Source organism: Poriferisphaera corsica (assembly GCF_007747445.1).
In the GTDB taxonomy this organism is placed as follows: Bacteria; Planctomycetota; Phycisphaerae; order Phycisphaerales; family Phycisphaeraceae; genus Poriferisphaera; species Poriferisphaera corsica.
Map to the genome: position 1 here is coordinate 634387 of NZ_CP036425.1, position 57671 is coordinate 692057.

At 50.5% G+C, this 57671-nt stretch carries 45 protein-coding genes (2 of these 45 only partly in view); 27 read left to right on the plus strand and 18 right to left on the minus strand.

Annotation, left to right across the window (positions count from 1 at the left end; all coding sequences use genetic code 11):
* Together rpoB and rpoC are read left to right on the plus strand one after the other, a co-directional pair.
* Positions 1 to 3658 carry the 3' portion of a DNA-directed RNA polymerase subunit beta gene (rpoB, locus tag KS4_RS02505; RefSeq protein WP_145074166.1) on the plus strand. Its footprint begins 143 nt before the window's first position, so only the last 3658 of its 3801 coding nucleotides appear in the window; its start codon lies beyond the left edge, outside the window; its stop codon occupies positions 3656 to 3658.
* A 113-nt stretch (positions 3659 to 3771) separates the two neighbouring features.
* On the plus strand, positions 3772 to 8178 hold the full coding sequence (gene rpoC, locus KS4_RS02510; RefSeq protein WP_145074168.1) for a DNA-directed RNA polymerase subunit beta': 4407 nt from the start codon (positions 3772 to 3774) through the stop codon (positions 8176 to 8178).
* 84 nt (positions 8179 to 8262) lie between these two features.
* Here rpoC and KS4_RS02515 read toward each other — a convergent pair whose 3' ends face one another.
* Complete coding sequence (locus KS4_RS02515; protein ID WP_145074171.1) at positions 8263 to 9033, minus strand: SDR family oxidoreductase; 771 nt, start codon at positions 9031 to 9033, stop codon at positions 8263 to 8265.
* A 182-nt stretch (positions 9034 to 9215) separates the two neighbouring features.
* On the opposite strand from KS4_RS02515, the gene KS4_RS02520 reads away from it, so the two are divergent.
* The 3 genes from KS4_RS02520 to KS4_RS02530 all read left to right on the plus strand — a co-directional run bounded on the left by KS4_RS02520 (position 9216) and on the right by KS4_RS02530 (position 13054).
* Complete coding sequence (locus tag KS4_RS02520; RefSeq protein ID WP_145074173.1) at positions 9216 to 9818, plus strand: TetR/AcrR family transcriptional regulator; 603 nt, start codon at positions 9216 to 9218, stop codon at positions 9816 to 9818.
* A 590-nt stretch (positions 9819 to 10408) separates the two neighbouring features.
* The gene (locus tag KS4_RS02525) at positions 10409 to 11512 is read left to right on the plus strand and encodes a S41 family peptidase (protein WP_200761487.1); all 1104 of its coding nucleotides are present in this window, start codon (positions 10409 to 10411) and stop codon (positions 11510 to 11512) included.
* A 78-nt stretch (positions 11513 to 11590) separates the two neighbouring features.
* Positions 11591 to 13054, plus strand: a complete 1464-nt coding sequence (locus KS4_RS02530) for an Ig-like domain-containing protein (RefSeq protein WP_145074179.1) — start codon at positions 11591 to 11593, stop codon at positions 13052 to 13054.
* Between the two features lie 323 nt (positions 13055 to 13377).
* Here KS4_RS02530 and KS4_RS02535 read toward each other — a convergent pair whose 3' ends face one another.
* Positions 13378 to 13932, minus strand: a complete 555-nt coding sequence (locus tag KS4_RS02535; RefSeq protein WP_145074181.1) for a YqgE/AlgH family protein — start codon at positions 13930 to 13932, stop codon at positions 13378 to 13380.
* A gap of 418 nt (positions 13933 to 14350) precedes the next feature.
* Between KS4_RS02535 and KS4_RS02540 the strand changes: the two genes are divergently transcribed.
* A complete protein-coding gene (locus tag KS4_RS02540; RefSeq protein ID WP_145074184.1) occupies positions 14351 to 15739 on the plus strand; it encodes a porin in 1389 nt (462 codons plus the stop codon).
* A gap of 123 nt (positions 15740 to 15862) precedes the next feature.
* Here the strand turns inward: KS4_RS02540 and KS4_RS02545 are convergent, their stop codons facing one another.
* On the minus strand, positions 15863 to 17224 hold the full coding sequence (locus KS4_RS02545; RefSeq protein WP_145074187.1) for a heparan-alpha-glucosaminide N-acetyltransferase domain-containing protein: 1362 nt from the start codon (positions 17222 to 17224) through the stop codon (positions 15863 to 15865).
* Positions 17225 to 17533: 309 nt separating this feature from the next.
* On the opposite strand from KS4_RS02545, the gene KS4_RS02550 reads away from it, so the two are divergent.
* Positions 17534 to 18178, plus strand: coding sequence for a TFIIB-type zinc ribbon-containing protein (locus KS4_RS02550; RefSeq protein WP_145074190.1), 645 nt, complete (start codon positions 17534 to 17536; stop codon positions 18176 to 18178).
* A 100-nt stretch (positions 18179 to 18278) separates the two neighbouring features.
* Here KS4_RS02550 and KS4_RS02555 read toward each other — a convergent pair whose 3' ends face one another.
* The 4 genes from KS4_RS02555 to KS4_RS02570 form a co-directional block, all read right to left on the minus strand.
* The gene (locus KS4_RS02555; RefSeq protein ID WP_145074193.1) at positions 18279 to 19472 is read right to left on the minus strand and encodes a PEP-CTERM sorting domain-containing protein; all 1194 of its coding nucleotides are present in this window, start codon (positions 19470 to 19472) and stop codon (positions 18279 to 18281) included.
* Between the two features lie 425 nt (positions 19473 to 19897).
* Positions 19898 to 20407 carry a hotdog family protein gene (locus KS4_RS02560; protein ID WP_145074196.1) on the minus strand — a complete coding sequence of 170 codons (510 nt, stop codon included), beginning with the start codon at positions 20405 to 20407 and terminating at the stop codon, positions 19898 to 19900.
* A 117-nt stretch (positions 20408 to 20524) separates the two neighbouring features.
* Positions 20525 to 20908 carry an acyl carrier protein gene (locus tag KS4_RS02565; protein WP_145074199.1) on the minus strand — a complete coding sequence of 128 codons (384 nt, stop codon included), beginning with the start codon at positions 20906 to 20908 and terminating at the stop codon, positions 20525 to 20527.
* Positions 20909 to 20962: 54 nt separating this feature from the next.
* Positions 20963 to 21352 carry a 3-hydroxyacyl-ACP dehydratase FabZ family protein gene (locus tag KS4_RS02570; protein WP_145074202.1) on the minus strand — a complete coding sequence of 130 codons (390 nt, stop codon included), beginning with the start codon at positions 21350 to 21352 and terminating at the stop codon, positions 20963 to 20965.
* Positions 21353 to 21596: 244 nt separating this feature from the next.
* Here KS4_RS02570 and galK point away from each other — a divergent pair, with 244 nt between their 5' ends.
* From galK to KS4_RS02585, 3 genes are all read left to right on the plus strand, one after another.
* A complete protein-coding gene (gene galK, locus KS4_RS02575) occupies positions 21597 to 22793 on the plus strand; it encodes a galactokinase (protein ID WP_200761488.1) in 1197 nt (398 codons plus the stop codon).
* Positions 22794 to 22970: 177 nt separating this feature from the next.
* On the plus strand, positions 22971 to 23840 hold the full coding sequence (locus KS4_RS02580; RefSeq protein WP_145074208.1) for an aminotransferase class IV: 870 nt from the start codon (positions 22971 to 22973) through the stop codon (positions 23838 to 23840).
* A gap of 319 nt (positions 23841 to 24159) precedes the next feature.
* Positions 24160 to 24402, plus strand: a complete 243-nt coding sequence (locus tag KS4_RS02585) for a hypothetical protein (protein WP_145074210.1) — start codon at positions 24160 to 24162, stop codon at positions 24400 to 24402.
* A gap of 70 nt (positions 24403 to 24472) precedes the next feature.
* Here the strand turns inward: KS4_RS02585 and KS4_RS02590 are convergent, their stop codons facing one another.
* On the minus strand, positions 24473 to 25012 hold the full coding sequence (locus KS4_RS02590; protein ID WP_145074213.1) for a hypothetical protein: 540 nt from the start codon (positions 25010 to 25012) through the stop codon (positions 24473 to 24475).
* Entirely contained in the window at positions 25009 to 26997 is a 1989-nt protein-coding gene (locus KS4_RS02595) for a HEAT repeat domain-containing protein (RefSeq protein ID WP_145074215.1), read from the minus strand. The genes KS4_RS02590 and KS4_RS02595 overlap by 4 nt, the downstream gene beginning before the upstream one ends.
* A 640-nt stretch (positions 26998 to 27637) precedes the next feature.
* On the opposite strand from KS4_RS02595, the gene KS4_RS02600 reads away from it, so the two are divergent.
* On the plus strand, positions 27638 to 28192 hold the full coding sequence (locus KS4_RS02600; protein WP_200761489.1) for a DUF2617 family protein: 555 nt from the start codon (positions 27638 to 27640) through the stop codon (positions 28190 to 28192).
* A gap of 203 nt (positions 28193 to 28395) precedes the next feature.
* Here the strand turns inward: KS4_RS02600 and KS4_RS02605 are convergent, their stop codons facing one another.
* The 4 genes from KS4_RS02605 to rpsO form a co-directional block, all read right to left on the minus strand.
* Entirely contained in the window at positions 28396 to 29268 is an 873-nt protein-coding gene (locus KS4_RS02605; protein WP_200761490.1) for a sensor histidine kinase, read from the minus strand.
* An 808-nt stretch (positions 29269 to 30076) separates the two neighbouring features.
* Positions 30077 to 30301, minus strand: a complete 225-nt coding sequence (locus tag KS4_RS02610) for a cold shock domain-containing protein (RefSeq protein ID WP_145074224.1) — start codon at positions 30299 to 30301, stop codon at positions 30077 to 30079.
* A gap of 865 nt (positions 30302 to 31166) precedes the next feature.
* The gene (gene pnp / locus KS4_RS02615) at positions 31167 to 33437 is read right to left on the minus strand and encodes a polyribonucleotide nucleotidyltransferase (RefSeq protein WP_145074227.1); all 2271 of its coding nucleotides are present in this window, start codon (positions 33435 to 33437) and stop codon (positions 31167 to 31169) included.
* A 970-nt stretch (positions 33438 to 34407) separates the two neighbouring features.
* A complete protein-coding gene (rpsO, locus tag KS4_RS02620; RefSeq protein ID WP_145074230.1) occupies positions 34408 to 34677 on the minus strand; it encodes a 30S ribosomal protein S15 in 270 nt (89 codons plus the stop codon).
* An 893-nt stretch (positions 34678 to 35570) separates the two neighbouring features.
* Here rpsO and KS4_RS17440 point away from each other — a divergent pair.
* The 4 genes from KS4_RS17440 to KS4_RS17990 all read left to right on the plus strand — a co-directional run bounded on the left by KS4_RS17440 (position 35571) and on the right by KS4_RS17990 (position 37165).
* Positions 35571 to 35732 carry a hypothetical protein gene (locus KS4_RS17440; RefSeq protein ID WP_200761491.1) on the plus strand — a complete coding sequence of 54 codons (162 nt, stop codon included), beginning with the start codon at positions 35571 to 35573 and terminating at the stop codon, positions 35730 to 35732.
* A 142-nt stretch (positions 35733 to 35874) separates the two neighbouring features.
* Positions 35875 to 36033, plus strand: coding sequence for a hypothetical protein (locus tag KS4_RS17445; RefSeq protein ID WP_200761492.1), 159 nt, complete (start codon positions 35875 to 35877; stop codon positions 36031 to 36033).
* Positions 36034 to 36729: a YcaO-like family protein gene (locus KS4_RS17985; protein WP_145074232.1), complete on the plus strand. Its 696-nt coding sequence runs from the start codon at positions 36034 to 36036 to the stop codon at positions 36727 to 36729.
* Positions 36713 to 37165: a YcaO-like family protein gene (locus KS4_RS17990; protein WP_200761493.1), complete on the plus strand. Its 453-nt coding sequence runs from the start codon at positions 36713 to 36715 to the stop codon at positions 37163 to 37165. Before KS4_RS17985 ends, KS4_RS17990 begins: the two co-directional genes overlap by 17 nt.
* A gap of 203 nt (positions 37166 to 37368) precedes the next feature.
* On the opposite strand, the gene KS4_RS02635 is transcribed toward KS4_RS17990, so the two are convergent.
* Together KS4_RS02635 and KS4_RS02640 are read right to left on the minus strand one after the other, a co-directional pair.
* Complete coding sequence (locus KS4_RS02635; protein ID WP_145074238.1) at positions 37369 to 38001, minus strand: YeeE/YedE thiosulfate transporter family protein; 633 nt, start codon at positions 37999 to 38001, stop codon at positions 37369 to 37371.
* A 68-nt stretch (positions 38002 to 38069) separates the two neighbouring features.
* On the minus strand, positions 38070 to 38627 hold the full coding sequence (locus KS4_RS02640; RefSeq protein WP_145074241.1) for a YeeE/YedE thiosulfate transporter family protein: 558 nt from the start codon (positions 38625 to 38627) through the stop codon (positions 38070 to 38072).
* Between the two features lie 149 nt (positions 38628 to 38776).
* Here KS4_RS02640 and KS4_RS02645 point away from each other — a divergent pair, with 149 nt between their 5' ends.
* From KS4_RS02645 to KS4_RS02680, 9 genes are all read left to right on the plus strand, one after another.
* Positions 38777 to 39244, plus strand: coding sequence for an ArsR/SmtB family transcription factor (locus KS4_RS02645; protein ID WP_145074244.1), 468 nt, complete (start codon positions 38777 to 38779; stop codon positions 39242 to 39244).
* Between the two features lie 243 nt (positions 39245 to 39487).
* On the plus strand, positions 39488 to 39706 hold the full coding sequence (locus tag KS4_RS17840) for a hypothetical protein (RefSeq protein WP_234698843.1): 219 nt from the start codon (positions 39488 to 39490) through the stop codon (positions 39704 to 39706).
* A gap of 261 nt (positions 39707 to 39967) precedes the next feature.
* Positions 39968 to 41584: a DEAD/DEAH box helicase gene (locus KS4_RS02650; RefSeq protein ID WP_145074247.1), complete on the plus strand. Its 1617-nt coding sequence runs from the start codon at positions 39968 to 39970 to the stop codon at positions 41582 to 41584.
* A 272-nt stretch (positions 41585 to 41856) separates the two neighbouring features.
* Positions 41857 to 44520, plus strand: a complete 2664-nt coding sequence (locus KS4_RS02655; RefSeq protein WP_145074250.1) for a TIM-barrel domain-containing protein — start codon at positions 41857 to 41859, stop codon at positions 44518 to 44520.
* A 119-nt stretch (positions 44521 to 44639) separates the two neighbouring features.
* Positions 44640 to 45953: a glutamate-1-semialdehyde 2,1-aminomutase gene (gene hemL / locus KS4_RS02660; protein WP_200761737.1), complete on the plus strand. Its 1314-nt coding sequence runs from the start codon at positions 44640 to 44642 to the stop codon at positions 45951 to 45953.
* 161 nt (positions 45954 to 46114) lie between these two features.
* On the plus strand, positions 46115 to 47740 hold the full coding sequence (gene serA, locus KS4_RS02665) for a phosphoglycerate dehydrogenase (RefSeq protein ID WP_200761494.1): 1626 nt from the start codon (positions 46115 to 46117) through the stop codon (positions 47738 to 47740).
* A gap of 168 nt (positions 47741 to 47908) precedes the next feature.
* Entirely contained in the window at positions 47909 to 48925 is a 1017-nt protein-coding gene (locus KS4_RS02670) for an MBL fold metallo-hydrolase (protein ID WP_145074256.1), read from the plus strand.
* 51 nt (positions 48926 to 48976) lie between these two features.
* Complete coding sequence (locus tag KS4_RS02675; protein WP_145074259.1) at positions 48977 to 49162, plus strand: hypothetical protein; 186 nt, start codon at positions 48977 to 48979, stop codon at positions 49160 to 49162.
* Positions 49163 to 49391: 229 nt separating this feature from the next.
* Positions 49392 to 50540, plus strand: a complete 1149-nt coding sequence (locus KS4_RS02680; protein ID WP_145074261.1) for an alpha/beta hydrolase — start codon at positions 49392 to 49394, stop codon at positions 50538 to 50540.
* Here the strand turns inward: KS4_RS02680 and KS4_RS02685 are convergent.
* Together KS4_RS02685 and KS4_RS02690 are read right to left on the minus strand one after the other, a co-directional pair.
* The gene (locus tag KS4_RS02685) at positions 50499 to 51794 is read right to left on the minus strand and encodes a M14 family zinc carboxypeptidase (protein ID WP_145081371.1); all 1296 of its coding nucleotides are present in this window, start codon (positions 51792 to 51794) and stop codon (positions 50499 to 50501) included. The two genes, KS4_RS02680 and KS4_RS02685, sit on opposite strands and share 42 nt — an antisense overlap.
* A 249-nt stretch (positions 51795 to 52043) precedes the next feature.
* On the minus strand, positions 52044 to 53873 hold the full coding sequence (locus KS4_RS02690; protein ID WP_145074264.1) for a hypothetical protein: 1830 nt from the start codon (positions 53871 to 53873) through the stop codon (positions 52044 to 52046).
* Between the two features lie 221 nt (positions 53874 to 54094).
* Here KS4_RS02690 and mnmA point away from each other — a divergent pair, with 221 nt between their 5' ends.
* Positions 54095 to 55285, plus strand: coding sequence for a tRNA 2-thiouridine(34) synthase MnmA (mnmA, locus tag KS4_RS02695; RefSeq protein WP_145074266.1), 1191 nt, complete (start codon positions 54095 to 54097; stop codon positions 55283 to 55285).
* Positions 55286 to 55735: 450 nt separating this feature from the next.
* Here mnmA and KS4_RS02700 read toward each other — a convergent pair whose 3' ends face one another.
* Positions 55736 to 55936 carry a hypothetical protein gene (locus tag KS4_RS02700; protein ID WP_145074269.1) on the minus strand — a complete coding sequence of 67 codons (201 nt, stop codon included), beginning with the start codon at positions 55934 to 55936 and terminating at the stop codon, positions 55736 to 55738.
* Between the two features lie 128 nt (positions 55937 to 56064).
* Between KS4_RS02700 and murB the strand changes: the two genes are divergently transcribed.
* Both murB and KS4_RS02710 read left to right on the plus strand, forming a co-directional pair.
* Positions 56065 to 57006 carry a UDP-N-acetylmuramate dehydrogenase gene (murB, locus tag KS4_RS02705; protein ID WP_145074272.1) on the plus strand — a complete coding sequence of 314 codons (942 nt, stop codon included), beginning with the start codon at positions 56065 to 56067 and terminating at the stop codon, positions 57004 to 57006.
* A 475-nt stretch (positions 57007 to 57481) separates the two neighbouring features.
* Positions 57482 to 57671, plus strand: the 5' end (the start) of a protein-coding gene (locus KS4_RS02710) for a cytochrome ubiquinol oxidase subunit I (RefSeq protein ID WP_200761495.1). Its footprint extends 1439 nt past the window's final position; the window shows 190 of its 1629 coding nt (coding positions 1-190); the start codon lies at positions 57482 to 57484; the stop codon falls past the right edge of the window.

Below are 57671 nucleotides of genomic sequence, written 5' to 3' on the forward strand. Positions count from 1 at the left end.
CCTGGAAGGACTTCTTAATGAGGTGTTTCCAATTATTTCGTATGACGGGAATATGCAGCTTGAGTACTTGTACTACAAGCTTGATGAGCCCCGATACACTTCGGATGAGTGTCGTGAGTTAAGGCTCACGTACGGAATGCCATTCCGTGTTGGTGTCCGTCTTGTGCGCAAGGATGTGCCCGAGATTCCCGAAGAAGAAATTTACCTGGGCGAAATCCCGGTCATGATGGGGGGCGGTGAGTTCATCATCAATGGTGCTGAACGCGTCATCGTCAACCAATTGCACCGATCGCCTGGTGTTGACTTCTCCATCGCTTCTGCCGAAGCTGACCGCCCACTCCATTCAGCCCGTATCATTCCTGAACGCGGCTCATGGATCGAGCTTGAAGTCACCAAAAAAGACGTCCTCACGATGAGGATTGACCAGTCGACCAAGATTCCAGCCACGACTTTCTTGCGTGCGCTGGATGAGAAGTACTCGACGACCGACTCACTTCTTAAGCTCTTCTACAATGTCGAGACGATCAACGTCACCGACCTGAAGCCCGAACATTATGTCGCGGCTGCGGTCATCGACACCGACACCGGCGAGGAAATTCTCCCCGTCTGTGCTCAGGTTGGCGAAGCCGTCGAGCGAATCCTCGGCTCAGCCCTCAAGAAGATATCAGTGGTCTCCAATGCCTCTGATATGCTCATCCTCAACACGATCGCTGAGGAAAAGCAGGCACAGGTCGATCTTCAGGTCAACGAGCACGAAGCGGCGCTTCTCGCCCTTTACGCCCGTCTCCGCCCCGGCAATCCGCCGCAGGTCGACAAAGCGAAGCAACTCTTCGAAGAGAAATTCCTCGATGACAACCGCTACCGTCTCGGTAAGGTTGGACGCTTCCGTATCAACCGTAAATTCAATCTTGATGTTGACGAGAACATCATGCAGATCCGTGGCGACGACTTCCTTGAAGTCATCAAATACATGCTTGATCTGCGTTCAAATCGCAACAAAGCCCACATCGACGACATCGACCACCTTGGCAACCGTCGTCTCCGCACCCTCGACGAATTAGCTGTCGAAGAAATGCGTAAGGGCTTCCTCAAGCTCCGCCGTACCGTGCAGGAGCGTATGTCGGTTAAAGACCCTGACGAGCTGTCAAAGATCGCTGATCTGATCAACAGCAAGTCCATCAGTTCCGCCATCGACCATTTCTTTGGCCGCGGCGAACTCTCTCAGGTCGTTGACCAAACCAACACGCTCTCGATGCTCACCCACGAGCGTCGTCTCTCCGCTCTCGGACCCGGTGGTCTGAACCGTAAACGTGCTGGCTTTGAAGTCCGCGACGTTCACATCTCCCACTACGGCCGCGTCTGCCCGATTGAAACACCTGAAGGCACGAACATCGGTCTCATCTGTTCACTCGGCATCTACAGCCGCGTCGACCAGTACGGCTTCCTTCTCACACCTTATCGCAAGGTTGAAGGCGGCAAGATGATCGAAGGCGAAAAGGGTATCGAATACCTCAGAGCCGACGAAGAGATGAAGATCACCATCGCGCCGACCGACTCCATCAACCCCGATGGTACGCTCGTTAAGGGCAACGTCCTCGCACGTGTTGACGGCGAAGTCGCTCAGGTTTCCTCCAAGCAACTCGACTACGTCGACGTCTCGCCTAAGCAGATTGTCGGTGTCTCAGCTGCTCTGATTCCATTCCTCGAACACGACGACGCGAACCGCGCTCTCATGGGTTCGAACATGCAACGCCAGGCTGTGCCCCTGATTAAGGCACAAGCTCCATGCGTCGCGACAGGTATGGAAATGGAGATTCCGAAGTACTCCGGTATGGTCGTCCGTGCGAAGAACGCCGGCACCGTGACCTATGTCGATGCGAAAATGATCGTGATCGACAACGCTGATGAGTATGAACTCCGCAAGTTCGTTGGCCTCAATGAGCGTACCTGTCAAAACCAAAAACCAATCGTCCGTTTGGGCGACTGGGTTGAAGAAGATCAGATCATCGCCGACGGCGCAGGCACCGACAAGGGTGAACTCGCACTCGGCAAGAACTGCCTCATCGCCTTCAACACATTCGACGGTTACAACTACGAGGACGCGATCGTCATCAGCGAACGCCTCGTTAAGGACGACGTCTTCACATCGATCCATATCGATGAATTCGAAGTCGAAATCCGTGAAACCAAGCTCGGCCGCGAAGAGTTCACTTGCGACATCCCCAATGTCTCAGAAAAACAACTCTCTCGTCTCGACGAGAACGGCATCATCCGCATCGGCTCTCACGTTAAACCTAGCGACATCCTCGTCGGTAAGGTTTCACCAAAGAGCAAGAGCGAGCTGACCCCAGAAGAAAAACTCCTCCACGCCATCTTTGGCCGTGCAGGTGAAGACGTTAAAAACGATTCTCTCGAAGTCCCCGCAGGCACCGACGGCATCGTCATCGGCGCTAAACGCTTTAGCCGTCGTATGCACCTCAACGACGATCAGAAAAAATCGCTCAAGCGTGAGATGCGTGACTACGAAATGCACATGGACGAACGTGCAGCCGAACTCTTCCGCCAGATGGTCGAGAAGGTCAACGAAACGACGGGTACGCCAATGGTTGACCCATCGACTCGTCAGAAAGCTGCCGCTTCCGACATCACCGAGATCATTCTCGAGCAGATCGAATCGTTCAACGTGAAATGGATCAAGGGTTCCAAGGATGTGATGGAAGAAGCCATTAAGGTACACAAAGCCTTTTGGCCTCGTATCCAGTCCATTGAGAAGGAAAAACAACGCCGTCTCGCTCACATGAAGCGCGGCGACGAGTTGCCTTCAGGCGTCCTCGAAATGGTCAAAATCTACATCGCCACCAAACGCCCACTCTCAGTCGGCGACAAAATGGCGGGTCGTCACGGTAACAAGGGTGTTATCGCCCGTATCGTCCCGATCGAAGATATGCCATTCATGGACGACGGCACACCTGTCGATGTCCTGCTCAACCCACTCGGCGTGCCTTCCCGCATGAACGTCGGACAGATCCTCGAGACACACCTCGGCTGGGCCTGCTCCGTCCTCGGATTCCAAGCTCGAACGCCTGTCTTCGACGGTGCAACCGAGGGTGAAATCTGGGAAGCACTCAGAGAAGCTAACGAGTACTGTGACCGTCGATGGGCCGACACCGCCGCCGCTGGTGGTGCTCCCGGCGACCGCGAACTGCTCGCTAAGATGCCTCAGGAAGCGAAGATTCAACTTCATGACGGCCGCACCGGTGAACCTTTTGATGAAAAGACCACCGTTGGCTACATGTACCTGCTGAAACTTCACCACCTCGTTGACGACAAGATTCACGCCCGTGCAACCGGCCCATACTCGCTCATCACCCAGCAACCGCTCGGTGGTAAAGCTCGTACCGGTGGCCAGCGATTCGGCGAGATGGAAGTCTGGGCCCTCGAAGCCTACGGCGCAGCATACATCCTTCAGGAACTGCTCACCGTTAAGTCCGACGACGTCGAAGGCCGCACCAAGATCTACGAATCAATGGTCAAAGGCACGAACAGACTCGAAGCGGGCATGCCCGTTGCGTTTGACGTCCTCTGTAACGAAGTCAAAGGCCTCGGCCTCAACATCGGTCTCGAAAAAGCTGAACTCGAAGGCGGTTCGATCTTCTAATCAACCCCTGCAGCCGCCGAATAGGCGGCTGTTTACCGTTTCAACTTTTCGTAACCCGAACCTTCGTTCAAAACTGATACCACTAAACGCTCAATGATGGAGTGTTTCAAGATATGGCTGATATAGCTTACGATCGTGTTAATGACTACGCCGCTGTGAAGATCACACTTGCTTCACCGAACGATATCCGTTCATGGTCCTTCGGCGAAGTCAAAAAACCAGAAACGATCAACTACCGTACATACCGTCCCGAAAAAGACGGCCTGTTCTGCGAACGTATCTTTGGACCAGAACGCGACTACGAATGTGCCTGCGGTAAATACAAAGGCACCAAATTCAAAGGTATTATCTGTGATCGTTGTGGCGTCAAAGTCACACACTCCCGCGTACGCCGCAAGCGTATGGGTCACATCAACCTCGCCGCGCCGATCGTCCACATTTGGTTCTTCAAAGCCATACCTTCCCACCTCGGCAACCTCCTTGGAATGAAGACCAGCGACATCGAAAAGGTCGTTTACTTCCAGGACTACGTCGTTACCGAGCCCGGCGACACCCCACTCAAACACCAGCAAGTCCTCACCGAAGACGAATACCGTCAGGCTTACGAGTCCTACGGTGCTGGCTTCCAGGCCATGATGGGTGCTGAAGCAGTCAAAGAACTGCTCTCCCGTATGGACCTCAATGCCGTCGCAGGTGAACTCCGCGCTGACCTTAACAACACTAAATCTAAACAGAAGATCAAAGACCTTTCCAAGCGTCTGAAGATCATCGAGCAGATCCGCCACTCAGAAAACGATCCAGGTTGGATGGTCATGGACGTTGTTCCTGTCATCCCTCCAGACCTGCGTCCACTCGTTCTTCTCGAGTCCGGCAACTTTGCTACTTCCGACTTGAACGACCTCTACCGTCGTATCATCAACCGTAACAACCGTCTCAAGAAACTCATCGACCTCAACGCTCCTGAAGTCATCATTCGTAACGAAAAACGTATGCTTCAGCAGTCTGTCGATGCACTCTTTGATAACGGTCGTTGCCGTCGTCCAGTGCTCGGCTCATCCAGCCGCCCACTCAAGTCACTCACCGACATGATCAAGGGCAAGCAAGGCCGCTTCCGTGAAAACCTTCTCGGTAAGCGTGTCGACTACTCCGCTCGTTCCGTCATCGTCGTCGGCCCCAACCTGAAACTTCACCAGTGTGGTCTTCCCAAGAAGATCGCTCTGGAACTTTACCAGCCATTCATTATCCGCAAGCTCAAAGAGCATGGCCTCGTCGACACCATCAAGTCCGCGAAGAAAATGCTCGAGCGTCGTGATCCTGAAGTCTGGGACATCCTCGAGGAAGTCATCCACGAGCATCCGGTTATGCTCAACCGTGCTCCGACCCTTCACCGTATGGGTATTCAAGCTTTCGAACCAGTACTCGTCGAAGGTAACGCTATCCGCGTTCACCCACTCGTCTGTACCGGCTTCAACGCTGACTTCGACGGTGACCAGATGGCTGTCCACCTCCCACTCTCAGTCGAAGCTCAAGCTGAAGCTTCACTGCTCATGCTCTCACCGCACAACATTTTCTCCCCAGCCAACGGCAACCCCATTATCTCACCTTCGCAGGACATCCTCCTCGGTGCTTACTACCTCACCATGAAACATGGTGGCGGCGAGCCCGATCGCGAAAAGATGATGAAGTTCCACACCCCGCATGAAGCCTTCCTCGCTTACGATCTCAAAAAGATCGAAATGCACGACTTCATCGAAGTCCGCATGCCTGAAGGCCGCTGGGTTGACGTCGTTAACGACCAAAAAGATCAAGCCGTTCCGATGCCGAAAAACCTTCGCATCGTCACCACGGTTGGCCGTCTCCTCTTCAACGAGATCCTCGCTCATGGCATGCAGTTCTATAACTGTGCCCTCGGCTCCAAGGGTTGCTCACGTGTCATCGACGACACCTACGCAATCTCCGGTCGTCCCGCGACCATCGATCTTCTCGACAACATGAAGAACATCGGCTTCAAGCACTCAACAATCTCAGGCCTATCCTTCGGCCTCACCGACCTCCGTATCCCAGAGAAGAAAAAAGAGCTCATCGACAAGACCCAGAAAAAGGTCGACCGCGTCGAGAAAGCATTCATGGCCGGTGCTATCACCGAACGTGAACGTTACAACCAGCTCCTCGACCTCTGGACACACTGTCGTGAAGCCGTCACCAAGGAACTCCTCAAGGAACTCCGTAAGGACCGCCGTGACGAGTTCAACAACCACCTCCCTGTCGACTCCGATGAAGGCAAGCTGTACATCAACCCGGTGTTCATCATGTCCAAAGACGCGTCCGGTGCTCGTGGTAACGTCTCGCAGGTTCAGCAGCTCGCTGGTATGCGTGGTCTGATGTCTAAGCCTTCCGGTGAAATTATTGAAACACCGATTAAGGCTAACGCTCGCGAAGGTCTATCCGTCCTCGAGTACTTCTCATCAACCCACGGTGCTCGTAAGGGCTTGGCCGACACCGCGCTTAAGACCGCTGACTCCGGCTACCTCACCCGTAAACTCGCTGACGTCGCTCAGAACGTCTTCGTCACCGGCGACGACTGTGGTACCCACAAGGGTGTCACCAAGCACGCCATCTATAAGGGTGAAGAAATCGACGTCGCGCTCAGCCAGCAAATCGTTGGCCGTACCGCTCGCGAAACCATCCGCAACCCGATCACCGATCAACTCATTGCGGAAGAAAACGAAATCATCACAGAAGAAGCAGCTCGCGCCATCGAAGGCCTCGGCATCGAGTCCGTCATGGTTCGCTCACCGCTCTCTTGTGATTCATCACACGGTATCTGTGCTCGCTGCTATGGCCGCGACCTCTCCACCGGCCGCAAGGTCGAGGAAGGCCTCGCCGTCGGCATCATCGCAGCTCAGTCCATCGGTGAGCCAGGCACGCAGCTAACCATGCGTACCTTCCACACTGGTGGTGTTGCGACAACCGCAACCATCGACACCAGCTTCCAGGCTTCCACCCCTGGTAAGATCGTCATCCGTGACGCCAACGCTGTTCCAACCAAGGACGAAGACGGCAACGATTGCCTCGTCGCTCTTAAACGTAACGGTGAAGTACTCGTGACCGACGACAAGGGCCGCGAACTTGAGAAGTTCAAAGTCCAATACGGTGCCATGATCCTCGTCAACGAAGGTGACACCGTGAAACGCGGCCAGATCCTCGTTAAATGGGATCCACACCGTACCGTCATCCTCGCCGAAAAAGCTGGTGCCATTCGCTTCGAAGACATCGTCCTCGGCGAAACCGTTCGCGAAGAAAAAGCGGGTGATGTTAAACAGCTCGTCGTCATCGAACACAAGGGTGAAATGCACCCACGTATCGTTATCGAAGACACCGCTGGCAACATCCTCGACTTCCACTACCTGCCTGCGAAGGCTCGTATCGACGTTACAGAAGGTGAAAGCGTCGCCGCTGGCCACCTCCTTGCCCGTCAGCCTCGTGAAGCATCCGGTTCTGCCGACATCGTCGGTGGTCTCCCACGTGTTACCGAGATCTTCGAAGCTCGTAAACCGAAGGAATCCGCCATCATGGCCGAGATCTCCGGTACCGTCGAACTTCGTTCTGACCGCCGCCGTGGTAAGATGACCGTCATCGTCCGTTCCGAAGCTGGCCTCGAAGTCGATCACCACGTCCCGCAGGACAAGCACATGCTCGTCCACACCGGCGACTACATCGACGCAGGCGATCCGCTCATCGACGGCCCACTCATCCCACAAGACATCCTTCGTGTTAAGGGTGAAGAAAACCTCTTCGCTTACCTCATCGACGAAGTTCAGAACGTCTACCGTGCACAGGGCGTCCCCATCGACGATAAGCACATCGAGATCATCGTGTCTCAGATGCTCCGCAAAATCCGCGTTGAGAACCCCGGCGACACCAACCTCCTGCCAAACGAAGTGGTCGACAAGTTCCGCTTCCGTGAAGCAAACGCAACCGTCGCTGGCATGGGCAAGATCAAAGACCCAGGCGATTCCAATCTTCCACTCGATGCGATCGTGTCCAAGAACGAACTCAAGGACGCTGTTGCCGAATGCGAAGCTGAAGGTAAGGTTCCACCGAAGGCTGCCAAGTGTCGTCCTTCCACCGGCCAAACCCTCCTCCTCGGTATCACCAAGGCCTCACTCCAATCCGACTCGTTCCTCTCTGGTGCTTCCTTCCAGGAAACCACCAAGGTTCTCACCGAAGCTGCCCTCGCAGGCAAGCAGGACACGCTCGTTGGCCTCAAGGAAAACGTCCTCCTCGGACACCTCATCCCAGTCGGTACCGGCTTCACCAAGTACACCGGCATGAATGTCATTAAGCTTGCTGAGCCACCATCACAGGAAAAACTTTCCCGTGAAGAGGAACTCGAATACGCAGCCGCTCTCGCAGAAGCAGCCGGCGCCATCACACCCGATCAGATCAAGACGACTGTTGGCGAATCTCGCCTCGTCGCTCAGATGCTCGGCGAAGACGGCAAAAAACGCATGCGATAGTTTTGGCGCCTAATACTCTATTAGAATTAAAAACCCTCGGCTTCTCAGCCGAGGGTTTTCTTTTTTATCCTTGTATAGTTCTCATCACCACTGCATGGCTATCCTCATCTGATTCATCCCGCCATCAGCTTGTATTTCACTGCCAAACATAAACGATGAGTCATCTGAAGCCATAAATAAAGCAGTTTTCGCCATTTCCTCAGGTTCTCCAACGCGTCCCGCAGCAAGAACATTCGCAAATGCTTGTTTGTGCGTATGAATCTGCTCGTCACTCATCCCTGAATTTTCAAGCACTGGTGTATCAATCGGCCCAGGACTCAATACATTGATCCTCGCACCTTTACGCGCAAGGTCAGGCGTCAATGATCTCGCCAATGAACGTATCGCCGCCTTCGTCGCGTTATACAACGAGTAGTTTTCAGCACCCATTTCATCCAGACAAGATGAAACAAGAATCACCGATGCATTATTTGTCAGTAACGGGAATGCATACTGAACCGTAAAGAATGTGCCTTTAAAATTGACATCACTCATCTGATCAAAATCGCTCACACTCACTTCCCCGAGCGGCGTCGTCGGCACAATCCCTGCATTCGCGAACACAATATCAAGCCGACCATATTTTTCTCTAATCATCGAATAGGCGATTTCTAGTGAACCCAAATCAGTTACATCACCGATCACCGCTTCCGATTCGCCGCCAATTTCCGCCAATGCTCGATCCGCTTTCTCCTGACTTCGAGCCAGTATCACAACCGTCGCGCCTTGCTTAGCAAACTCTTTCGCTGTCGCCAAGCCAATCCCACTGTTTCCCCCCGTCAGAAACGCGATTTTCCCATCAAGTCTTTTAGGCATCTTCAAATTCCTTCCATTCATAAATCAATGCATAGCAACAGCATCGCTGCGACACATACAGCATCGCAAACGCTTGATTCAGAATTTAATGCTCATTAAAACGCTATATCACGATTGATATTTTGTAGCGTACGTTATAATACTAGAGGCAGCAGATTTGATGTCAAGGAGTTTTGTAACGAATGGTACAAAAAAAGGTCGGCAGACCTCGTAATTTTGATATGGATACAGCCCTTGAGGCCGCTGTAAATGTCTTTTGGGCCAAAGGTTACGATGGGTCTTCCATACGTGACCTCACTGACGCGATGGGTATTAATAGCCCCAGTCTTTACGCCGTTTTCGGGGATAAGCACAGCCTTTACCTCAAAGCCATCGAACGTTACACAACTAACGATGCCTGCGAGCCGCTTGTCGCCTTCGAGTCCGAACCCGACATCCATAAAGCTGTTCGCGCCCTCATGAACGCCGCCCTCGACTACGCCACGCAAAAAGGTGATGGCCGTCTCGGCTGCTTCCTCGGTTCATGTGTTGCCACCAACGCCGGCTCCGTTGAAGGTGTTAAAGAGCTTCTTCAGCAAGCCATCCTCGCAACCGATCTTCGCATCGCCAAACGCTTCGATCGGGAAAAAAGCAAAGGCAACCTGCCCGGCGATTTCCCCTCACTACAACGTGCTCGCCTCATGCTTGATTTGCGCCAAGGTCACGTACTCCGCGCAAGAGCTGGGCTCGACCGTCAATCCATGGCTGAAGATCTCAATCACCGTGTACAGATTATTCTTGATTAATCACGAGGCACTCATCAATTCATGGTTTCCGTTGGTCATATTGGATTCACTTTTTAGATATTCGAAAATGTGGTAGTTGTGCAAAGGACGATTTATTTTCTCCGCGCGTATAGATGTCTGGAGCATATTCAATTGATCGTCAATCCGATACAACATGAAAATTATCCGGCGCGCACAAACGTGAAATTTCGCTTTTCGCACTTGCGCGGAAAAATACTTTTCTCGTCAAAGCTTGAGCATAGTTAATCATTGTTGATGGTTTTTAAGAGAAAACGTAGCTGAAAAGATACAGGCAAACCCCCGAAAATCGTTTTTTGTGCGCACAAACACGCCGCGAAATGTAAAACTGTGCGCGCGTTCTGTTGCGTTGTTCTACGAAGAAGAATCAAAAAACCAAATAGATTCAGTTAGTTGATTTGAACAATATAGCTTGCAATACGTCTTTAATAGAGTGATATTGAAATGATCAGAATGCCTGTGTGATTGATGTTTTATTGAATACTTCTTCATGATCCGCAATGATTGAACTTGTGTTGCGTCTTATAGATAGAGGTTGTTCAATAGGACATCATTTTTTACGGGGTATTCAGATGCTTAGCCGTACATCAGTTTTAGTGTTATTCATTATTTTTCAAACACTTACGCTTTATGCTGCCGATGCGCCCGCTCAGGCAATTCAACCAAAAGATAAGCTAGTTCAAAAGGTTGAGGTTCTCACTTCCAAACGGCAAATCCAAGCGTGGCAAAAGCTTTCGATTCTGCTTCAAACAAAATACGCCTACCGTGATCAACACAACATTGATTGGCAATATCTTTGCGACATGATGATGAGCGATGTGGAGGGCGTAACCACAAGAAAACAAATGATTTCCGACATGCGCTGGTTGCTCGCACAAGCCCGCGATTTACATCTTTCCATCATCAATCACGATCAGCGCATCAGCACATCCACGAGTTTTGTAGAAGACAATTCAAACATCAGTTGGATCATCGACACGCTCAGCGATGTTCGTAAACACAAAAACATTGTCTCCGGCATCACAATTGAAGGATACGGTTACATTTATGTTCCCTCTCTATCCGGGAATATTAAACAGCAGGTCAATGCTTTTTATCAAGCCGTTGAGCATGTCAAAGATACGCCGGGTGTGTTTCTTGATCTACGAGTTAACGGGGGCGGCGATGAACTCATGGCGCGCGGGATGGCTGGTTGTTTTATCAAAGGCAAATTGCCGTATGCGAAGAATATCAGTGTTGATCCTTCATCGAAAAGTGGTTTTACACCTGTTTTTACTCGCTGGTTCAAGCATGATGTGAGTGGGCCGTATTACGATAAACCGGTCGTTGTGCTCATGGGACAGCGGTGTATGAGTTCGTGTGAGGCGTTACTTCTGATGATGCGTGCAGCGCCGAATGCGACGCTGCTGGGTGATCGATCACGCGGTTCGTCGGGAAATCCGCGGCGTTATGAGTTGATGAATGGTTTGTTCGTGGTGTTGCCTTCGTGGCAGGCAATGACGCTGGATGGTGAGTGTTTTGAGGGTGTGGGGATTGAGCCGGATGTGTATGTGGCATCGAGGCCGGAGGAGTTTCGGAATTACGACCCTGTGTATGAGGCGGCGGTTGTTCACATGATGAACCGGTTAGAAAGTGAAGAAGATGTTGTAGTGACGGATGCGGTGAGTGATGAATAAAATGCTTTGAATATAGGGGTATGGCGGCTGGTTTTGTTTTTGAATGTACTGTAATGCATGTCATGAAAGGGCAATGAGATGAGAATAGGCTTTCGTTGGATGTTGAGTTTAATGATGGTGTTGGGTGTGATGGCGAGTACTTGGGCGGCTGCGCCGCGGGTGGTGAGTACGACGCCGAAAGCTGGGGATCAGCATGTTGATCCGAATCTGAAAGAGATTGTGATCAAGTTTAATGTGCCGATGGGGAGGGGCAGGTCGATGACGGGGGGCGGGGAAACGTTTCCGTTTATCGATGGGAAGCTTACATGGCGTGACAATAAGACGTTTGTGGTGCCGGTGAAGCTGCTTCCGGGCAAGGAGTATTATTTTGGGGTGAATAGTCCATCACATCGAAATTTTAAGAGTAAGGATGGGGTGAGTGTGAAGTGGACGAAAGTGCGGTTTAAGACTCGGGAGGCGAAGTCTGGGGAGCAGGTGAATACGGTTGAGGATGTGAAGGTTCCGGAGTTGCCAAAGGTTGTGAGTATGACGCCGCGGAATGGTGATATGAATGTTGATCCGAGCTTGAAAGAGATCGTGATTAAGTTCAATGTGCCGATGGGGAAGGGCAGGTCGTTTACAGGTGGTGGCGAGACGTTTCCGCCGTCGGCAGGGAAGATTTACTGGAAGGATGATAAGACGTTTGTGCGTCCGGTGAAGTTGGAGCCAAACAAGAAGTATTATTTTGGGGTGAATAGTCCGTCGCATCGGAATTTCAAGAGTGCTGATGGTGTGAGTGTGCCTTGGACGAAGGTGAATTTTCGGACGGGTAAGGCGCGTGATGGGGTGGAACAGGTTGAGTCGGGGCAGTATGAGCAGGGTGATGTGAGTACGGGTGTGCCGAAGATTGTGAGTATTACGCCGAGGAATGGTGCGCGTGGTGTTGATCCCATGACGGATGAGATTGTAGTGGTGTTTGATCAGCCGATGGGTAAAGGGTTTGCGTTCCCGAAGTTTGGTGACGATGCGCCGAAGGGTGTTGAGCGGCCGGTATGGCGGGATGAAAAAACGATTGTTTGGAAGGTAAAGTTGGAGCCGAGCAAGGGGTACAGGTTTGGCGTGAACTGGAAGCAGTTTAATTCGTTTAGGAATGAGGATGGGGTGCCTGTGAAGGATACGATGGTGCGTTTCTGGACGGGGCGTGAGAAGCGTGGGGATGATGGAAAACAATCGAAGGTTAAGAAAGCGAATGCGCCGAAGATTGTGAGCATGTCGCCGTCGAATGGTGAGATAGATGTTGATCCCGCGACGGATGAGATCGTGATTGTGTTCGATCAGCCGATGAGCAGCGGGTATTCATTTCCGCAGTTTGGTGACGATGCGCCGGAAGGTGTGGATCGGCCGGTGTGGCGAGATGAGAAGACGATTGTGTGGAAGGTGAAGTTGGAGGCTGGGAAGGGATATCGGTTTGGCGTGAACTGGGGGAAGTTCAATTCGTTTAAGAATAAGGAGGGGGTGCCGGTGAAGGATACGAAGGTACGTTTCTGGACAGCGAAGAAATAAACCTGATTGGTTCGTTTTAGAACGCCTTGCGAGAATACTCACTCGTTGACCAGTAAGCCGTTGCAGTAAAAACACTTCTCACGTGAGCCTGCTTCCGATTGTTTTCGCAGGACATGTAGGACGTCATGATGCAACTTGCTCTAGTATTGTAAAGACCCTTATTTTTAAGGGTTTTTTAATTGGATGGATGGGTGAAGAGGTCGTTGTGTGTATGGGGCATTATGAGCCGCATTGATTTGAGCGACACGCCACGGCCGGGGGGCGTGCGCTTGGAGAAAATTAATGAATATTCTTGGGACGACGATCGCTATTTAGTGGGAGACTTAGTTGAGGTTGGGGTCGGCGTCAAAGAGTTTGGGGTTTTGGTAGAGGGTGGCTTGCGAGGGGTTGATTGCTCGGAGGGTCTCTATCCACTGGTTAGCGTGATCTTCTTCAAAGATGATTTCGGGTGTTGCTTCTGCGGTGACCCATGAACCGACTTCGAGTTCTTCTTCGAGTTGAAGGGCGCTCCAGCCAGAGTAGCCGGTGAAGCATTTCATGTGTCCGCGGTGGTGTTCGAGGAGCCAAGTGATTTCTTCAGGGTCGGTGGTGAAGAAGACGTTTGGGATGACGGGTTGCGTGCCGTAGATGGGGTTGTTGTGGAGGATCATGAGGGGGCCTTCGCAGGGGCCGCCGAGCATGAGCGAGCCGTCGTAGTTGGAGGTGGAGGGTGAGACGTTGGCCCAGAGTTCTTTGAAGTCCACGTCGAGTTCACGGTTGAGGGTGAGGCCGAGTGCGCCCTGGTCGTCGTGTTGAACGAGGAGGGTGAGGGTTTGATGGAAGTTCGGGTCGAGCATGTCGGTGTTCGAGATGAGGATTTGGCCTTGGCGAGACTGCATGTGTGGGCTCTGCTCCTGAGAGGAAAAGGTTGGGAAATTATAGGGGGAATTGATGCATGATAGATGAGAAAGGGCTGATCAGAAAGCGAGGAATAGGTTGATCGTGGGGCGGTATGAGCAATATTAGAAAAGCCAAGCACATAATAAGACTATTTATTCCGAAGATACTTGCGGAAAGCTTGCAAAACCGCAGAATATGTCCAATCAGGGCAAATACTTACTTGTTTGTACTGATTAATGATCAGTTAGTGCATTTGTGAAGAACGGTTTGCTGAGTAGGCTGCTGAGGAGATATGGCAGCGGCCGGAGTGTGTAGAGGGTGGGATGTGCTGGGGAGGGGGAAGGCAGACAGGTTATATCACAAAGCCTAGTTCTATGGATTGTGTTTACCAGGGCGGGACATAGGAGTTGTGTTTACATGTCAAGGTTATTTAATCGCCTCGCGGCGTCGGCTGCGATTGCGCTATCGGTCGGTTCGTTTGTGCAGGCTGAAGGCCAAGTAGAGGTGATGAGTGGTCAGATTCAGCAGTTTGAAAAACGGATTGCAGAGCTCGAGCGTCAGCAGATTTCAGATGAATTAACGTCACGCCAGACGCAGCAGGTTAAGGATCTGATTGCGGATGTTTTGGCGGATGCGGAAACGCGGAGCAGTTTGTTGCAGAGCAGTGTGCTGGCTGGGAATGAGAACGGGAAGTTTTTCATTCGCTCGGCGGACAATGATTTTTATATGAACATTGGTGCGCATTTACAGATTCGATATTACTACAACGTGATGAATAATCGGCCGAAGTCGAAGGGCGGGGACAAGATTAGCGAGTTTCAGGTGCGGCGTGCACGGTTGATCTTCAAAGGGCATGTGGTTGATCCACGGTTCCAGTACCGGTTGGATGTCGGCACGAATCCGTATAACGGTTCGAGTGTGATGGAGCTTGCGTTCTTTAAGGTGCAGGTGACGGATGATTTTGCGGTATTAGGTGGGCAGTGGCAGTTGCCATACTTGCGTGAGGAGTTGACGAGCCTTGCACGTCAGTTGACTGTTGCGCGTGCGTCTGCAGCGGAGTATTTCACGCTGGATGCTGGGACGGGGTTGCAGTTCTATTACAACATCAATGACAACGCGAAGTTTACTGGTGCGATCAGCAACGGTGAATATGCAGCTTATCCGAATGACTACAACGGCTTTGGTGAGAATGTGTTTGATTATGCGCTCACGAGCCGGTTGGATATGAAGTTAGCGGGTGATTGGCGCCAGATTTATGATCGGGTTTCATGGTCGGGGACAGGGATGTCAGCGTTCTTAGGGGCGGCGGTGCATTATGAGAAGGGGTTTGAGAACGATGCGATTATTGATGAGGATTTGGATTATCTGGCGTGGTCGGTTGATGCGATGTACAAGAACAAGGGGTTGATGCTTGAGGGTTCAATGAATGGTTCGCATGTATTGAATGCGGACGAGACAACGTTTTTGGGGGACCCGCTGGCTGATGCTGTGGGTGTGGTGTTGCAGGCGGGTTTTATGGCGACAGAGAAGGTTCAGCCGTTCGTTCGTTATGAGTATTTTGATAAGGATTCAAAAGGCTTTGAGGCGAATCAGGGCGTGACGGTGGGTGCGAATTACTTTATTAACAAGCACAATCTGAAGCTGACGAGTGATGTGGTTTACTTCTTTGACGGTACGGCCCCGGGGATGAACCCGTTTGGTAATGATCCGATGAGTGGGGCGCTTGGTTTTAGTGCTCAGCCGGGTCAGGATTTCAGTCAAGATCCGATGATCGCTTGGCGAACGGAATTTCAAATTGCCTTCTAATTGGGCATTAGATAAATGCTTGTGTTTTTAATGTGACATTGAAACGTCATATGGATATATGAGAAAACCGCGGCTTGCGTCGCGGTTTTTATTTTATGTTTACTTTGGTTTTGTTGAGGTTGATTAGAGTTTTAGGCGCAGGCCGCGTTTGGCAATGAGTCCAGTGAGGGCGACGACGAAGAATGCGAAGACGATGGATTTTGTGATGCCGATGTAGGGTTGTGCGAGTGGGACTTGTGATCCGAACCACGAGGCGGATTCGGAGCCGAGGCTGAATGGTGAGTAGCGATTGGGATCGGTGAGTTTGTCGGAGATGGAGAAGATTTTGTAAAGGACTGGGGCGAGCATGTAAGCGAAGAGTGGGTTGGAGCCAGCGGGGCCTACGAGGAATGTCCACTTTTTGTAGTTGCAGAGATCGATGATGATGTAGAGGTGCATCCAGATGAAGACGGTGATGGCAGAGCAGAAGAGACACCATGAGAGTGTGGCTTGGGGTTTGTTGATGCCGTAGGAGGGGTAGGCGATGAGGCCGGCGATGGCGAGCAGGGAGGCGAAGATGAAGGCGTAGGAAAGACGTTGCTGAGGTGATTGGATTTTGGAGGATTTGAGGAAGATGGTGCCGAAGAGAATGCCGGTCATGGTGATGGCGGCTTGGGAGCCGATGGTTTCACCGGTGAAGCGGAAGTTGAACCAGAGGGGTTGGTTGTTCCAGGTAGGTTGCCAGGTGAGTGGTGATGCGGGGTCGCCGGAGAATAGGAAGTTGTCGCCGGTGCGGTAGAGGACGTAGACACCGTAAAGGGCGGCGGTGGCGATGATGAGTAGGTATGGATTGTTTCTAACAATAAGATAGAGGAGTGAGCAAACGAGGTATGCCCAGCCGATGAGCCCGAGGATGCCCCACCAGCGTGGCTCGATGGGCTCGCCTTTGTATCGGTAGATTGTGGAGAGGTAGAGGATGGCGATGATGCCAAGGATGCGGAGTGTAAGTGAGATGATTTGTCCGCGTTTTGTAGTAGTTTGGACGTGATGCCAAACGATGAAAACACAGGTGTAGGTGGCAAATGACCAGAGGTTAGGAAGGATTTTGATGAGGGTTGAGTTTTGTGGATCGATGAAGTGGAATTTGATTTCGGTGGGGCCTGCGACGGTGAGAATGCCGAGGACGATGAGTGAGAGTGAGCGGATGAGGATGTGTGAGAGGAGTTGTGGGAGTGAGTTGCTGGTGAGGCGTTTGGAGAAGGCGAGGGGCATGGACATGCCAACGATGAAGAGGAAAGCGCCGAAGACGATATCAGGGAGCATCATGCCGTTGCCGTAGAAGTGTTTGAGGAAGGTGGGTGTTTGCGCGACGCTGGCGACATCGTTGACGAAGATCATGAGTAGGATGATGAGGCCACGTGTGACATCGAGGGATAGGATACGCGGTGATTGGGATGAAGATAGCGCGGGTTGACTGGTGGCTAACGATGTGGTGATAGTGCTCATGTATCGGTCTTTCGGTATACGAATAAAACAGTAGGCGATAACCGTTGCTCGACCACACGATCCCAAGAAATTGCCATACCGGGCAGGGCGCTATTTTAAGGTGAAATGATGGGAATGATAAGCGTAATGTGATGGGTGGTTGTATGTTTTGCAGGATTGGGAGATGAAGGGTGAGAAAAGGCGTAAATGTGCCTATAAATATGCTATATTTGATGGAAAGATTTATTTGAAAATTGAGTTGAATGGTATTGTTGCTTTAATTTTTGTTTTGATTCTCAGGGGTTCGGGATGAATAGACGGGAGTGAAATATGGCAAGGTTTAGTTTTACTTCGGCTCGTAAGTGTCCTAAGTGCATGATTCACGATCTTAAAGAGCTGGAAGTTAAGAAGCGTAATATCAAGATTGATCAATGCCCGTCATGCCAAGGGATTTGGTTTGATGCGAACGAGTTGGATCAGGTGCTTGGGGCAACAGGGCTGGGCGAGGTTGGTGCGTCTGAGAAGGTATTGTCCTCGTGTAAATGCCCGGCTTGTCAAACGAATTCGATGTGTGAATTGATGTTTCCTGAGACGATGGTGAAGGTGGATATTTGCGGTCGATGTCATGGCGTGTGGTTGGATGGCGGTGAATTTGATGAGATACGCGCAGTACTGAAGAGGAAACGCGATACGGAGCGAGAAGCTGTGATCGCGTCCACACAAAAGACAGTAGGAACATCCTCTATTGATCCATTAGATGAAGAAACACCGCCGCGGGAGGTTCATGTGCCATCGCATATTCGTGATGAGAATCATAAGCTGCGACAGACGTATCAGTATGATGACGATGCGATGCGCCGGAACGAGTATCGAATGGATGATAGGCTCAGTAGCAATCGACGTAAAAATCGAAATGAATCGAAGACGAGCCGCTTTTTTGATTTTCTCGAAGATGTCTTCGATGTGTTTACATAAACGAGAACAGATTGTATCGATTGGGTATTAAAAAAACCCCGCGAAAATGCGGAGTTTTTGCAACTGTTGTATGTCAATACATACGGATTTGGTGTTGAGGTTATTTACGGCGACGTTTGCCGAGGATGAGCAGGCCTGCTGCGCCGAGGAGAGCCATGGACGCTGGTTCAGGGACTGCTGCGAATGTATAAACGTCGAGACGTTCATCGCCGAATGATACAACGAGGAGGGTGCCGTTGCCTTCAGCGTCAACGTCGTACATGATCTGCTTGGTGTCGTTCTGCCATGCTGCGCCGATACCGTCTTCCGCGCCGGTGAGTTCAATTTGCGAGAGGCCGTCGACTGAGCCATCGAGGTTTGCGAGATAAACGTTGTTTGCGTCAATGCTGCGGCTGGAGCCGGTGGAATCGGTGACTTCGGTCGTGCCTCGCAGTGTATAAGCGATCAGGTCAGAGTCGCCCGCGTCTTCGACGATATCAACGGAAACCCAAACGTTATTGTCCGCTCCGTACTGAAGTGCGTTTGTGACACCTGCACCGGAATCATCAAGCTTGCGGTAACCATTGCCATCACCATTGAGGTTGCCGACAACGATACCTTGGAAGGTTGCGGCTGTAACATTACCATCGGAGTCGAAGGAAACTGAACGCCATGCTGTGCCGGTGGCTGGATCGTAAATGATGGCTTTGTGAGTATCGCCTTCTTGCTCGGTTAGTGTGTCTTTGTTGAGTTGGAATATGCGGCCTTGGCTGTACTGAACATAGCTGATGTTGTCAGCATTGGGGTTATAGTCAATGGTGAGTGGGCGGCCTGGCGCGTTGACTTCAGTTTCGAGTGATGGGGTGTCGCCTGAAACATCATATTTGCGGATGTAGGAAGAACTGGTTGTACCGTTGTCGTTCGCAAGGTAGAGCGCATCGTTTGCATAGACCATTGAATCGATACCACGGAAGCCGCTGACGTCGAATTTGATACCAAGGTCTGTAACCGTGACGTTGCCTGTGCCGGTAACATTGCTGACTTTTACAACACCAACGGAGCCATCGCTTGAGCTATTGTTGTAGCCGCTGATGTAGGCGTTTGTGCCATCAAATGCGAGTGATAGTGGGCTGTTACCGTTGCCTGCGAAGCCAACGGTGCTATCGGGGGCGCCGCCGATGAAGTATGGGCTGAGGTCGATGGCTTGGCTGTGTCGGAGTGCTGTTTGTGCAGCGTTGACTTGTGCTCCGATCGCGAATGAGCTGGCGATCATAAAGGTGGCTGCAGTGCATTTGGTCATCGTTGTAAGTCTCATGTTTCTCTCCTGGTTTTTGGGGCGGCAATATTCAGAATAGAGGCTTGCCGATATCAGTAAAAAGTTAATTCATATGAAAACAAATAGAATTTTGGTTGTTTATTGTTGTGATTGTTTAGGCGTGCTGCGAATCATGTATTTGAGGTGACTGGATGAGTCCGAAGGTACGACGTAATTAAATGTATCCAATAGGTTACAAATACAAGGTAAGCGATAATGAACGAAAGTCAAAGGCTTTTTAAGATAGATATAGGTGTGATGTGACACGATTGGCTGTAAGTATCGAATAATTAGATAGTTAAAATATTCGCAAAAAGTTGCCTTTGGGGTGCAAATGGTCGGTTGGATATGGTGGCGAAGTTGTCTAGCTATAGAAAAACGCCAGTCGTAACTGGCGTTGAAGGGGCAATTGATTGTGCTGGGATTTACTCGACTTCGACACCAGATCGTTTGAGCAGGTCGATGAACATGCCCGTGAAGACGAAGTTGTGTTCGGGAAATTCGAGGCCAGCCATGTTGTGATCGATGTGTGAGAACATGAGGGAGATTTCGGCGAGTGGCTTGGTTTCGCCTGTTGCGGGATCAATGAGTTCAGTGACACCTTTTGCGGAAGCGCCGCTTTTGCCGAAGTTTTCCATGGTGGCGGTATGGCGGATGGTGTAGCCGGGCTTGGCAACACTATGGAAGGTTGCTCGGGTGATTTTGGCGAGTAGGACTTTTTCTTTGAAGTCGCTGGCGTGTCCAACCATGATGCCTGCGGTCTGGGCCATCCCTTCAATGATCAGGGAGTTAGGCATGACGGGCATGGCGGGGCGATCATCCGTTGCGGGGAAGTGGTCGTGGACGACTTCCTCGGCAGCGGAAACGTTTTTGATAGTCACGCATCGCTGCGCTTTTTCGATTTCAACGATTCTGTCAATCCAGATCCATCGCATATTAGTCTAATCACCTGTTAGAGCTTGTGTGGCGGTTGATTTCAGGTTCGGTATATAAACCAACAGCAAGACACTTTCATGTCCTGCTGGGGTTTTTATCGTAGATCCACCGATTGATCAGGCAGCGAGCTTGCCTTCGATGAACTTGCAGACAGCATCGACGGTGAAGACGTTGGAGAAGTCTTCAACCTTGCGGCTGCTGTCGAATTCGTCGAGGTTCGCGTGAGGCATACGGCTCTTGAGTTCGGCCATGCCAGCATCGGTGACTTTGCCGTCTTGAACGAAGTTAGGATCGTTGAGGACGCTATCTGGGAAAAGCTCAGACTGTTCGATCTTGACATCGAAAGCCTTTTCGAGGCGGAAGACGATATCGAGGAAGTCGATTGATTCTGCGCCGAGATCGCCAACGAGGGTTGCTTCAGGCGTGACTTCATCGTCGTCTACGCCGAGTGCGTCTTCGAGTACTTCCTGTACCTTTTCGAAAATTTCTTCCTGAGTCATTATCCAGTCTCCAAAATTACTGTTTGCTTTTGACAGTTGTCTTGAGCTTCGTTTTTATTCGGCCTGATCCAATGGGATCAAAGTAAATCGGCCTTTCACAGCCACCTGCCCGTCGACTGTGCCGACGCCGGTGAAATCATATTTATCTTGTTCAGCTTTTTTGAGGGTGACTTCGACCTCAAGTGTCTGCCCCGGTTTGACCATGTTGCCATATTTAAGGTTGCGCACTTCTTTGACAACCAGCGGCATCGTTGGGCTTTGGGGCAGGGCATCGGTAAGCTTGCGACCAGCCTGCACGAGTGTCTCCAGCATCATCACACCGGGCAGCACGGGGAAGCCAGGGAAGTGATCGCCGAGATATTCTTCGGCGCTCGTGACCGTTTTGAGGGCACGGATGTTATTCTCTTCTAATTCGATCACCCGATCGATCAGTTCAAATCGCAAGTTTCAATCCTTATATAGCCAATTGGAGCATAAAGCATGGTTGGCTTGGCGGTTATGTGTTGCCGAATCGTCATCTGGCATGTGCTTGGAGCAGGTCGAGCCGGTTACGCACATAGCATATTTGTCGGTTCACCTACAATACATTGGTTGGCACGGAGGATGCGATTTAACGGATTTAAAATGCGAGTTTAGCCGCGAAAAGGCCAATTCGCAACATCATAACAACTTGGATATCATGTCGCTCATGACCGCTAACGCAATGATTCAGGCTCAATTATCCTCGCTTTGCGATCAGTTCTCTACCTTTTTTAAAGAGGCGCCGACGCATGCTGCGATCGCACCCGGTCGAGTCAATCTGATTGGTGAGCATACGGACTACAATGATGGCTTCGTTTTGCCCATGGCAATTGAGCGCCAAACGCTTATGGTTGCCAGCTTTAGAGATGATGATCAGGTTCATCTTAAGTCCACAGCGTTCGATGAAAAAGCGATCTTTTCACTCTCATCAAACATCCCTACGGGTGAACCCACATGGTCGAATTACTTGCGTGGGCCGATCTCGTATTGCCTTGAAAAAGGCATCACGCCCCCATCAGGCTTCAACGTTTTGCTTGATTCTACGGTCCCGGGTGGCGGCGGACTTAGCTCATCAGCTTCACTCGAAGTAGCGATGGCAACACTGGTTGAGACGCTAGCAGACAAAAATCTGGATCCAGTCCAAAAAGCGCTCATCTGCCAGAAGGCTGAGCATATTTATGCTGGCACACCCTGCGGCATCATGGACCAGTTCATTTCGGCGATGGGCCAAGAAGGCTCAGCTTTGCTGATTGACTGTCGATCGCATGAGACCACACCAGTAAAGCTTGATGACCCCAACATCGTCATCATCATCACTAACTCGAATAAAGCACATGAATTGTCGGGCGGTGAATATGCGGAGCGTCGTGAGCAGTGTGAATCTGCCGCACGCACACTCGGCGTCAAAGCATTACGCGATGCGACCTTAGATCAGCTCAAGGATGCTCGCGAGAAGCTTGATCCTGTAACTTATCGCCGCGCATTACACATTATTACGGAAAATCAGCGTACACTTGAGGCCGCATCAGTGCTGAATAATGGCAATTTTCTTGCGATGGGGCCTCTAATGTTCGCATCGCACGAATCCATGAAGAATGACTTCGAAATCACTACCCCTGAACTGGATCTGCTCGTGACGCTTGCCGCTGATATGGCAGAGCAGGGCGTTATCGGTTCGCGAATGACTGGTGGTGGCTTCGGTGGCTGTACCGTCACGCTCGCTTACGCTGAGTACGCGATGCCGATCATGAAGTCGCTTTGTACGCGTTATCGTGAGCAAACCGGCATCGAGCCATCTGCCTTCATCACCCGCCCAGCAGCTGGTGCACGTCCGCTCACGGTGACCCAATACACTTCCATGTAAACCTGTGATCTTGAATATCCATGAATCCGTACGAATTTCGTTCAGGTTTTGTCTGCTGCGCTGCCGAGGATCTCTTTGAACCCCCATTTGAATCAGACTCCTTAAAAGTTATATAATCATGGTCTGAGCCCAAGCCATTCGCCCGGCATCAATAACCAACAATAAAGGCATGTCACTATGAGCCAGGATTCAATTGTCTATCTCAACGGCCAATACATCTCAAAATCTGACGCGAACTTCCCCGCTGAAGAACGTGGCACCCTCTTTGCCGAAGGTGTTTATGAAGTGGTCCGTATCTACGCGGGCAAATCTTATGAAATGACGCCGCACCTTGATCGCCTTGAGCGTTCGCTCGGCAAAACCGAGATGGCAAAGCCTGCGGATTTTGATCGTATCCCCGAAATCACAGAAGAACTCGTTAAGAAAAACAACCTTCCTGATTCCATCGTGTATGTTCAGATCACTCGCGGAGCAGCCCCACGTACGCAGCGCGGCTACGAAAACCTCACCTCCACACTTTTCCTCGTCGCCTATCCAGCCGCTACATTCGACCCCGCCGCAGCGATGCCAACCATGACCTGTGCTTTCGTCGACGATATCCGGTGGCATATGTGTGACGTCAAGACCGTCATGCTCATGCCCAACATCATGGCCGGCAACAAAGCCGTCGAAGCCGGCGCAGACGATGCGATCATGCATCGTTCAGGCACCGTCACCGAAGCAACCGCTGCAAACGCATTTGCTGTCAAAGGTGGCGAAATTTTTACTCACCCCGCTAACAATCTCATTCTGCATGGCATCACCCGCGCAACTGTCATCAAACTCGCGAAAGAACTCAACTACACCGTCGTTGAAAAAGCACTCACCACCAGCGATTTCGCAAAGGCTGACGAAGTTTTCGTCTCAGGCACGACCAAGCACGTGACTGCCATCACATCCATCGACGGCCAGCCGATCGGAAGCGGCTCTTACCCTGTTGCAGAAAAACTTCACCAAGCTTTTACTGACCGTGTTGTTTCACTCTGTGATATTGCTCAAAACGCTTAATTGCTAGCTTAAAACCCACAATATGAAAAGTTACAGCCCGCTTATGCGGGCTTTTTTATTGATCATCGCGGCCTTGTATTCATGAATCAAAAAATATCCACATAAAATCGACAATGAAGTGTTTAGTCGAACCGAAATCATACGGTTTACCGTCACGCAAACATCGTACTTTTCACATCTTCCGAAGATTTTATCCCTATTTTTATAGTGTTTTGTTTAAACGGTTTACCAAGTGATAGCTTTACAGCCTCATCGCGATACCTACACTTACCATCTGATTTATCGAGCCTGTGTGTAATCGATACTGGGTGATATCGCGATGCGCAAACAATCTAAAGCCATTATTTTTCTGGTTAGTTACTTCATATGTATCTCACTTGTGCAGTTTGCTGCCGCACGCATGATGCCTAGTCCAAATGTGATTGAGCGCATCGAGCACGCTAAAACACTGATTGCCATTTTAGATATGAACGCTCACCTGATTACAGCCGACGAGCGTGAACGATTGCTCATCAATAATGGTGTTTATAGTGATTGGGCAACCGTTGGTATGAGAAAATAGCTGCCGCCTAATTGTTGATTAGGTCATTTGTAAGAGCTGACGAATATATCAACCCTAGCAATCGATTTGATTATCCCGCAAGCTTTAATGCTTCCGCGATCGCTGCCTCATGTTCTTTATCATTCAAGCCATCATTCAGGTCTTCACTAAAAGAAAACCCATCAAACAGCTTTGCCCCAAGCACTTCAATCGCCGCTATAAATTTATCCGGCTTCTGGATACCGCATGCCTCAATATAAACATGTGCATGTACTTGTAGAGTTCCCGATGACATCATCAAGGCCAATGGTGTCGCCAGCCCAGTATATTTCGCGATCTTTCTCAACAATAACAATTCCCTCGTCTTCAATCCCATCTGACGCCCAACCTTATAAAACACCCCCATCGGCTGCGACCGGTTGTCGCGGGATCGCCACCAGCGAATCACACCAAGCAAACCAAACAACATCAAAACCGCGCCGCCAGCCAGCATGAGCAACCGCATGTCAAGCTTAGTATCAATGCCGTTATCGCGGATGTTCTTCCCCACTTCGCTCGATAAGACGCGTTCTACCGCTTTTTGTGCAGCTTCGTTTGCTTGTCCTAATATTAATAGTTTGCCGCTCATCATGACGCGCTTTCCTCCGTCACAAAAGCTTCGCTCGCTCCAGCCTCGTCTTCCGTCAATCCCAGTTCACCAGAATCATTCATCATGCGCATCAACTCTCGTACGACGCGATCCGCACGCTCTTGAACAATCTGCTCCGGATCACTCACAGACATTTCGACGACATCCTTTGCGACTTCCACCAATCCCAATACTTCAACCAGCCATAGCGCGCTGACGCGGTGTGAAGCTCGGTTGTCAATCAACATCCTTCGCAACTCAACCAATGCATCTTCCGGCCGATTTTGCATCAACACACCAATCGCATTCGCACGCGATCGGTTCGCATCATCATGTGTAAGCCCCATTAATCGTGCAATCACTTCAGGTGTCTGGATCGCTGCAACTGCTTCAATTGCGTTGGCTCTCACGCGGTCATCTGTATGGCTCAGTGATGTTTCAATTATCTTGGCCGCCTCGTGACTTTCGACTGTTCCTAAAGCCTTGACCGCACTCGCCCGTACTTGATTATCCATGTGATAAGTGAGTTGAATCAGTTTGCGCTCAAAGAAATCACCCTGTCCCAGAAGATCTATCATTGAAATAGAGCGCAGCTTAGTCTGTACATCAGATTTGCGTAACATCTCATCCAAATATACATGGAATCGCGGTGAAATCTTAATCAGTGCTCTGCCCGCTGCCATGCGTTTTTTGTGATCCATCTTCGACCAGTGATCCCAGAGCCGTTTGAATCCCAACGGCCCAAGGTGTCTGCCAGCCAAATGACGCACACTCTCATGTTCAGAATTCACCACACTTGCCAAAATTTTAGCAAGCCCCGAATACTTACATCCAATCAGATGCCATAACGCAATCCTCGCCACCTGTTCATCACGATCCATGCTAAACTCAGCGATCGCATCATGAACCGCCTCGCAAGGGCCGTGTTTTGATTCCTCTTGCGCGATTCGCAGCAAGATTCGCAATCCCATCAAACGCAACCCAGTATCATCCCACCTTGTTAGCTGCTTTAATTGCTCAACCTTCTCTAACCATCGCATAGGAATCAAGTCTAACCATGTAACCATGCCCCGTCGCTGATGCTCATTCATCCCCTCCATCGCGACCCAGCCGGGCCATAACCCCTCGCAGCTCCGCAATAATTCCAGTTTGTCACGCACTCGGCCCATCTCGAGCATTTCCCAATGATCCAGATAATCCTTAAACCGTCCTATCGCAATAGCTTGTTTAATACCATCTAACGCAGCATTAGATAATGTGCTGATTCCCATCATCGCAAATGTCGCCCGCCGAACTTCTACATCATCCCCCTGGCGTAGCAGACTCTGTATCGGGCCCACCGCCGCATGGCCGCGTACACTCAATACATGCGATGCTTCACTCATCCCTTTGCTGATCAGCCCGCACATCGCCACCAACACACCCGGATGCATGTGCGAGTCATACAACACGACCGATTCATCGACGACCTTCTGTAGATATGCCGCGCTCTCGGGCTCGATCGTCCCACCAATACCATGTCTTGCGCCAACACAATCCTTCGCCAGTTCAACAAATGTGTACGCCGCCGCATCACGCAGGACATCCGTGCCATGTCGCAGCTGCTCGCCAACCAAATAACTCAACCGTGTTGCCTTTGCCTCACGTACGATATCCAACACATTCGCCGGCCCCTCCGTATTTCGCCTGCTCGCCGCTTGGCGCAACGGCGTAAACAGTCGATTCACCATCCCCAGAATCCGCCCCTTCATCACATCCGGCAGCCGATGGTAATACAGAATCATCCCCAGAATCCCCTCCCCGCGCCGCCGTTTCAAGATCTCATTGCACAGTACCATCAACTCATCGCCGCTCGCCGTCCCCAGCGCAGCAGCCATCGCGCGGTCAACAACCACATCCTCCACACCCTGGACCGCTTCCATGACTGCCGTGTTACTCGCCATCCGTGCTTCTCGCTCAGCATGGCCAAGCGATTTTTCCTTCCTCAAAAACAATATCAGCGACCCGAAAGCCGCCTAAAACCGGTTTAAGCACCCACCTGTCCCGACCTTGCCGAGGCCTTTGCCCCAGTTTTGCACCAAATGTCCCCTGCAGGGCTCTTTTGTGCCCATTTTGCGTGCATATCAGAGCTGTTTTTCAAGAAAACACCCCAAAAATGACGCCATAAGACATTCTTGACGTAAGCCCCTATCGGCTCCGTCGCATCCCAACTCACCCCTCTGTCTTCCCTGTTTTATCGGCCATACCCAGTCCGAAAACCCAAAATCAGCCGCAAAAACAGAACGCTAACACAAAAAACCCTAAAAAAAGCTGAAAAAGGGGGTTCTCAAGGGAAACCCCATCGCTATAATCGCACTCGTAACATGAGTAAGCGTATCAACAAATTCAGGTTTTAGCTTACTGTCAGACTTGTCTACTATTGGGCATTGAATCGTGCTTCCGTCTGTTGGCCATGCCAACCCCACCTCGACGGTCACGGATCGCAGTCTTTTTCGATCCAAGCATCCTTCAATGACATACGCCCATAGACACTCCGCCTGGCAGTACAGCCATACGAGTGTCGAACCCGACCTGAATATTCAAAATTTGGTTTGCAGAATCCCTAACTTATTTACTGAGGGTTTTACTATGAGTGCTAGTCAGAAGACTACCAGCGCGCAGGTTTACCGCCTGATGCTCTACAATCGTCCCATGCACCCCGAGCTCTTTGATCTCTCCGCTCGCCGTATCGAACGTCACGGTGACTACGAAGTCGAAGCTTGGATCACATCCATCGGACATACCGTACGTTTTCAGTACGATGACCAGGTCATGACCGAAGCGGTTATCGATCGCGGCGATCATCTGCCCGAAAAAGGCCTAGTCCACGCCGTCCCATGTATCGGCGAAAAAGACTACGAGCGAGATTCGGAAGAAAACGGCATCGGTTTCATGACAACCATCCAAACCGAATCACTGACCGAGAACCTCTTCATGGCTACGCTCCGTGAAATGCAGGACTTCGCTCACGAAACCGGCGCCCTCTGCCGCGAGTGGACCGCACACAACGGCATACCCTGCCTCACAGTTCTCGATACTCAAAAGTACCGCAAGGAATTCCACTTCCAGTCATACCACCTACTCGGCGGTTGCTGCAATATCCTGCGTACTCAATCTATCTTCGAGATCAACGAAGATTTCTAATCAGACATTAGCTTAGCCGCATGCCGCGACCGCAATATTCTTGCATCGCCGCAGCGCCCAGAGGATTTCTGCAAACATACCCTCGAAAAGCAAATTTTGAATACCAAATAAGAAAAACGCTGCTCTCAATGGGCAGCGTTTTCTTTGTTTATCAAATTTCAGTACTGATCTAACAATAGAATAGGTGATTTACTTTGAATGTTTTAGCTATTTATATCTTCTCGCGGCAACCGAATCGCAAAATCCGTTCCTCTTCCTGCCTCCGCATGAACTAATAGCTCGCCGCCATGCTCTTCCGCAATCCTCCTCGATGTCGGTAGCCCCAAGCCAGACCCGCCTCGTTTCGTCGAAAAGTATGGCTCAAACACTCGCTTCATCACTTCATCACCAATCCCCGGCCCGGTATCCGTCACATGTATCGCTAGCCCTTTTTTACCCGACACTTCTTCATTCTCTGTTCGGATCATCAACTCGCTTGCTCCGCCATGATCTCCGCCCTTCTCCTTGGCTTCCGTCATCGCCTGAACCGCGTTGATCATCAAATTTAACAACGCCTGCTTCAGCAGCTTTCCGTCAACACTAATCTCACTTGGCTTCGCCAAAAGCTGCGTCCGCAAATGCACCCCACATTCCTCCGCTTGCGGCCCAAAAAAATCCACGAGTTCTTCAATCAGTGCATGAACATCTGTCTCTGCCGCTTCTAGCTTCATCCGACCCGCAAAACGCAAAAAATCCTCCAAGATGTCTTTCAATCGCTGTGTTTCTCTCCCTAATGCACCAAACACTCGCTGTACCCGCGCAATCTTGTCGTCCGTCTCCATCCCGCTTGGCAATTCGCCGACCAGATCATCCAAATCTTCATGAAGTAATTGCAAGTTCAAACCAATGGTCGATAGTGGGTTTTTGATCTCATGCGCAAGCCCGCTTGTCATACGGCCCATTTCCGCCAGCCGCTCGCTACGCCTCACTTGCTTCATCACCTCGCGCGTTTGTTTATTCGCACGCAGCGATAATTGCCGCGCCACCGCTCCCATTAGCAGCACGCCAAGCACGAATCCAATTGTCAGCCATAGCATTATCATCCCAAAAGCATAACCGCAATCACTCAGACCGTCATGCCCATATCCATCGCCTCTAGAGCAAGTTGCATCATGACGTGCCACATGTTCAGCGAAACAATCGGAAGCAGGCTCCTGTGATAAGCGTTTTTTACCAAACAGCCCACTGGTTAACGAGGCAAGTCATTTCGCAAGACGCCCTAGAGTCTTCGCGATGAGCGCATAACAAAACCCCTCCAGAGGGGGCTTCTCATGAATCCACTGTTAACAATTTAAAAAGAAATGAAAAGTAAGCATGCGACAGATTGAAAAACTACCACATACAGGAATATATCCTGTTCGCGAGATCGATAAGCCGCTCTCATAGCGGTACATCTTTCACCTGTCGCATGCTCACACATTCTGCAACATTGCATGGGTGGTGTATTAAGTAAAACGTATGACCACATTGATGCTTCTCGTCTTTTGGTAAACCAAAAGTCAATCGCCAAGCATGCACTCAAAAATGCTCTCGCTGCATGTCGTTCATGGACAATGACAGCTCTGAAGAAGCAAATTCTCGTATCACGCTTCAATGCAGCGTCGTTTTGTCAATACACTGTACCGAAAATCTCTCATCATTGATCTCGCTTCGCTCTCGCCAGTGTTCGCGCTCTCCCGAACAAATCAATCTCGCAAAGCTCGTCAATCAATCATGATTTTGATATTCAGCACATTAAAGCAATATGCCCCTGATCCCCCGATCATCATTTAGTCAAAACCACTTTGCTTCGCGGTTTATCACGACCAAATCACAACCCTAAAGATCAAGCCTCATCCAACATGACTACTGAGCAGCAACCTTTTCTTTTGCTCGCTCAACAGTCCGAGCCTGCCAGCCTTTATCTGACTCGACCAGCTCATAGTCCACTGCCTCGCCATCCTTCAGCGAACGGAAACCGTCACCCTGAATTTGGCTGTAGTGAATGAACACGTCTTGACCCTCTGGGCCATGAATAAATCCATAGCCTTTTTTAGGGTCAAACCACTTTACCTGACCACGAGTTGACATAGCATAAGTCTCCTCATGAAGGTCACAGATCTTCAGCCAGCCGCGGTACTTATACGTTTAAGTTAATGTGCACTCATTGTCGAAATGCCGTCACTACTCGCATGCAAAGATCTACTCGTGAAATAGAGAGGAATAATCTGCAACTTGCGACCCTCGGAACAACTTAATCCGTACTCAAGCAGCACCACACCAAGTGAATAATCCGTGCCTCAACAAGATGCTGGACTTTGAAATGAACCAGCACATCCCCTTTGAGGGATATCCCCGCGATCATAACATCGGCCGATCGCAATGGCCTGCACAAACCCACGTTTGCGACTTCTTTGTGTCCAACTTCTACAAACTAAAACGTTCACTCTCTTTCGAAATTTGCAAACGTCTTCGCCGAAAAGCTAAACACTACATGCATTTCAACAATCTCACTATACATCCTTTTACATTTTGAAAAAAGAGGAATTTCTTGTTTCTTGCTTAAAGTGCCAATCTACATGGCACTCTTAACCGATATTACTATCCTTTTTATGCACATTTTTGCTAACTTTATCGTTTTATCCCCCTTTTTCATCACAACTTGATCATTAAAAAACATTTTGTGATGCAGATTTTTGCTGCTTTTTAACCGCCCTAAATGAGTTCTATTAAAAATGCAATGACTCTTTTTGTTAATAACGTTGTCTCAGTCTTATTCTTAAATACCCCTACTTTTATTAACTCTTATGTATGTTCTAGAACGGATGCATGTAAGCTTACACTTAGTATTCATACGTGATGACGCGCCAACTTCTTTTTTGACTCAATAAAAAAACCACGACGTCTTTCGACGTCGCGGCATCTAACTTTCAGTTAGTCACTAACTAATCAATGATTAGTCTCTGCGGCCACCACCACGGTTTCCACCGCGATCGCCACCACGACCACCGCCGCCACCGCGACGATCACCACCACGGCCACCACCGCCGCCACGACGATCACCGCCGCCATCACGTGACTTGCCGCTGCTCACGACTTCTTCTTGGACGCCTTCTTCGTCAAGCACTGCCTTGCGGCTAAGCTTCACGCGACCCTGCTCGTCAATGTTAATCACCTTAACACGGACTTCATCGCCAACCTTCACAACATCCTCAACGTTGTCAACGAAACCGTTTGACAACTCAGAGATGTGGCAAAGACCGTCTTGGCCAGGAATCACTTCAATAAAGGCACCAAAGTCGCGAACGCTCGAAACCTTACCGTTATAAAGAGCGCCAACTTTGACCTCTTCGCACAGTTTTTCGATTTCTTCCAAAGCCTTCTCAGCCTTCTCGCCGCCGACCGAACTGACGATCACAGTGCCGTCTTCTTCGATCTCAATCGTCGCGCCGGTATCAGCTTCCAATGCACGAATCGTCTTGCCGCCAGGGCCGATCAGCTTGCCGATCTTATCTGGATGAATCTTCGTCGTTAGCAGACGTGGTGCGTGTTCGGAAAGCTCGCCAACCTCAGGCTGTGCTTCTTCGATCTTCTCGATAATCTGAATACGATTCTTCTTCGCAAGCTCAAACGTCTTCGCGATCTGATCCATATTCAAGCCACGAATCTTAAGGTCAAGCTGGATCGCCGTGATACCTTCACGTGTACCCGTCACCTTAAAGTCCATGTCGCCAAAGTGATCTTCTTCACCTTGGATGTCTGTCAGGTAAATATCTTCCTGGCCTTCTTCATCAGCTTGGATCAAACCAATGCTGATACCGCCAATCGCTGCACTCAGTGGTACGCCCGCATTGAGCAATGCCAAACAGCCGCCACAAGCCGAAGCCATGGAGCTAGAACCGTTGGATTCCATGATGTCCGAGACCAAACGCACCGTGTATGGGAAGTCTTCCGGCTCAGGCATCACAGGCATCAATGCCTTCTGTGCCAGCATGCCGTGACCAATCTCGCGGCGGCCAGGGCCCATGATACGCTTCGCTTCACCAACACTGAATGGAGGGAAGTTGTAGTGCAGGTAGAATTTTTCGCTGTACTCTTCGCCGAGACCATCGATGATCTGCTCTGCTTTGGTTGTACCCAAAACAGCGGTCACCAATGCCTGAGTCTCGCCGCGAGTGAACAGGCCAGAACCGTGAACGCGTGGCAGAAGGCCCGTTTCACAGTCAATATTACGGAGTTCATCAAACGTACGGCCATCGGTACGTGAGCCGCTGCGGATAATCACGCGTGTGATGTCTTCTTCAAGGTCGTGGATCGCGTTCTTCGCCATCTTGAAGTCGCTCTTCCACTTGTTGTAGACACCAACGCCAGCATCATCAGCAGGCTCTGGGAAGCTTTCAGCCAAGAAGTTCTTAGTCGCTTCTTTGACGGCTGCGGAGCGGTCAGCTTTGTCGCCTTCCGTTGTTTTTGCAGCACGAAGCCCGTCGCCGAACTTCGCGACGATTTCTTTAACTTCTTCACTGATTGAAGGTTCTGGAATGATCTTCTCTTTACCGCACTTGGCAACTAATTCGTCGATCATCTCCACGACCTGCTTGACGTAGCCGTAGCCGAATTCAATGGCTGTGAGCATTTCGTCTTCTGGGATTTCATATGAACCGACTTCGATCATGTTCAAGCCGTCTTTGTGACCGCAGAGCAGCATGTCTAGGTCGCTGTACTCGTCTTGTGCAACGGTTGGCATGATGACGAGTTCGTCCTCAACGCGGCCGACGCGGACGTTACCGACAGGGCCTTGGAAAGGAACTGAACTAATGGACAGTGCAGCACTTGCAGCGATGCCCGCGAGTACGTCAGGCTCGTTTTGGCCGTCGTATGCGAGAACCCAGCACTGGATCTGTACTTCGTCGTGGTAACCCTTGGGGAACAGCGGCCGAATTGGACGGTCGATGTTACGCATCGTGAGGATTTCTTTTTGGTTTGGAGCGCCTTCACGCTTACGGAAACCGCCTGGGAATTTGCCAGCTGCGGATAGTTTTTCGCGGTAATCGACGGTCAGTGGGAAGAAGTCGATGCCTTCGCGGGGGTCAGCGTGTACAGCTGTGCCGAGAACGATGGTTTCGCCGTATTGGACGAGGACGGAGCCGTCAGCTTGCTTGGCGATCTTGCCAGTTTCGATGCTGAGCGTTCTTCCGCCGATTTCCATTTCTACGCGGTGTAATGCCATTTTGTCTTTCCTTAGTATCTCGAAAAATGGGCTTCAAAGCTTGTCAGGCTAATGCGTTACGATTCAGTCATATGGCTGATCGCGGTGCCAGTACTTGAGGCGATTTTCTCATGAATCGTGCCCGAGATGGGGCGCGAGCCTCGCGTGGTCTGGCGGCTGCTGCCAGCGGCCCGGTTGTTTAGCCGGTGATTGTGCTGGCTTATTCATAGGCGACAACTGCAGATAAAAATCACTCAAACATCACTGCGCAAGATCAAAATCCCTGTGGGGGCCTTGCGAGTCGGCGAAATTCAGCTGCATGGATAAAATTGTAACCATTGGCCTTCAATAAGGTTGTGGCAATCTAAGAAGCAGAGGACAGGGGGCTTACCGTACAAACTCGAGACGTGCTAAAACGCTGGGAAAAGCTGTTTGTGATCTTGTGGCAAGTGTTCAGAATTGAAGTTGCCTAGATCGTTGCGTTTTGGCTGGAAATCGCGGCGGCCTCAATGCGGGGCATGATGGCGTTGGCGAGATCCATGTAATGGTATCCCACGAATTCCGGGAATGTCAGCCGCACTGGTTATCTGCGATATTTGTTAACTCTTTTCAGTGAATGACTTGCGTGAGCTCGTCGGGCTGAAGTGAGAGATGACAAACCAAGGCAGCCCGGTACGGGTTGTGTGGTACCTACTTCGACCACACGGATTGCCAGAACTCATACCCTTCAGTAACTCGTAAAATCTTGCAATCTATGGAGTTAGTGGATGGATTTCGTGGGTGTCAGCAGTGCTGACGGGGAGGAAATCCAACTTCCGGGGGGGATGAGTTTGTTGGGAGCGTATACGGCGAGTCTTCTGCCGTCTGCTTCCGTGAACAGATCCAACCTATACGATGATCTGTCCGTACTAGGGGTTAATCGACGTGATGAACCCTTAGATAAGAAAAAAGTCTGCGTAAGCGTTAACTTATGCAGACTTAAGTAGTTAGCTTATTTACGCAGGCCGAGCGTCTTGATGAGATCGCGGTATGCGACGTAATCTTTCTTCTCAACATATCGGAGAAGTCTGTTACGCTTTGAGACCATCCCGAGGAGGCCACGGCGTGTTGAGAAGTCGTGCTTGTGTTCACGCATGTGCTGGGTGAGGTTGTTGATGCGTTCGGTAAGAACGGCGATCTGTACCTGAGGTGAACCTGTATCACTGTCACCCTGCTTGTGTTCATCAATCAGGGCTACTTTTTTTGCGTTAGTAATCGACATATTTGGCTGCCATAAGTGGGTGCTTTGCACCGGATGTAAATTCTTGTCAATTGCGAGGTTACCGCATCCTGCTGCAACAATCGCGCCAATTAATCGCCAAAGGAACGAGATAGTGTATCAGGGGGTGGGATGCAAGGCAATTGATGGCCGGGAAGTGAGGTGCCTAGCGGGGTGGGGCAGCGTTGTGTGGGGAAGGTGTGGATGAGAAGGAGAAGGGGGCTCACGGATTTTACAGTGTTTCGCATGACGTGTGCGCGCAGTTTGATCATGAACTGGCAGAAAATGAGGATTGATTTAAGCGCACACAAAAGCGACGTTGGAACCCCCAGAAGGTTATAAATTGTGCTTTAGCAGTGGTTTGGCATGTAAATTTAAAAAGGTCAGAAATCGGTTAGAAACCGTGATCTTTGGTGAGTTGTAGGTAGGGTTTGAAGTGTTTTGATTGAAGAATGGTTAGAAGCACAGGTTATCCACGACTGATTTTGCGCATAGATGCGCGTTTACAAAAAAGATTGTGCGCGCGTCACTGATTTTGGGTGGATGAGTCGCAATGCAAGCTCGAATTGTTGGATCAATGGGGTAAGGATTTCGAAGCATGGGATTGGGTTGTGATCAGGGATGCTACTAGGGAGCTGTTATGTGTGAGGGGTAAAAATAAGCGATAGTCGGTTTAATGTTGTGGAATTTGAGGATTGGGGGCTTCTCGAATTTGCATGGTATAGGGGTTGCCATGAGGGAGTTGGTGAAATTGGATTGTTGATTGGATTGGAGGTAAGCGTACTATCGCAGTGCTTAATTCGTCCTAATGGATGTATGTTGGGACGAGAGCATTGATTCACAATTTTAAAATATATGGGCATGCAATGCGTGTCATTCATTACGGAGTATGTGTTATGGGTTCATGTTACAGTGGTACGGGCATTTGTTGCCAGCTCGCGGATTCTGAAAACAACAATAATAAGTTGAATGAAAAAGAAATCCGTTTGATTCGTAATAACAACAAATCGAATGTGCGTGCGAACAATAAGAACACGAAGGTTTCGGATAAGTCTTGATGATTGGTGTATGCCGATTGAAGCAAGACGAGAGAAAATAATGAAAGCGGCAATGGCGAGAGTCGTTGCTGCTTATTTTTATAGGCGTATTCAGGGTCTATGGGTTGATTAGATGTTAAGTATTTCTTGATGAGGATTGATAATGGTTAGTCAGGATTATGAACGGAGTGTTGGAGCGGCGCGGGCGATTGGGATTGCGAAACGGGAGTTATCTGATTTGGGGTATGGTTATGAGTTGCGGATGCATGGGGGGTATTTGCCAATCAGTGAGGTGAGGGTGTTGGATGATGGGGGGCAATGAGTGGTGGCGGGGACGGGGAAAGGGGGGGATCCATTCTGCGAAGCGGGCGCGTTTTTTGAGGCGATTGAGCATTTGTATAGTGAACAGAATTTGCCTGGGCCTGAAGAGATGGTTGTGATGGGGACGCATGCTTTGGCGGATCAGGCGGAATGCGGCGGTGTAGGAGAGGGGCATCTGGGTTTGGAAATGCTGCGTGAGTTTCCGGATCAGCGGGTGTATTGCACGGCGATTAAAGAGTGGGGTGGTGAGAGGGAGCTAGTTTTGCCTGTCTTTTTTTGGTCGCCTAACTTGCTATTAGATGAGAGGTATGTGTGTGAGGATGCGAATATTGAATTATATGCGTATATGATGAAGTATTGTAGTAATAGCGGGGTTGCATCGGGGATGCGGCGTGAAGATGCGGTATTGCATGGGATTAATGAGGGGATTGAACGGGATGGATATGGTGCTTTGTTGTACCGGTATTTTTATTGTGATGAAGGTGAGGATGGGGGGTTGCCGGTGATTGATATGGCGAGTTTACCACCGAATTTACAGGGCGAATTAGGGCGAGTGGAAAGGCATGTTGGCGGGGAATGTGTGTTGATTGATGCAACGACGGATATTGGTGTGCCTGTGGTTGGTGCTGTTTTTAAGGGTAAGGGTGTCTATGGTGGTAGTGAGGTGGGGACGCCGGGCTTTGGATGTTCGCTATAATAGAGAGATTGCGGTGAAACGTGCGGTGTATGAGGCGCTGCAGATTGTGTATGCGACGGGAGCATATGAGCGGGAACGGTTGGCGATGATTGAGCGGGATCTTGAGCGGGTACGGCATGATGAGCGGTATTCGAAGTGCATTCGGTTTGATGTTGGGGCGTATCAAAAGAAAAGCGGGTATTCGTGGCGGGGATACGAAGAGGTGGGAGATGATGGTTTGATTTTGCAGGAGGCGGTAAGTGTTGCAGATCAGATTGAGAGATTGGTGGGGCGGCTGAATGAGTTTGGTATGGGGGTGTTTGTGCATGAATTGAAAGCGTTGAATCATGGTGCGCATGTGATGTGTACGCATATACCGGGGGTGAGTTTATTCTTTTTGTCGGCGAGCGGGATGATGGTGCCGCCTGCGGGGCGGACGGTCGCGGCGTATGGGTGAAGAATGATGGGGGTGCGGGGTATGAAAAAACGCTGAGCCGGGGATGTGGCTCAGCGTGACTCGAGGGGACGAGGGAAGGATCTTTTTGTGTGATTATTTAAGCGTTGTTCAATTTAAGAAATGGGCTATTGTGTTGAGATGGAGGATTTGAGTTGCTTGCTGTTTGGGCATGGTCGGTGTGTATGAGATGGCCTAAGCGTTGGTTAGGTAGTGGTTGTGGCGGCTTGTGTGGTTGGTGGGTTGGAATGTTTTTGGGTTTTGGGTTCGAGTACTTTTTCGATGAGTGTAAAGACGGCGAGTGCGATGATGATGAGAGCGAGGATGAAGTACCAGGGTGAGATTTGGGTGAGGTCAACGAGTGTGACTTTGGTGGTGGTTTTGCCGGCGATTTCGGCGGTGATGCCGAGCGCTTTGAGGAAATTGGCGGAGATTGAGGGGTAGAGTTCAGCGTAGATGCCGCCGCCGACGATCATGCCCAGGATGCCGGGGTAGATGTCGCGTGAGCCGTCGCCGAGTGCGGCCATGCCGGTGCCGGGGCAGAAGCCGAGGAGAGCCATGCCGATGCCGAAGATGAGACCGCCGACGATGTTGGCGGCGAGTGCGGCGGACTTAACGTGCATGGGGAAGTCAAGGCCGAGAGACCGCATGCCCCAGATGCCGACGGCACCGGTGATAATGGCGGTGAGCATGACTTTGAGGACGGTGTAGTCACGGAAGAGGAATTGATTGAGGATGGTGTGGTAGCGGGTGACATGTGCTTTTTGGAGGAGGAATCCGAAGACGAGTCCCGTGGCGAGGCCGGCAATGATTAGGAATGGGGAGGTGATGGTAAACATTAATGTTTGCTCCTTTGTGGGGAGGTTTTTGATTACTTGAATAGGCCTAATGTTAGTCTAATAGATAATTAGATAGAGGGTTGTGATACGGGTTTTAGGCCAAAGAGGAGGAAGGCGGTGATGACGCCGGATCCGAACATGGCGAAGAAGAATGTCCATGAGCCGAGTGCGAGTTGGAGTCCGCCAGATATGCCGTGGCCTGAGGTGCATCCGCCGGCCATGCGTGCGCCGAAGAGCATGATGACGCCGCCAAGGAATGCGGCGGTGTAGCGCTTAAGTTTGGAGGGACCGAAGCGTTGTTCCCAGAGTGGTGGGACACTTGTTTTGTAGGGTTTTGTGGGGCGTGCGAGTTTGGCGGCGATATAGGCGCCAACGGGCATGGCAATGACGAGGAAGAATTGCCAATCGAACATGTGTTTTTTAGGTGGGTTGAAGTATTTGGCGTAGTAGGTGTTGGCTTCGACGTGCTGCGGAGCGACGATAGCGGTGGCGAGGCCGGCGGTTTTGGCGAGTGTGGTGCTTGTGCCGATGGCTTTGCCGAAGCCGGCGAAGACGATCCAGCTGAGGACGCCGATGCCGATGCCGACGACATAGGGGTTCCAGCGGTTGCGAAGGGCGTTGTTCATGTTGGTTCTCCTGCGGCGAATGATTTAGATGATTCTGTTTTTGCGTGCTTGGTGTTTGCGTTTCTATGTATGAGTCAATTTCCAAAATCATGATCGACTATTCGTGAGTATATGATAAAATAATCACATAGTAATTCAAGCATATTATTGTGACTTACGATAGAATTGAACAATTAGGCGGGGGATTGAGAGGGTGGTTTGAAGGTTTGGCAGCGGTGTGTATACGACAGGCGTGTTTGAATGATGAACAGTGGATGTATGGGTCTTTAAATAAAAAATATGTAAAGATGCGAAAAATGAACAAAAAAGATCAGAAGCGATATGAGAAGCAGGCGGAGATGTTGGCGTCGATTGCGCACCCGATCCGGGTGGGGATTGTCGATTTTCTGACAGAGGATGAGGCGTGTGTGGCGGATATCGCGGAGTATGTGGGGTCGGAGCGGTCGAATGTATCGCGGCATTTAAGTGTGCTGCTCAAGAGCGGGGCGCTGGTGTGTCGTAAGGATGGGTTGCAGGTTTTTTATTCGCTGTCGACGCCTTGCACGGCGAAATTTCTGGAGTGTGCGAATCGTGTGTTACAGTACAAATTCAAGGAAGAGGCGAAGCTGTATGAGTAGGGGAATTGAAGGGTGGTTTGCAGGCGATTGGTTGTGTGTTGGGAAAGCGACTAGTCACCGGTGGTGGCGGGCTTGAAGGAAGGGGCTGGTGTTGTGGAGACTATATTAGAGGGGAAGGCGCATAGAAAAAGGCATGAGTAGGGATTCATGCCTTGGAGGAGAAAGATAGTTTGTGTCTCTTTTAATGCGTCCTTCATCATGGCTCACTTTTGACTAGTGGCGCGATGACGAAAGTTGAGGGGAGTGTCGCAGGCTGGCTGCTTTGGTCTCTGGATCAAGTCCCATGAATTGATCGAAAAAGCGTGTTTGATTGCGGGTGCGTTTGGGCGGTTGGTTTGGATGGATGGTTGCCCAAACGCGGCAATCGGTTGTGAGTTTTCGTTCAAACAAGAGCATTTAAGTGAAGCGTTTTGCGTGGTGAGGGTGTTGGCGTTCATCACGCGGTTTGCTTCGTTTGTGTGAACTGTTTGAAGTAAAGCATGCGGCGGAGAAATGTCCAATAGGTAGGTGAAAAAGTGCAGAATTGAAGGCGATGGAGCTGTGGTGGCGCGGGTGAGTGGAGATGGGTAAAAGGTGGGATTGTATGGATTGGGGGAGGACGGGGAGGCGGAGGAGGGGGGTAAGCAAATGAGGCGGTTTTGGTGTGAGGGCGAGTGCGGGTAGAATGATGTGCTGCGCGGGCTGAATCGTGCAGGATTTACACTTAAGAGGGGTTTGGGATACATGAAAGCAGGAAATAAGCTGATGCGATTTGAAGAGATGGGACTAATTGAGCCGCTGATGAGGGCAGTGAGCAAGAAGGGGTACGAGACGCCGACAGAGATTCAGCGTGAGGTGTTTAGTGATGTGATGGCAGGTAAGGATGTGCTGGGGATTGCGCAGACGGGTACGGGGAAGACGGCGGCGTTTGCGTTGCCGATCTTGCAGAAGCTATATAAGACGAAGCCAAAGGTGAAGTTGAAGGAAGGGAAGAAGCCGGGGAAACGTGGTGGGGGCCGAAGACGGGATGTGCGGGATGATCGTGCGATTCGTGGGTTGGTGATGGTGCCGACACGCGAGTTGGCGGAGCAGGTGAGTGAGAGTTTCCAGGCGTATGGGCAATATACGGGGTTGCGCCGGGCGGTGGTTTATGGTGGTGTGAAGCAGGGCCGGCAGGTGATGGCGCTGGAACGCGGGGTGGATATTCTGGTGGCAACGCCGGGGCGTATGTTTGATTTGATGGAGCAGGGGTATGTGAATCTGGACAAGGTCGAGATTTGTGTGTTGGATGAGGCGGATCGGATGCTGGACATGGGGTTCTTGCCGGACATCCGCGCATTGGAAAAAGCGTTGCCGAAAGGTGCGCAGCATTGCATGTTCTCGGCGACATTACCACGATCTATTCGCGGGTTAGCTGATTCAATATTGAATGATCCGGAGTTTATTGAGATTGAGCCAGAGACGATTGCGGCGGAGACGGTGCATCAGGTTTTGTATGAAGTTGAGCGTAAGGACAAGCCGGCGTTGCTGAGGCAGTTGCTGAGTGAAGAGCATTTGAAGCGCGTGCTTGTGTTCTGTAGAACGAAGCGTAATGCGGACAAGCTGGTGCAGCGGCTTGCGAAGTTTCACTTTACGGCGGAATCGATTCACTCGGATCGGTCACAGGGTGCGCGGCAAAGAGCGCTTGACGGGTTTAAGAATGGTGATGTTGATGTTTTGATTGCGACGGATATTGCGGCGCGTGGGATTGATGTGTCGGATATTTCGCATGTGGTGAATTATGATTTGCCGGAGGATCCTGAGACGTATATTCACCGGATTGGCAGAACGGGTCGTGCGGGTGCGAGTGGAGATGCGATTTCGTTTGTGAGCCATGATGATGGGAAGGCACTACGGCTGATTGAGCGTTTGTTGGGTTGGCATATCCCGATTAAACAGCATAGTTTTGAGAATGAAGATTTAGCTGAGATTTTGGCGCGTGGTGGTAAGAAGAAGACTGAGTTGAAGAAGAAGAAGGTGAAGACGCGGCCGGGCGTTGGTCGTGTGAGTGGTGGGAATGCGGCGGCGCCGAAGGGCAAGACGAAGAGTAAGAAAAAAGCGAGTCGTAAGGCGGTTTCTGATAAGAAGCAGACAAAGCGAACGATTACGAAAAAGGCAACCAAGAAGAAAGTTGCGAAGAAGGGCGACTCCTTTAAGAAGGGCGGTTTGAAGAAGAAGGCTGCTAAGAAGAAAACTGCTAAGAAGGTTGGCGCGAAGGGTAAAGGCGGTGCGAAGCGGAGCAGTAAGGGTGTTCGAAAGAAGGCATCACGTGCTGGCGCGATGAAGCAGCGAACCGGGGGCGGTGTGAAGCGTAAAGGGTAGGGGTGTTTGACTAAAAATATTAGTTTTTTGGTAAAAGTCACGGTTGGGATGACTTGGAGCTATCGTTTGGTTTTTTAGTTGTGTTGCACGTTGTTTTTGTACAGATCTTTAGTTGCTGTGAGTCGTATTTCTGTATTGAATGGTGTATCAATTGTGCTATATTGTGAGCACCTTTACCGGGTTACTTGTTATTTGGTTTGAGTGCTTGCGCATCTTATATCGAAGATGTGTGAGCTAGTGTCTATTTGTATTCAGATTGGACAGGTGACTGTGTGAAGTGTTTTCAGTGGCGATTGATGTTGTTGCATGTGATTGTGCTTGGTTTGTTTACTGGTGTGTTGATGGGGCAATCGGTTGGGCCGGCGGTTGATGATAACAATGTGCTGGATGTGTTGGATGTCACGATTGATGGGCCGAAGGCGCGGTTGGTGCATGAGGGTGGTCAGGATTTTGTTGGGTTCTGGGATGAGCTGGATACTTCTATCTATTGGAAAGTTAGAGTCGTGAAGGGTGGGGTTGCGAAGGTGTTTGTGTCGCAAGCTGTGCCAAGGGAGTACGCGGGCAGTGAGTATGCGTTTGTGGTGGGTGATCAGGAGCTACGCTCGAAGACGGTTGGAACGGATGAATGGGCGAGCTTTGAAGAAAAAGAAATTGGAGAGGTGCGGCTTGAGGAGGGTGTGATTGAGGTACGAATGAAGCCGATGCGGCATGTAGAGCCGAACCTGTTTATGTGCTTGAAAGCGGTTCGATTTGAAGGTGATGTGGTTGTTGAGGCGGTGGGTGAAGATGATAATTTTGAGCCTATAAAAACAGGGGATAGTGGTTATGTTCGTGATGGGGTGAGGGCGTATTATCCGGCGGATGTAGTGGATGTTGCGGGATATGAATCGTTGATGATGGTGGAGAAGCTGCCGATTATCCAACGGTTTAGCGAAGAAGAAAAAACAGGGGAGGGAGATGTGAGGTTTGAGAAGAATGAGGGGCGGTATCGGGCAACGATTGATGTGCCGATGGGTGGGAATGTATATGGCGGTGGTGAGGTGACGGGGCCGCTGGAGCGAAGCGGAATCAAAACGAAGTTTTGGAACTCGGATAATTTTGCGTATGTAAGAGATCGTGGAAGCCGATTGTATCAGACGCATCCGTGGATGATGGTGGTGCGTGAGGATGGGAGCGCGTTTGGTGTGATTGCGGATTCGACTTGGCGGGGACAGGTTGAGGTGAGTGAGGGGATGATTGTGTTTACGTTTGATGGGGAGCCGTTTCGTGTGTTGGTGTTGGAGGGTGATGGGCCGGAGGACGTGTTGATGAAGTTGGGTGAGTTGACGGGGAAGATGAAGCTGCCGCCGAAGTGGGCGCTGGGTTATCAGCAATGTCGTTGGTCGTACGAGCCGGATACAAAGGTGATGGCGATTGCGGATGAGTTCCGAAAGCGAAGATTGCCTTGCGATGTGATCTGGATGGATATTGATTACATGGACGAGTTCCGTGTGTTTACGTTTGATAAGCAGAAGTTTGGGGATCCGAAGGGGCTGAATAATTATCTGAATGAGCGTGGTTTTAAAGGGGTTTGGATGATTGATCCAGGTGTGAAGAAGGATGATGAGTCGGGGTATGGGGTGTATGAGAGTGGTACGGCGAAAGATGTTTGGGTGAGGGATGCGAAGGGTGAGGTTTATGAAGGGGATGTGTGGCCGGGGGCGTGTGTGTTTCCTGATTTTACACGTGCGGATGTTCGTGAATGGTGGGCAGGGTTGTACAAGGACTATATGGCGCAGGGTGTGAGTGGTGTGTGGAATGATATGAATGAGCCTGCAGTATTTAGCGGGCCGGACTACACGATGCCGATGACGAATTTGCATGAGGGGGATGATGAAATTTCAGCGGGGACGCATCGTGAGTATCACAATGTGTATGGTTTTTTGATGGTGAGAGCGAGCCGTGAGGGGATGATGCGAGCGAACCCGGAGAAGCGGCCGTTTGTTTTGACGCGGTCGAATTATTTGGGCGGGCAAAGGTATGCGGCAACCTGGACGGGGGACAACAAATCGACGGTTGAACATATGGAGTTGTCAGTGCCGATGACGTTGACGCTTGGTTTGTCGGGGCAGCCGTTTAACGGGCCAGACTTGGGCGGATTTTCTGAGCAGCTTGACGGTGAGTTATGGGCGAAGTGGATTGGGTTTGGGACGATGTTCCCGTTTGTGCGTGGTCATGCAATGAAGGGGATGAATGATAAGGAGCCGTGGGCGTTTGGTGAAGTGGTTGAGGATGTGTCGCGTGTTGCTTTGGAGCGGCGATATCGTTTGATGCCTTATTTTTATACGGTTTTTGAAGCGGCGAGTCGGACTGGTTTGCCAATTATGCGGCCGATGTTTATGGCTGATGCAAAGGATCAATCGCTGCGATATGAAGATCGTGCATTTTTGGTTGGGCAGGATTTGATGGTCGTGCCAAGATGGGCTGAGGATGTGGCGTTGCCGAGTGGTGTGTGGGAGAGTGTTTCCTTGGTGGGCGAAATGATTGATGATGAAAAATATCAGGCTGACTTGAAGGTGCGCGGTGGGGCGATCGTGCCGATGGGGCCTGTGATGCAGTACACGGATGAACGGTCGTTGGATGAATTGACGTTAGTGGTGGTTTTGGATGAACGTGGTGAGGCGCTCGGAGAGCTTTATGAGGATGCGGGAGACGGGTATGGGTATCAGAAGGGTGAATATCTGAGAACAACGTATCGTGTGGTTATGAATGGGAGGAAAGATATACGCGTTTGGATTGAGGGTCGGGAAGGCCGATGGAAGCCAATTGAGCGGAAGGTTGTGGTTGAGGTATGGTCGGATGGCGAAAAACGAATGGGTGTTATTGAACGAGAGGCGGACTTGGAGGGGAATGGGGTATTCGTTGAATTATCGGGAATGAAAGCATTGGCTCAATGAAGTTTTTGAGCTAATGATTTGTGAAAAAATGAGGAAAAGCAATATGCGGCTCAAGCACTTTGGTGTTTGGGCTGCATATCGTGATACACTTACCAGATATGAATGAAGAGCAGGTCAAAGTGGATCGGTATGCAAAGTCGCGAGATGCGTTTGCTTGGGCAAAAGAGGTGATGCCTGGTGGGGTGAACTCGCCTGTGCGCGCGTTCAAATCAGTTGCTGGCGGGGGTGATGAGATTGTGCCTGTGACCGTGAAGAGCGGCAAAGGTGCGATGGTGATGGATGTGGATGGGAACGAATATGTAGATTATGTGCTGTCGTACGGGCCGCTGATTCTGGGGCATGCTCCGGAAGTAGTGAGTGCTGCGATGAGCAAGGTGATGCGCAGCGGCTGGACATTTGGGATGCCGACGGAGGTAGAGACGCAGTTGGCGCAGTTGGTGACAGATGTGGTGCCGAGCGTGGATGTGGTGCGGTTTGTGAATTCGGGTACTGAAGCGGTGATGAGCGCGATCCGTTTGGCGAGAGCTGCGACAGGGCGTGCGAAGGTGATCAAGTGTACGGGGTGTTATCACGGGCATAGCGATTCGTTGTTGGTGCAGGCAGGCAGTGGGGCGACGACGTTGGGCGTGCCGAGTTCGCCGGGCGTGCCGGAAGCGATTACGCAGAATACGTTGCTGGTGCCGTTTAATGATCTGGTGGCTCTGGATGCGGTGCTGAAAGAGCAGGGTGATGAAGTGGCGTGCTTTGTTGTTGAGCCGATTGCGGGGAATATGGGGTGTGTGCCGCCGCAGGATGATTATTTGGAAGTTGTGCGTGAGTTGTGTGATCGTCATGGCGTGCTGCTGATTTTTGATGAGGTCATGACGGGGTTCCGTGTGGATCTGGGTTGTGCTCAGAAGTTGTACGGCGTGATGCCAGATTTGACGTGCATGGGTAAAGTGATCGGCGGGGGTTTGCCTTGTGCTGCTTACGGCGGGCGAGAAGATTTGATGCGTCAGGTAGCGCCAGATGGGCCGATGTATCAGGCGGGAACGCTGTCGGGGAACCCGCTGGCGATGGCGGCTGGTTTGGCAACATTGGAAGTTTTACGCGACACTGATGCGTACGGCGTTCTCGAAACCCAGACTGCCTCACTCGAGCTTGGCATGAAACAAGCAGCGAGCGATGCGGGCGTCTCGGTCTATACCACACGTGTGGGATCGATGTTTGGCATGTTCTTCTCGGATAAGCCGGTTTATAACTACGAAGACGCGACGGCTTGCCGCGTGGATGAATATGCAATATTTTTCCAAAGTATGCTTCACCAAGGGGTTATGCTCGCGCCGAGTGCCTATGAGACCTGGTTCACTTCGACACAGCACGATGAATCGGTTATCAATATGACCATTGACGCCGCTGCGGTTGCCTTTAAGAAGGTTGCAGGAGCTGTGTGATCGGTTGATGCGGCAGCATCGAATCGGTGGGGAGAGGGACATTTTTGACAGATTGTTATGCGATACCGGCTCCAGAATGGCGGGAGCGGCTATCGTTATCTCAGATGCTTCGGCATCAAAACTTCCACAAACTCCACGAATCGGAGAGAAGGGAAATAGCCATGAGCACATTTCGTATTTTGGCAGCTGATAAGCTCGCCCAAGAAGGCCTCGACTACATTACCAAACAGGATGACTGTGAACTGGTCAACAAGCCAGGTCTCACGGAAGAAGAGTACGCAGAATTGATTCAGGACTGCGACGCGATGATCGTCCGCTCCGGCATCAAGGTCACGGCAAAAATCCTCGAAAACCCCGGTAAGCTCAAAGTCATCGCGCGTGCAGGCGTCGGCGTCGACAACATCGACCTCGCTGCCGCAACCGAAAAAGGTATCCTTGTCGTTAACACCGCCGCAGCATCAACCATCACGACTGCTGAACACGCGTTCGCGCTCATGATGTCACTCATGCGTAACATCGGCCCAGCCTACAAAGGCATGACCGAAGGAAAGTGGGACCGCAACAAGTACACCGGTCGCCAACTCATGGGCAAGACCCTCGGCGTTGTCGGCTTTGGTCGCATCGGTCAAACCATGGCAGAGCGCGCTCTCGCCTTCGGCATGGACGTTGTTGCATATGACCCATTCATCAATGCTGAAACTATGATGGATGGCCGCGTGAAGATGTTCAACAACTTCGAAGACATCCTTCCACTCATCGACATCATCTCATTCCACGTACCGCTCAACGACGCAACGCGTGGCATCCTTTCAGCCAAAACATACCCCAAGTGCAAAGACGGCCTCTACGTCGTTAACGCTGCACGCGGCGGCGTCGTCGATGAAGCTGACCTCCTCGAAGCGCTCGACAGTGGTAAAGTCGCCGCTGCCGCAATGGACGTCTTTACATCTGAACCACCAACTGCTGATGATCCTTTACGCAACCACCCACGCGTACTCATCACGCCGCACCTCGGCGCTTCGACTAAAGAAGCACAGCAAGCCGTTTCAGTTGACGCTGCTGACAACTGCATGACCTACCTTCGTGGCGAAGGCATCGTCGGTGCCGTCAACGCGGGCAACCTCAAGATCAACCTCAGCCCAGTTCAAGAAAAATACGTTGACCTCTCAAATCGCATGGCCAAACTGCTCAGCCCAATGATCACTCGCGGCATCGCAGAAGTCACCATCGAACTTGCAGGCAAATCGCTCGCTGCTGGTCTTTCGATGATCGAACGTACCGCGCTCGTCGGCCTCTTCGAGCATCACCTCACCGACCCCGTTAACATTATCAATGTGAACCAGGTCGCTGAAGCTCGTGGTATCAAAGTCAAAACCGTCACGACCGACGACGACAAAGCCACCGGTCTCACCATCGAAGTTACCGGTCCAGCTGGCGCTGTCGACGATGAAACCAATGCTGATGACAAGACTCGCCGCATCGTTGGCCGCGTTTACGATGACCTCAAACCACGTATTGTCGAGATCAACGGCTACCACATGGACATGATCCCTGAAGGCCCGATGATTCTGCTCCTTAACGAAGATAAGCCTGGCATGATTGGTCTCGTTGGTTCAACCTTCGGCAGCGAAAATGTCAACATTGCTGACATGACCATCTCGCGTCGTGGCAATACTGCCATGATGGTTTTCAAAGTTGATAGCGAACCAACCACCGCTCAACTCGAAACCATCAAGACCAAAGAAGGTATCCTCAAGACCGCATCCGTTCAGTTAGCTGAAGCCTAATAATTGATTAGAACATCAAAACGCCGCCAACATCAACAGTTGGCGGCGTTTTTTTATATACAAATTGATGCTGTCTTCAAGGACTCACCTATCAACATGGGGAATGCACTAAATATCCAAATTGCTCGAACAAACATAATGTGAGTGAATCGAAAACGGAGATATTCTATGCCATCAAACAACGATCAATATACACTCACACGCCGCGCGGCCCTCACTACGATGGGGATCGGTGTGACGGCTTCTGCAATACTTCTCAATCAATCATGTTCGCAAGCACAGTCTGTGCCGAATTCAAATACCACAGAAGCACTGCAGGGTGCTGGCTTTTATCGATTTAATATCGGTAATATGCAATGCGCCGTTATTTCTGACGGCCAAAATGTGATGCCGCCCAAAACCTTCGCGCAAAACGCAAGTGAAGCTGCGATCAATCAGGTGCTTGAAGAAAATTATCTCAGCACCAAAGAAATCCCCACACAAATCAACACGATGCTCGTGCAAACCGCGGGCATCAACATCCTCGTCGACACCGGGCTTGGTGGCGGGGTAGGGCCTAACAATGGGCTTACCGTCAAACATCTCAAACGCCTCGGTCTTGAACCCAAAGACATCGGTATCATTGTCATCACGCATATGCACGGCGACCACATCGGCGGCCTGTTCAATGACGCTGGCGATAAGATTTATCCAAACGCAGAACTTGTCATCTCAAAACAAGCACTTGATTATTGGCCAAATGCCGGCTCGAGCAATGACACGCAACGAATGCAGCGATTGGTTAGTGGTGCTAACGAAGTGCTTGCGAGGTATAAAGGTAATGTACGAACGGTGATCGGTGACGATGAGATCGTGCAGGGTATCAAAGTTGTCCCGCTTTTTGGACATACTCCTGGCCATATTGGTTTGAATATTGCCAATGGCAGTGATCAGCTTTTTTACATCGCCGATACTGTACATATGGTTTATATGCAGATGCCGCATCCTGATTGGCATGTTGCTTTTGATATGAACCCGATTGAGGCAGAGCAAACACGCAAACGTGTCTTCGAACTTGCTGCCCAAGAAAGGTTACTCGTTGCCGGCTCCCATATACCCTTTCCCGCCCTTGGTCATATCCGCAAACAATCCGTTGGCTCTGGATTTATGTGGCAACCCATCATCTGGGTTTGGAATCCTGCCTGATTATTTTTAATATCTATTCGGTGAATAGTAGCCGCCGCCAAAGGATGTGCTATGTGGTGGTTCGTCCGTTTACATGCACTGATTATCGCTGCAAAAAGTAATCAAATGATCCGCAGCGCGATCACTGTAGCCCGTGGTACGCTTAGATCGAGCAAAGCCCAGAAGCCCGTTATTGTCGCAGCGTTGATCCATCTCATGAGCATCATCCTTCAGCAGGTCGGCATGATAAGGCAATAAAATAAGTAAGCACTAACATTACGAGTATTAATGTAAGTAAATGCTTTTCTTATGTCAAGTGAATATTGTGTGTTGACTCGAATCTGAAGCTAAGTGTACTGTAAGTCTATTTTAGTTATGATCTTACGGCTCTTGCTGTGATAGTCTCCTAGATGCGGAGGGCATCAATTTTTAGGTCAGCGATGAAGAAAAATCATCTTAAAGCAGTTAAATAACTGACGAAACAAGTATGGAAACGACGCCCCCCCATCGGTTGCCGTGGATCTTGGCTTGTCTGATCGCGTGCATATTCGTGACGCCCGTGCATGCTCAAGAAGAGGTTGCGATGTGGGCCCAGTGGCGTGAGCGGATGGAAAAGCATATCGCCCAGCGTAGCGGGATCATCGCTTGGGACATCCCATATCATCTGCCAACACCTGATCGACAACCCAATCTTAAGCAATCACTTGACGTCTATTCAACGAATAGCCCGCAGCTTCAGCCCGTCATGATGTACGTCCACGGCGGTGGTTGGAAGCGAGGTGATAAACGTGCTGTTGGCGCAAAAGCCAATTACTACCTTGAGCAAGGCTGGGTTTTTGTCAGTGTCAATTACCGCCTTCATCCCGAAGGCATGTACCCTAAGAACGCACAAGATGTAGCTGATGCTGTTGCGTGGGTCTACGAATCAATCGAAGCATATGGCGGTGATCCCAATCAAATCTATCTTATGGGGCATTCGGCTGGCGCCCATCTCGCTTCGCTTGTTGGCACGGATCACAGCCTGCTTGAAAAACATCAAATCGCTCCCAAAACGATCAAAGGTGTCATCTCACTCGATACCGCAGTTCTCAATTTACCTCGCTTGATTGACCAGGACGGCGGCATTCTTTACCAAAAAATATTCGGAGATAACCCTGCAACTTGGGAAGAAATATCACCCATCACTTATGTTTACGCTGAAAAAGAGTACCCGCCATTTCTTCTTGTCGTTGCGGGTAATGATGCGAATCGTCTTGATCAAGCCGAATTTTTCGGTGCATCACTTCAGCAAACTGGCAGTGAAGTTTTTATCCTTGATGCAGATGATAAAACCCATGCATCTGTTAATCGTGAGATTGGTACAGCGGATGATTACGTCACCCAGCAGATCACTGCATTTATTCTTCAAACAAAGCAATCCCAACCACCATCCCAGCCACAATCACAACAGCCAGAGCAAACAGACAACCAATCGCCCGCTTTGCCAGCTACTCATCCGGAAACAGAAAACTCGGCTCCATCAAATGAAGCCGAGTCTGAAGTAGTTGAAGTCATTGATCAATCAAACGAATTGCCAGTTGAGCCATCGGCAGAATCAACGCCTGCGAATGATCATCAACCCGCTCAATCCGAGTAATAAGATCGAAGATGGTTCCGGTATCGGCACCAGGGTCTCTGCAAAAGCTAACGCAAAGCTCTCGCCTAAATCTTTGTAATACTCAAGTGGATGTCCCAAAGAGAACATTGTCTCAAAGGTCATATCGAACTCAGCATCCATATACGCCTCTGCGAAGTTTGTTGTATGCCATGCTGTTCCCGTCGATTGAATCGGGATCAGTTGCGGCTCCATATCTAACAAGCTCAAGAAAAACGGGTCGTTCTGATTATTCTTTTCATACGGCAAGTATGCAAAATCCGTCTGCGCACTCGTCGGAATCGTTGAATGGAAGTCGATAAAGTAATCGACATCCGCTTCAGTGTCTCGCATCATTGCCTCAGCCGTTGTCTTGATGTCCTTATGCGTGTCATATAAATCAGGATGCCATAACCGATTCGGATCTTGTTCCGAATTCTCTATCGTCGAACGGTTGTTCCCCGCATATCGGCCGTCAGGATTCAACATCGGGTACACATAAAACTCAGCATGCTTTCGCAGTTCACGCATCCGCGGATCTTCCGACACGAGCATATCTACCATCGCTTCAAGCGTATGATTGCCCAGCACTTCATTCGCATGCTGCCCAGACGTCAACGCAATTTTCGTCTTTGACTGATTCGATGACGTATCTGTGATCTTGTATCCAAACATATTCTTCGGAGTCACAACCCGCCCCATGTCGTCCACACCACCCGGCGATTGCCCGATCACGAGGTTCGAATTTGCGCTCTGTGTCGAGGACACATACTGATTCCCAATCAACGAAGCCGTATGTGCTGCCGATCGGCCATAGGAATACGGATACGCATAGGCGACATACACCTCATCCTGCGTAAATCCTTGATTATTCGAGAATCGGTATCCCCCCTCAAAATCGCGACCATTGTTATCGAAATACGTCCAATTCTGCTGGTCGTACGAATAAATCATTTGATGATTGTTTAACCGCGAGGACCCACCCGCAAAATCATCTGAGATCCAAAATTTGGTCGCATCACTTTGCACCCCCGAGGCTTTGAAATACAACCATCGCCAATCGCCACCGCCATAAAAATTATCTCGCCCCGTCAGGATCACATCACCTGATACCGACGATACAAATGATCGCCCTGTATCTAGTGATCCATGATCGAAATTAGCGTCAAGCTTCACCTCCCCAAACACAGAATCAGTCACAAACCCCGCACCCAACAATGCTGTCGCACCAACAGCTGCCTTCAATGTCCCTCGCATGTTACGTCTCCATTAAGTAGCGCGAACTAATAGCCGCTCGATTCAATCGAAAGAAAGATCTAGACTCACATACCCAATGGGACCGTCATCTTACCAGCTTGTGATTTCCAAGAACACAAAAATCCCCATTAATTCACACCGCTAATATTCTAAAAGTAGCCGTTACTTCCTCCCGTGCCTTCAAATAAAAATCGGGACACGTTTTCACGCATCCCGATTAATACTTTATTTAGTTAAATCTGCAATGGATCAATAAAACGGAGCAGGTGGTGCTTGGCCAGGTTCACCCATAGGCCCTTGCATACCCGGCATCATCTGCTGCTGCATCATCATCACACTCTTCGCAGCATCTACAATAAACTTCACATTGTCCGCAGGCAGGTGTGATACTGAAACCGATGAATTTTCATCTACCACAACACCAATTGTGATCGGCGTGAGCGCTTCAGGGACCTGAACTGGAGGCATCCCCATCATCGGAATAAACATGTTCGCCATATCAGCGATTCCGCCTAAATTCACATAGCCTTCCAGCGTTGAGTTCGCAGGGATATATGCCTTGCGTGCATTGACGATTGCCGACTCCGAGCCAAGCCCGTTGTTTTTGTCCAGATTTTCAAGCACCTTACTCAGGAGTGCCTGATCCAGCGTCGTGGTCTGGACAACGTAATCGCCCTTCGCAGCCATATACCCGCTGTAGCCAGAGCCCATCATCATCGCCATCGGGTTCCCCTGCAGCATCTCAGGCGGCATCTGCATCGTGAACGCATACTGCGCCACATCCACATCGCCAAGCTCCAAAGCTTTGTCGTTCCATTCGGTTTCAAAGCTCATCTTCGGTGCGTTCAGATCACCCTCTGTGCCCGGCATGATATTGAACTCAGCACCATTCAACTTGCTCATGTACGCTTTCGTTGCAGCGATCAGCTTATCCGCATCTTTCGCCTTATAGACCGTGACCTGATTCAGAAAGTTGCCCGCAACCAATGCCATCTGGTCCGGCACGTACATCGCAACCGATTGTCCTTCAACCTGCTCAATGATCGCATCCGTACCTTCATACATCTGCGCTACCATTGGATTCGCTTGGCCAACCGTTTCAATCATCAAATCAGACAGCTTCAAATAATCCATCGTTGTCAGGTCGACCGAAGCCGCAAACAGATACGGATTTGCCGGCACTTTCCCAAGCAGACTCGCTGCATTACTCTTGCCACCCAATAAAATCTTCGAAGCTTCCGACCCAGCCTTAAACCCAGTTGGCTGAGCAAAGCTAATCCCGTCGTCCTTAATCTCAGCAAGCACTGCCAGGCCATCAAGATCCTCTTCCGCAACACGCAACATTGATGTCAGCATCAACTGTCCCGCCTGCATCTGTTGGATCTGCTCTGCTGGTGCACTGCGCTCCATCGACCGATTCAACTCTTGTTGAATCTCAGCGATCAGCATAGGCCCGAATTCTTCAGCCATACGTGGTGCATCAATGAAGAACATCACATCCGCGCTATCCACATACTTCTGGCCGGCCTTGCCGATACGAGCCTTGATCTTCGTCGCCATGTTGCCCGGCTTGTAAGCCTCAACCAACTCACGATTCGAGCTCATCACTGCATAGCCATCGATCTGCTTTACATACGTATCATTTTCATCCATCAGCGTGATCTGCGTGATCGCAGCATTTGCGTTCCCGCCCATGCTCGTCACAAACGCATCGTAATCGTTCACAGGCAACAGCCAATAAGCACGATCGCCATCTTTGTTATCTTCTGTTGGCAGATTGATCACGAACAGCATCGAGCCATTATCGTTCACGCCTGCTTCCAGACCCGCTGCCATCTTGAATTGGCCTAACACGTCCAGCATCTCTGGTGACAGATCCGCCAACCCTGTCTGCTCCGCCATCTTTGCAATCTTCGCGTTCATTTCCGCAAGATTCGATACCGCCACAAACATGTCACTATCCGCTGGAACTTTTTCCAGCACTTCGTTCAAATCAGCTTGTGCAACCATACTTGTGCACATCATCATGGCTGCACCTACAAGTGCTGCCGTCGATTTCGGATACATCCGCTTGAGCATTACATGACTCCTTGTTCATTTAAATACGCTCGTGTAAACCAAGCATATTCCTTATCTCTGTGGTAAAGACGTTCTCAGACGCCTCAAATCCCTTTAATTTACAAAAAACTCTTAGATCCCCCTTTTTCATCAACCCGTCCCATTTGCTCCCATCATCGCAAACCAATATATTCGCTCCCCTGCTCCATGTGATGCTAAAATCATGCGGGGATTATCCATATATGGGAAATAAAACCTCAAATAGCAATAAAAAGGTCCTCGTTGCCATGTCTGGCGGCGTCGACTCCTCCGTGGTCGCAGCGCTTCTCAAATCCGAAGGCTACGACGTTGTCGGCTGCTTCATGCGCCTCGGCTCTGACGACTCCGCCGAAGCCGCCGACGGCTATGATAACTTGACTGACGCGTCTTGTGACCCAAAAAAAATTAAATTAGGTCATCAAGGTTGCTGTTCCCTCAATGACGCCTCAGACGCCCGCCTCGTAGCCGCGATGCTCGATATCCCCTTCTACGTCCTCAACTTCAAGCAAGACTTTGGCCGCGTCATCGATTACTTCGTCTCCGAATACAACGCCGGCCGCACCCCCAACCCCTGCGTCCGCTGCAACGATTGGCTCAAGTTCGGCAAGCTCCACGCCTACGCCAAATCCATCGATGCCCACTATATCGCCTCCGGTCACTACGCCCGCATATCCCCCCCCACTACATCTTCACCCTATCCCAAACTCCTCCGAGGCCTCGACCACAACAAAGACCAGTCCTACGTCCTCTTCGGCTCAGGCCGCGAGCAACTCTCCCAAATGCTCCTGCCCATCGGCGAACTCGAAAAGCCAGCCGTCCGCCAAATCGCCGACGACTACAACCTCCCCGTCTTCAACAAGCCCGATTCCCAGGAAATCTGCTTCGTCCCCGACAACGAATACGCCAATCTCGTCAAGCGACGCACCCCAGAACAATTCAGTGAAGGCAACATCGTCGACACTCAAGGCAATATCGTCGGCACACACGAAGGCCATCAACACTTCACCATCGGCCAGCGCCGCGGCCTCGGCGTCGCTCTCGGTTATCCCATCTACGTCACTCACCGTGACCCGCAAGGCAACACCATCACCGTCGGCCAAAAACCCGACCTCCTCGCCCAAGCCCTCCAAGCCGACCAGGTCAATTGGCTATCTTCCTCCGAAGACGCCGCCTCCCTCACCGACGAAAACGGCTGGATCACTTGCGAAGCCAAGATTCGCTATAACTCCCCGCCCAAGCCCGCTCAGTGCAAACTCATCGAACAAGACGGCAACCAAATCCTCGAAGTGAAATTCCACGATCCCCAGGAAGCCATCACACCCGGCCAGGCCGTCGTTTGCTACTCAAACGACCTCGTCCTCGGCGGCGGCTGGATCACCAAAGCCATCGACTAATCATCGGTTAGGCTAACAGTACCGCCCCCATTAGACGCGGAGCCACGCTCCGTGCGCCCTCTCGCTTCATGTCACATAACCAACTCTTCAACAGACTTGTAAAAAAACTATAATTTGTGGATGAGCTACATTACTTTGCTCATCTACTCATTTGGCATCATCCTTGCCACATCCGGTTTTGCTTTCGCATGCTTCGGGGGGCTTTCGATTTCACAACACTCACTCCGTAAATGGGCTAACAGCAAAAACATCCCCTCCAATTCCCACACAATGAGTATCGGTGGCGTTCTCTTTTTCATCGGGATCGTTATCATGAATATCATAAGAGCATTAGCATCTTAAGTTACTCTAAAAGCCGGCGAACCACGCTCGCCGGAAGCCTAAAACCTCAATCTAAAAACGCCCTTCTCAAAATCAACACCATTATCTAGTACTGCTGTATTGATTGCATTAAACTGCCTGCATGAAGCAAGCCGGATTCATCATCATTTTATTAAGCATATTTTTGCTTTGTATAGGTTCGATATTGCTTGTTAATGCGTTAATCGCGGCACGAAATGAAAATTGGCGCATGCTGTCAAAAAGATTGCTCATCCCCGTCGATTTGCCCGCAATCAGCATGGGCAGTTTGGCTCTGATTATCGCATTCATACTCATTCGTCTTGGATATATCGTTCAAAGCTGGTGATGTCGTATATGCCATTTTTTTATGATGATTCCGCAATCCATCCACCCCCACTTCCCTAGACCCTCGGCCCCAGACCCCTTAAACTATTCCCATGCCATCCACCCTCATCCCCCAACTAAAACCTCTCCTCGCTCCCACCGGTATCCGCACCCTCTACGATGCCCCCATCGGCGAGATGACCTGGTACAAAACCGGCGGCCGCGCATCCGCTCTCTGCTACCCCGCCTCCGAATCCGAACTCTATTCACTGATTAGCCTCGCGGGCAACCATAACATCCCCATCTACATCCTCGGCTCCGGCGCCAACCTCCTCGTTCTCAATCAAGGTGTCCAAGGCATCGTCATCTCCTTAGACTCCCCTCCCTGGAAAACATACACCGTCAACAACAACGTCCTCACGGTGAAAGCTGGCTACGACCTCATGAAGCTCATTCACGAGACCGCCAAACTGGGCCTTGCCGGTCTCGAACCGCTTGCAGGCATCCCCGCTTCCATCGGCGGCGCCATCTGCATGAACGCCGGCGGAACCTTCGGCGAAATCGGCACTCACATCACCCGTGTTCGCACCATGTCCGCCGCCGGCCAAATTCAAGACATCGCCAAAGACGACCTCCAATTTAAATATCGCTCAACCAACATCACCGACCCCTTCATTCTCGAAGCCGACTTCCTCCTCACGTCTGCCGACCCTTCCGCCCTCCGCGCTAAGGTCAAAGAGATCTTCGACTACAAGAAGAACGCCCAGCCCATGGCCGACCGCTCCGCCGGCTGCACCTTTAAAAATCCCCCCCAGCCCCCGGAAGGTGCACAGTGTGCAACCTATAAGCCAGCCGGCCAGCTTATCGACGAATCCAACCTAAAAGGTTTCCGTATCGGCACTGCCGAAGTTTCCACCGTCCACGCCAACTTCATCGCCGTTGACCGTGATAACCCTAATGCCGATGACGTCGCTGCTGTGATCGATCATGTGCAAAAAGCAGTTCTTGAAAAAGTCGGTATCCAGCTACAGCGTGAAGTTATTATCTGGCCATAGCTCTTCTAGCTTGTATTATCACACCCAAATCTCTTGTGATGCATTTCTATACTTTCTCGCCACCAGCGACCGATATCTAATTCCAATGGGGTCCAGTCTGTCGTTGATTCACCGCCGTGAATTGTGTTTGTGTGTTTAGAATCGTCGAATACCGTTCGTCTTTTCTATCTCGTTATCAAGTATTTTTTTTCGTTTTGTTCTGCAGTTAAACGAGATGCGCACGATGTAATGCGAATCAAAACGTATGTGTTGTTTTGCACCGTGATGCAAAATCTTGTCATAGATTTGCATCGTTTCGCTTGTATTGCTAGGGTTGTTTACAGCCTAGTTGTATCGTCTAATCAACCACTGCAATACAAATATCGGTACTGACAACTAGCGTTGCCAAACGCTGTATCATTAGAACTAACAATCGATTAGATTGTGTTGTCTAATGGTTACACAAAGTTCAGCAACGCATGCAGGAGCTGTATCTATGGACTTTGATGTCGTATTCCTTTCTCGTCTTCAGTTCGCGCTGACCATCATGTTCCATTACCTCTTTCCCCCGCTCACCATCGGGCTCGGGGCACTGATCGTTATCTACGAAACGCTCTATCTCAAAACCCGTGATCAGCTCTGGAAGTCAGCCAACGTCTTCTGGATCAAGCTCTTCGCCGTTACAT

Coding starts and splice junctions, on each gene's coding strand:
- rpoC (WP_145074168.1), top strand. CDS start 3,772: ATGGCTGATATAGCTTACGATCGTGTTAATGACTACGCCGCTGTGAAG.
- KS4_RS02515 (WP_145074171.1), bottom strand. CDS start 9,033: ATGCCTAAAAGACTTGATGGGAAAATCGCGTTTCTGACGGGGGGAAAC.
- KS4_RS02520 (WP_145074173.1), top strand. CDS start 9,216: ATGGTACAAAAAAAGGTCGGCAGACCTCGTAATTTTGATATGGATACA.
- KS4_RS02525 (WP_200761487.1), top strand. CDS start 10,409: ATGCTTAGCCGTACATCAGTTTTAGTGTTATTCATTATTTTTCAAACA.
- KS4_RS02530 (WP_145074179.1), top strand. CDS start 11,591: ATGAGAATAGGCTTTCGTTGGATGTTGAGTTTAATGATGGTGTTGGGT.
- KS4_RS02535 (WP_145074181.1), bottom strand. CDS start 13,932: ATGCAGTCTCGCCAAGGCCAAATCCTCATCTCGAACACCGACATGCTC.
- KS4_RS02540 (WP_145074184.1), top strand. CDS start 14,351: ATGTCAAGGTTATTTAATCGCCTCGCGGCGTCGGCTGCGATTGCGCTA.
- KS4_RS02545 (WP_145074187.1), bottom strand. CDS start 17,224: ATGAGCACTATCACCACATCGTTAGCCACCAGTCAACCCGCGCTATCT.
- KS4_RS02550 (WP_145074190.1), top strand. CDS start 17,534: ATGGCAAGGTTTAGTTTTACTTCGGCTCGTAAGTGTCCTAAGTGCATG.
- KS4_RS02555 (WP_145074193.1), bottom strand. CDS start 19,472: ATGAGACTTACAACGATGACCAAATGCACTGCAGCCACCTTTATGATC.
- KS4_RS02560 (WP_145074196.1), bottom strand. CDS start 20,407: ATGCGATGGATCTGGATTGACAGAATCGTTGAAATCGAAAAAGCGCAG.
- KS4_RS02565 (WP_145074199.1), bottom strand. CDS start 20,908: ATGACTCAGGAAGAAATTTTCGAAAAGGTACAGGAAGTACTCGAAGAC.
- galK (WP_200761488.1), top strand. CDS start 21,597: ATGACCGCTAACGCAATGATTCAGGCTCAATTATCCTCGCTTTGCGAT.
- KS4_RS02580 (WP_145074208.1), top strand. CDS start 22,971: ATGAGCCAGGATTCAATTGTCTATCTCAACGGCCAATACATCTCAAAA.
- KS4_RS02585 (WP_145074210.1), top strand. CDS start 24,160: ATGCGCAAACAATCTAAAGCCATTATTTTTCTGGTTAGTTACTTCATA.
- KS4_RS02590 (WP_145074213.1), bottom strand. CDS start 25,012: ATGATGAGCGGCAAACTATTAATATTAGGACAAGCAAACGAAGCTGCA.
- KS4_RS02600 (WP_200761489.1), top strand. CDS start 27,638: ATGAGTGCTAGTCAGAAGACTACCAGCGCGCAGGTTTACCGCCTGATG.
- KS4_RS02605 (WP_200761490.1), bottom strand. CDS start 29,268: ATGCTATGGCTGACAATTGGATTCGTGCTTGGCGTGCTGCTAATGGGA.
- KS4_RS02610 (WP_145074224.1), bottom strand. CDS start 30,301: ATGTCAACTCGTGGTCAGGTAAAGTGGTTTGACCCTAAAAAAGGCTAT.
- pnp (WP_145074227.1), bottom strand. CDS start 33,437: ATGGCATTACACCGCGTAGAAATGGAAATCGGCGGAAGAACGCTCAGC.
- rpsO (WP_145074230.1), bottom strand. CDS start 34,677: ATGTCGATTACTAACGCAAAAAAAGTAGCCCTGATTGATGAACACAAG.
- KS4_RS17440 (WP_200761491.1), top strand. CDS start 35,571: ATGGGTTCATGTTACAGTGGTACGGGCATTTGTTGCCAGCTCGCGGAT.
- KS4_RS17445 (WP_200761492.1), top strand. CDS start 35,875: ATGGTTAGTCAGGATTATGAACGGAGTGTTGGAGCGGCGCGGGCGATT.
- KS4_RS02635 (WP_145074238.1), bottom strand. CDS start 38,001: ATGTTTACCATCACCTCCCCATTCCTAATCATTGCCGGCCTCGCCACG.
- KS4_RS02640 (WP_145074241.1), bottom strand. CDS start 38,627: ATGAACAACGCCCTTCGCAACCGCTGGAACCCCTATGTCGTCGGCATC.
- KS4_RS02650 (WP_145074247.1), top strand. CDS start 39,968: ATGAAAGCAGGAAATAAGCTGATGCGATTTGAAGAGATGGGACTAATT.
- serA (WP_200761494.1), top strand. CDS start 46,115: ATGAGCACATTTCGTATTTTGGCAGCTGATAAGCTCGCCCAAGAAGGC.
- KS4_RS02670 (WP_145074256.1), top strand. CDS start 47,909: ATGCCATCAAACAACGATCAATATACACTCACACGCCGCGCGGCCCTC.
- KS4_RS02675 (WP_145074259.1), top strand. CDS start 48,977: ATGTGGTGGTTCGTCCGTTTACATGCACTGATTATCGCTGCAAAAAGT.
- KS4_RS02680 (WP_145074261.1), top strand. CDS start 49,392: ATGGAAACGACGCCCCCCCATCGGTTGCCGTGGATCTTGGCTTGTCTG.
- KS4_RS02685 (WP_145081371.1), bottom strand. CDS start 51,794: ATGCGAGGGACATTGAAGGCAGCTGTTGGTGCGACAGCATTGTTGGGT.
- KS4_RS02690 (WP_145074264.1), bottom strand. CDS start 53,873: ATGCTCAAGCGGATGTATCCGAAATCGACGGCAGCACTTGTAGGTGCA.
- mnmA (WP_145074266.1), top strand. CDS start 54,095: ATGGGAAATAAAACCTCAAATAGCAATAAAAAGGTCCTCGTTGCCATG.
- KS4_RS02700 (WP_145074269.1), bottom strand. CDS start 55,936: ATGAATGCGATAATCAGAGCCAAACTGCCCATGCTGATTGCGGGCAAA.
- murB (WP_145074272.1), top strand. CDS start 56,065: ATGCCATCCACCCTCATCCCCCAACTAAAACCTCTCCTCGCTCCCACC.